This is a genomic window from Rossellomorea aquimaris (assembly GCF_003315075.1).
In the GTDB taxonomy this organism is placed as follows: domain Bacteria; phylum Bacillota; class Bacilli; order Bacillales; family Bacillaceae_B; genus Rossellomorea; species Rossellomorea aquimaris_C.
On record NZ_QNRJ01000002.1, the window covers coordinates 410,094 to 467,764 of the forward strand.

The 57,671-nt window shown below is 40.5% G+C and carries 58 protein-coding genes and 4 riboswitches (1 of these 62 only partly in view); of the genes, 13 read left to right on the forward strand and 45 right to left on the reverse strand.

All coding sequences use genetic code 11. The annotated features are described in order from the left end of the window. Positions 1-114 precede the first annotated feature (114 nt). From DET59_RS04490 to DET59_RS04505, 4 genes are all read right to left on the reverse strand, one after another. A complete protein-coding gene (locus DET59_RS04490) occupies positions 115-1,338 on the reverse strand; it encodes an EAL domain-containing protein (RefSeq protein ID WP_113968402.1) in 1,224 nt (407 codons plus the stop codon). Positions 1,339-1,487: 149 nt separating this feature from the next. Next, positions 1,488-2,255 (reverse strand): 2,4-dienoyl-CoA reductase, encoded by a 768-nt coding sequence (gene fadH / locus DET59_RS04495; RefSeq protein ID WP_113968403.1) that lies wholly within the window; start codon positions 2,253-2,255, stop codon positions 1,488-1,490. Positions 2,256-2,389: 134 nt separating this feature from the next. Next, entirely contained in the window at positions 2,390-2,608 is a 219-nt protein-coding gene (locus DET59_RS04500; protein ID WP_113968404.1) for a hypothetical protein, read from the reverse strand. A gap of 210 nt (positions 2,609-2,818) precedes the next feature. Next, entirely contained in the window at positions 2,819-4,912 is a 2,094-nt protein-coding gene (locus tag DET59_RS04505; protein ID WP_113968405.1) for a sensor domain-containing protein, read from the reverse strand. 779 nt (positions 4,913-5,691) lie between these two features. Here DET59_RS04505 and DET59_RS04515 point away from each other — a divergent pair. Further along, entirely contained in the window at positions 5,692-6,159 is a 468-nt protein-coding gene (locus DET59_RS04515) for a YkyB family protein (protein WP_113968406.1), read from the forward strand. A gap of 94 nt (positions 6,160-6,253) precedes the next feature. Here DET59_RS04515 and DET59_RS04520 read toward each other — a convergent pair whose 3' ends face one another. From DET59_RS04520 to corA, 5 genes are all read right to left on the reverse strand, one after another. Next, entirely contained in the window at positions 6,254-7,156 is a 903-nt protein-coding gene (locus DET59_RS04520) for a chemotaxis protein (protein WP_113968407.1), read from the reverse strand. Positions 7,157-7,610: 454 nt separating this feature from the next. Further along, the gene (gene queE / locus DET59_RS04525) at positions 7,611-8,336 is read right to left on the reverse strand and encodes a 7-carboxy-7-deazaguanine synthase QueE (protein ID WP_258549571.1); all 726 of its coding nucleotides are present in this window, start codon (positions 8,334-8,336) and stop codon (positions 7,611-7,613) included. After that, complete coding sequence (locus tag DET59_RS04530) at positions 8,330-8,764, reverse strand: 6-pyruvoyl trahydropterin synthase family protein (RefSeq protein ID WP_113968409.1); 435 nt, start codon at positions 8,762-8,764, stop codon at positions 8,330-8,332. The genes queE and DET59_RS04530 overlap by 7 nt, the downstream gene beginning before the upstream one ends. Then, positions 8,736-9,425: a 7-cyano-7-deazaguanine synthase QueC gene (queC, locus tag DET59_RS04535; RefSeq protein ID WP_113968410.1), complete on the reverse strand. Its 690-nt coding sequence runs from the start codon at positions 9,423-9,425 to the stop codon at positions 8,736-8,738. The genes DET59_RS04530 and queC overlap by 29 nt, the downstream gene beginning before the upstream one ends. A 125-nt stretch (positions 9,426-9,550) precedes the next feature. Further along, positions 9,551-9,595: riboswitch (PreQ1 riboswitch) on the reverse strand. A 151-nt stretch (positions 9,596-9,746) separates the two neighbouring features. After that, positions 9,747-10,742, reverse strand: coding sequence for a magnesium/cobalt transporter CorA (corA, locus tag DET59_RS04540; protein WP_113968411.1), 996 nt, complete (start codon positions 10,740-10,742; stop codon positions 9,747-9,749). Between the two features lie 132 nt (positions 10,743-10,874). Here corA and DET59_RS04545 point away from each other — a divergent pair, with 132 nt between their 5' ends. Next, positions 10,875-12,026 (forward strand): aminotransferase A, encoded by a 1,152-nt coding sequence (locus DET59_RS04545; protein WP_113968412.1) that lies wholly within the window; start codon positions 10,875-10,877, stop codon positions 12,024-12,026. A gap of 44 nt (positions 12,027-12,070) precedes the next feature. On the opposite strand, the gene DET59_RS21515 is transcribed toward DET59_RS04545, so the two are convergent. Next, a complete protein-coding gene (locus DET59_RS21515) occupies positions 12,071-12,247 on the reverse strand; it encodes a hypothetical protein (RefSeq protein WP_181778046.1) in 177 nt (58 codons plus the stop codon). Positions 12,248-12,632: 385 nt separating this feature from the next. Between DET59_RS21515 and DET59_RS04550 the strand changes: the two genes are divergently transcribed. Beyond that, the gene (locus tag DET59_RS04550; RefSeq protein ID WP_113968413.1) at positions 12,633-13,307 is read left to right on the forward strand and encodes a GNAT family N-acetyltransferase; all 675 of its coding nucleotides are present in this window, start codon (positions 12,633-12,635) and stop codon (positions 13,305-13,307) included. Between the two features lie 166 nt (positions 13,308-13,473). Here DET59_RS04550 and ptsP read toward each other — a convergent pair whose 3' ends face one another. The 12 genes from ptsP to DET59_RS04610 all read right to left on the reverse strand — a co-directional run bounded on the left by ptsP (position 13,474) and on the right by DET59_RS04610 (position 23,349). Continuing rightward, the gene (gene ptsP / locus DET59_RS04555; RefSeq protein ID WP_113968414.1) at positions 13,474-15,195 is read right to left on the reverse strand and encodes a phosphoenolpyruvate--protein phosphotransferase; all 1,722 of its coding nucleotides are present in this window, start codon (positions 15,193-15,195) and stop codon (positions 13,474-13,476) included. Beyond that, on the reverse strand, positions 15,195-15,461 hold the full coding sequence (locus DET59_RS04560) for a phosphocarrier protein HPr (RefSeq protein ID WP_098440935.1): 267 nt from the start codon (positions 15,459-15,461) through the stop codon (positions 15,195-15,197). Before DET59_RS04560 ends, ptsP begins: the two co-directional genes overlap by 1 nt. 299 nt (positions 15,462-15,760) lie before the next feature. Further along, complete coding sequence (locus DET59_RS04565; protein WP_113968415.1) at positions 15,761-16,024, reverse strand: hypothetical protein; 264 nt, start codon at positions 16,022-16,024, stop codon at positions 15,761-15,763. Between the two features lie 82 nt (positions 16,025-16,106). After that, positions 16,107-16,937 (reverse strand): ABC transporter permease, encoded by an 831-nt coding sequence (locus DET59_RS04570; protein ID WP_181778047.1) that lies wholly within the window; start codon positions 16,935-16,937, stop codon positions 16,107-16,109. Further along, on the reverse strand, positions 16,906-17,520 hold the full coding sequence (locus tag DET59_RS04575) for an ABC transporter ATP-binding protein (RefSeq protein WP_258549565.1): 615 nt from the start codon (positions 17,518-17,520) through the stop codon (positions 16,906-16,908). The genes DET59_RS04570 and DET59_RS04575 overlap by 32 nt, the downstream gene beginning before the upstream one ends. A gap of 86 nt (positions 17,521-17,606) precedes the next feature. Continuing rightward, positions 17,607-18,869 carry a hypothetical protein gene (locus DET59_RS04580; protein WP_113968416.1) on the reverse strand — a complete coding sequence of 421 codons (1,263 nt, stop codon included), beginning with the start codon at positions 18,867-18,869 and terminating at the stop codon, positions 17,607-17,609. Further along, positions 18,839-20,032, reverse strand: a complete 1,194-nt coding sequence (locus DET59_RS04585) for a DUF58 domain-containing protein (protein WP_113968417.1) — start codon at positions 20,030-20,032, stop codon at positions 18,839-18,841. Before DET59_RS04585 ends, DET59_RS04580 begins: the two co-directional genes overlap by 31 nt. Beyond that, entirely contained in the window at positions 20,029-20,970 is a 942-nt protein-coding gene (locus DET59_RS04590; RefSeq protein WP_113968418.1) for an AAA family ATPase, read from the reverse strand. The genes DET59_RS04585 and DET59_RS04590 overlap by 4 nt, the downstream gene beginning before the upstream one ends. Before the next feature lie 225 nt (positions 20,971-21,195). After that, positions 21,196-21,942, reverse strand: coding sequence for an SDR family NAD(P)-dependent oxidoreductase (locus DET59_RS04595; protein ID WP_113968419.1), 747 nt, complete (start codon positions 21,940-21,942; stop codon positions 21,196-21,198). Between the two features lie 153 nt (positions 21,943-22,095). Continuing rightward, positions 22,096-22,275 (reverse strand): aspartyl-phosphate phosphatase Spo0E family protein, encoded by a 180-nt coding sequence (locus DET59_RS04600; protein WP_258549566.1) that lies wholly within the window; start codon positions 22,273-22,275, stop codon positions 22,096-22,098. 107 nt (positions 22,276-22,382) lie between these two features. Next, a complete protein-coding gene (locus DET59_RS04605; protein ID WP_113968420.1) occupies positions 22,383-22,973 on the reverse strand; it encodes a cell wall hydrolase in 591 nt (196 codons plus the stop codon). A gap of 181 nt (positions 22,974-23,154) precedes the next feature. Next, positions 23,155-23,349 carry a hypothetical protein gene (locus DET59_RS04610; RefSeq protein WP_113968421.1) on the reverse strand — a complete coding sequence of 65 codons (195 nt, stop codon included), beginning with the start codon at positions 23,347-23,349 and terminating at the stop codon, positions 23,155-23,157. A 165-nt stretch (positions 23,350-23,514) separates the two neighbouring features. Between DET59_RS04610 and DET59_RS04615 the strand changes: the two genes are divergently transcribed. Beyond that, positions 23,515-23,694, forward strand: coding sequence for a YkvS family protein (locus DET59_RS04615; protein WP_113968422.1), 180 nt, complete (start codon positions 23,515-23,517; stop codon positions 23,692-23,694). Between the two features lie 130 nt (positions 23,695-23,824). Next, positions 23,825-25,210 (forward strand): DUF2254 domain-containing protein, encoded by a 1,386-nt coding sequence (locus tag DET59_RS04620; RefSeq protein ID WP_113968423.1) that lies wholly within the window; start codon positions 23,825-23,827, stop codon positions 25,208-25,210. 43 nt (positions 25,211-25,253) lie between these two features. Here the strand turns inward: DET59_RS04620 and DET59_RS21850 are convergent, their stop codons facing one another. The 10 genes from DET59_RS21850 to DET59_RS04665 form a co-directional block, all read right to left on the reverse strand. Further along, the gene (locus DET59_RS21850) at positions 25,254-25,373 is read right to left on the reverse strand and encodes a DUF6254 family protein (RefSeq protein WP_220154054.1); all 120 of its coding nucleotides are present in this window, start codon (positions 25,371-25,373) and stop codon (positions 25,254-25,256) included. 72 nt (positions 25,374-25,445) lie between these two features. Next, a complete protein-coding gene (locus DET59_RS04625; RefSeq protein WP_113968424.1) occupies positions 25,446-26,477 on the reverse strand; it encodes a YkvI family membrane protein in 1,032 nt (343 codons plus the stop codon). 156 nt (positions 26,478-26,633) lie between these two features. Next, positions 26,634-28,328 (reverse strand): M3 family oligoendopeptidase, encoded by a 1,695-nt coding sequence (locus DET59_RS04630; protein ID WP_113968425.1) that lies wholly within the window; start codon positions 28,326-28,328, stop codon positions 26,634-26,636. Positions 28,329-28,509: 181 nt separating this feature from the next. Further along, positions 28,510-28,968, reverse strand: a complete 459-nt coding sequence (locus DET59_RS04635) for a MarR family winged helix-turn-helix transcriptional regulator (protein ID WP_397540913.1) — start codon at positions 28,966-28,968, stop codon at positions 28,510-28,512. A gap of 235 nt (positions 28,969-29,203) precedes the next feature. After that, a complete protein-coding gene (locus tag DET59_RS04640) occupies positions 29,204-29,449 on the reverse strand; it encodes an aspartyl-phosphate phosphatase Spo0E family protein (RefSeq protein ID WP_258549567.1) in 246 nt (81 codons plus the stop codon). A gap of 213 nt (positions 29,450-29,662) precedes the next feature. After that, a complete protein-coding gene (locus DET59_RS04645; protein WP_113968427.1) occupies positions 29,663-30,175 on the reverse strand; it encodes a 1,2-dihydroxy-3-keto-5-methylthiopentene dioxygenase in 513 nt (170 codons plus the stop codon). Next, the gene (locus DET59_RS04650) at positions 30,172-30,819 is read right to left on the reverse strand and encodes a methylthioribulose 1-phosphate dehydratase (RefSeq protein ID WP_113968428.1); all 648 of its coding nucleotides are present in this window, start codon (positions 30,817-30,819) and stop codon (positions 30,172-30,174) included. Before DET59_RS04650 ends, DET59_RS04645 begins: the two co-directional genes overlap by 4 nt. Next, entirely contained in the window at positions 30,816-31,478 is a 663-nt protein-coding gene (locus DET59_RS04655; RefSeq protein WP_113968429.1) for a 2-hydroxy-3-keto-5-methylthiopentenyl-1-phosphate phosphatase, read from the reverse strand. The genes DET59_RS04650 and DET59_RS04655 overlap by 4 nt, the downstream gene beginning before the upstream one ends. Next, positions 31,478-32,692, reverse strand: a complete 1,215-nt coding sequence (locus DET59_RS04660; RefSeq protein WP_113968430.1) for a 2,3-diketo-5-methylthiopentyl-1-phosphate enolase — start codon at positions 32,690-32,692, stop codon at positions 31,478-31,480. Before DET59_RS04660 ends, DET59_RS04655 begins: the two co-directional genes overlap by 1 nt. Positions 32,693-32,804: 112 nt before the next feature. Next, positions 32,805-32,907, reverse strand: a riboswitch (SAM riboswitch). Positions 32,908-32,957: 50 nt separating this feature from the next. Then, the gene (locus DET59_RS04665) at positions 32,958-34,142 is read right to left on the reverse strand and encodes a pyridoxal phosphate-dependent aminotransferase (RefSeq protein ID WP_113968431.1); all 1,185 of its coding nucleotides are present in this window, start codon (positions 34,140-34,142) and stop codon (positions 32,958-32,960) included. A gap of 122 nt (positions 34,143-34,264) precedes the next feature. On the opposite strand from DET59_RS04665, the gene DET59_RS04670 reads away from it, so the two are divergent. From DET59_RS04670 to mtnA, 3 genes are all read left to right on the forward strand, one after another. Next, positions 34,265-35,047 carry a carbon-nitrogen family hydrolase gene (locus DET59_RS04670; RefSeq protein ID WP_113968432.1) on the forward strand — a complete coding sequence of 261 codons (783 nt, stop codon included), beginning with the start codon at positions 34,265-34,267 and terminating at the stop codon, positions 35,045-35,047. Between the two features lie 102 nt (positions 35,048-35,149). After that, positions 35,150-35,306, forward strand: a riboswitch (SAM riboswitch). A 116-nt stretch (positions 35,307-35,422) separates the two neighbouring features. Continuing rightward, on the forward strand, positions 35,423-36,607 hold the full coding sequence (gene mtnK / locus DET59_RS04675; protein WP_113968433.1) for an S-methyl-5-thioribose kinase: 1,185 nt from the start codon (positions 35,423-35,425) through the stop codon (positions 36,605-36,607). A 16-nt stretch (positions 36,608-36,623) separates the two neighbouring features. Then, entirely contained in the window at positions 36,624-37,679 is a 1,056-nt protein-coding gene (mtnA, locus tag DET59_RS04680) for an S-methyl-5-thioribose-1-phosphate isomerase (protein WP_113968434.1), read from the forward strand. Between the two features lie 57 nt (positions 37,680-37,736). On the opposite strand, the gene DET59_RS04685 is transcribed toward mtnA, so the two are convergent. The 3 genes from DET59_RS04685 to DET59_RS04695 all read right to left on the reverse strand — a co-directional run bounded on the left by DET59_RS04685 (position 37,737) and on the right by DET59_RS04695 (position 41,075). After that, positions 37,737-38,324 carry a DUF2087 domain-containing protein gene (locus DET59_RS04685; RefSeq protein ID WP_113968435.1) on the reverse strand — a complete coding sequence of 196 codons (588 nt, stop codon included), beginning with the start codon at positions 38,322-38,324 and terminating at the stop codon, positions 37,737-37,739. 121 nt (positions 38,325-38,445) lie between these two features. Further along, entirely contained in the window at positions 38,446-38,907 is a 462-nt protein-coding gene (locus DET59_RS04690) for a methylated-DNA--[protein]-cysteine S-methyltransferase (protein WP_113968436.1), read from the reverse strand. Between the two features lie 14 nt (positions 38,908-38,921). After that, entirely contained in the window at positions 38,922-41,075 is a 2,154-nt protein-coding gene (locus tag DET59_RS04695) for a PAS domain S-box protein (RefSeq protein WP_113968437.1), read from the reverse strand. Between the two features lie 170 nt (positions 41,076-41,245). On the opposite strand from DET59_RS04695, the gene DET59_RS04700 reads away from it, so the two are divergent. Further along, entirely contained in the window at positions 41,246-42,271 is a 1,026-nt protein-coding gene (locus DET59_RS04700) for an acyltransferase family protein (RefSeq protein WP_113968438.1), read from the forward strand. Positions 42,272-42,611: 340 nt separating this feature from the next. Continuing rightward, positions 42,612-44,342, forward strand: a complete 1,731-nt coding sequence (locus tag DET59_RS04705) for a B12-binding domain-containing radical SAM protein (RefSeq protein ID WP_113968439.1) — start codon at positions 42,612-42,614, stop codon at positions 44,340-44,342. Positions 44,343-44,368: 26 nt separating this feature from the next. Here DET59_RS04705 and DET59_RS21970 read toward each other — a convergent pair whose 3' ends face one another. Together DET59_RS21970 and DET59_RS21520 are read right to left on the reverse strand one after the other, a co-directional pair. Continuing rightward, entirely contained in the window at positions 44,369-44,494 is a 126-nt protein-coding gene (locus tag DET59_RS21970; protein ID WP_258549568.1) for a hypothetical protein, read from the reverse strand. Continuing rightward, entirely contained in the window at positions 44,494-44,655 is a 162-nt protein-coding gene (locus DET59_RS21520; RefSeq protein ID WP_181778048.1) for a hypothetical protein, read from the reverse strand. The genes DET59_RS21970 and DET59_RS21520 overlap by 1 nt, the downstream gene beginning before the upstream one ends. Before the next feature lie 153 nt (positions 44,656-44,808). On the opposite strand from DET59_RS21520, the gene DET59_RS04710 reads away from it, so the two are divergent. Further along, positions 44,809-45,333, forward strand: coding sequence for a hypothetical protein (locus tag DET59_RS04710; RefSeq protein WP_113968440.1), 525 nt, complete (start codon positions 44,809-44,811; stop codon positions 45,331-45,333). A 27-nt stretch (positions 45,334-45,360) separates the two neighbouring features. Here the strand turns inward: DET59_RS04710 and DET59_RS04715 are convergent, their stop codons facing one another. Beyond that, the gene (locus DET59_RS04715; protein ID WP_113968441.1) at positions 45,361-46,713 is read right to left on the reverse strand and encodes a TrkH family potassium uptake protein; all 1,353 of its coding nucleotides are present in this window, start codon (positions 46,711-46,713) and stop codon (positions 45,361-45,363) included. A gap of 265 nt (positions 46,714-46,978) precedes the next feature. On the opposite strand from DET59_RS04715, the gene DET59_RS04720 reads away from it, so the two are divergent. After that, a complete protein-coding gene (locus tag DET59_RS04720) occupies positions 46,979-47,179 on the forward strand; it encodes an alpha/beta-type small acid-soluble spore protein (RefSeq protein ID WP_044337619.1) in 201 nt (66 codons plus the stop codon). Between the two features lie 79 nt (positions 47,180-47,258). Here the strand turns inward: DET59_RS04720 and DET59_RS04725 are convergent, their stop codons facing one another. The 7 genes from DET59_RS04725 to DET59_RS04755 all read right to left on the reverse strand — a co-directional run bounded on the left by DET59_RS04725 (position 47,259) and on the right by DET59_RS04755 (position 56,658). Continuing rightward, positions 47,259-48,338, reverse strand: coding sequence for an anti-sigma factor domain-containing protein (locus DET59_RS04725; protein ID WP_113968442.1), 1,080 nt, complete (start codon positions 48,336-48,338; stop codon positions 47,259-47,261). Further along, positions 48,335-49,090 carry an RNA polymerase sigma factor SigI gene (gene sigI / locus DET59_RS04730; RefSeq protein WP_113968443.1) on the reverse strand — a complete coding sequence of 252 codons (756 nt, stop codon included), beginning with the start codon at positions 49,088-49,090 and terminating at the stop codon, positions 48,335-48,337. Before sigI ends, DET59_RS04725 begins: the two co-directional genes overlap by 4 nt. Before the next feature lie 198 nt (positions 49,091-49,288). Continuing rightward, complete coding sequence (locus DET59_RS04735) at positions 49,289-50,455, reverse strand: DUF5667 domain-containing protein (protein WP_113968444.1); 1,167 nt, start codon at positions 50,453-50,455, stop codon at positions 49,289-49,291. Positions 50,456-50,654: 199 nt separating this feature from the next. Further along, positions 50,655-51,443: a TerC family protein gene (locus DET59_RS04740; protein WP_113968445.1), complete on the reverse strand. Its 789-nt coding sequence runs from the start codon at positions 51,441-51,443 to the stop codon at positions 50,655-50,657. 98 nt (positions 51,444-51,541) lie between these two features. Further along, a riboswitch (yybP-ykoY riboswitch) is annotated at positions 51,542-51,639 on the reverse strand. A 63-nt stretch (positions 51,640-51,702) separates the two neighbouring features. Continuing rightward, the gene (locus DET59_RS04745) at positions 51,703-52,164 is read right to left on the reverse strand and encodes a hypothetical protein (protein ID WP_113968446.1); all 462 of its coding nucleotides are present in this window, start codon (positions 52,162-52,164) and stop codon (positions 51,703-51,705) included. Between the two features lie 186 nt (positions 52,165-52,350). Next, on the reverse strand, positions 52,351-53,439 hold the full coding sequence (locus tag DET59_RS04750; protein WP_113968447.1) for an SDR family oxidoreductase: 1,089 nt from the start codon (positions 53,437-53,439) through the stop codon (positions 52,351-52,353). Between the two features lie 129 nt (positions 53,440-53,568). Further along, entirely contained in the window at positions 53,569-56,658 is a 3,090-nt protein-coding gene (locus tag DET59_RS04755; protein ID WP_113968448.1) for an efflux RND transporter permease subunit, read from the reverse strand. A gap of 196 nt (positions 56,659-56,854) precedes the next feature. Between DET59_RS04755 and DET59_RS04760 the strand changes: the two genes are divergently transcribed. After that, on the forward strand, positions 56,855-57,671 hold the 5' portion of the coding sequence (locus DET59_RS04760) for a hypothetical protein (protein ID WP_113968449.1). It continues 56 nt past the right edge of the window; the window shows 817 of its 873 coding nt (coding positions 1-817); it begins with the start codon at positions 56,855-56,857; its stop codon lies beyond the right edge, outside the window.

Below are 57,671 nucleotides of genomic sequence, written 5' to 3' on the forward strand. Positions count from 1 at the left end.
CCGGAAAGGCGCTCTTTGCCTTTTTGGTATGCTCATCTTATGACCTCGAGCCTCTAAGCCCTGTAGCTGGACATCAAGAAAAGCGGAAGGGCTTTGGTCAGAGGCGACAAGGATTTAAAAGATCAAACCATCCTCCTCAAATAAAAATTCATACGAAAGATCCATAAATAAATACAAGCCGTTGCCAAATGGGAAGGAATATGTCCGGATGGATTCTCCTGAATCAATATCGCTATAGATGTCCGATAATAGACCTTTCTTATTGATCCTCATACGAATGATATTTTCCAGAAAGTACGGGCGCCAGCTCCAGTTCTTTCCTTTGTACCCTGGTTCTATCAGCCACTTCTGATCAGCTTTTACTACGTTACTAGTCACTTGGAAGCCATTTTCATCACAAATGTATAGCCGGAAGCATTTGTCTGTAAAATACTTCCCCAAGTCAAAGAGTATGTCATCGAACTCGGTGCTTTGTTTTTTTATCATCATCAGCTTTTGACTGATTTCTTTATGTAGGACGTCTGCGAATTCATACCCTGCTTCAAGATGCTTTTTCTCATATCGAATATAGTCCTGACATTTTTCCTTCAATTTTTCTTTAAGGATATCCGGCTCCAAAAATGAGTCTGACGGGTGCTGCAGATAATATCCTTGATAATAACGACCACCGTTCAACCAGGCAAACTGCAGTTGAAAGTTGATTTCGATATTCTCAAATAAGAGGGACGCCCCAATCTTTCTCGCAAGCATTGACAAACTGTACAATATATCTTTATAGACCTTATTCCCGGCATCATTTCTCAGTTGGTATAAATCCACCTTCAATATATCAGGTGAGAATTGAGATAGCCGATCTAACTGACCGCTGTTTCCGCCCACGTTATCAATGGCAATCTTAATTCCATATGTTTTGTAATACAGAAGCAAATGAACCAGCTGATCAAAGTCCCCAATAAACGTCTTTTCAGACAGCTCAATGACCGTGCGGTTCAAATTCAAACCCTTTTTTTCGTACTCTTGAAGGAGCTCCAGAAAAGATTCACCGTGGTCAAGCATCAATAGCCTTGCATCACGGTTTAAGAAGATATATCCCTCTTGTTCCTCATCTAAAAACTTACTTAAAGCCAGTCTGGTTATTCGTTCGTCCACTTCCACTTTATATTCATCCGGTATCTCTTCATCTCCAAAAAATGGACCAAGACTCTCGATCGTTCCTTCATCCACCCCTATTCTCCCTAATACCTCGTAGCCGATGATTTTATGTTCATCCGCACTGAAAATCGGTTGAAAGTACGGAATCACTTTTTCTATATTGGTTAACACCTCTAATGCGTCCATGCGCACTCCCCCACCATTACTCATGTTTTTTTGCATAATTATAACACAACTATAAAGTGGAATCGAAAAGACATAAACAAAAAAGCTTTCCCCTGCCCTGTCGTCCAGACAAAGGGGGGAAAGCTTTTAATCCTTAGTTCACCCTTATATTAGAACGGAAATTGATTCAGCCATTGGCCCCCGTCCATTGTGATGCATTCTCCGTTTATATACGCCGCCTGATCTGACGCAATAAAGTAAGCAAGGCCCGCGATCTCTTCCGGTGTTCCTAATCGTTTTAACGGGACGCTATCAATCGTCCTTTTCGCCGCCTCTTCAGAAATCCAAAGCTTCTCGGCCCCGCCGGTTCTTTCAATCGGTCCTGGTGCAATGGCATTTGTACGAATACCATACTTATGGCCCCACTCGACGGCTAGAGTGCGGGTTAACGATAGGACTCCAGCTTTGGCAGCCGCTGAATGAGCCACCCCTGCACCTGCATTCCAAGCATAAGTGGCAACCATATTAATGATGGACCCCTTTTGATTGTTCTCGATCCAATAATTCCCTACGGCATGTGAGCACAGGAACGTTCCATTCAGAACGATATCAATAACAGATTTCCAGCCATTAGGTGTAAGCTTTTCAGCAGGACAAATAAAATTACCGGCTGCATTGTTAATGAGTACATCTATTTTGCCGAACTTCTCAGCCGTAAATTCAACCATGGCCTTTACGTGTTCCTGTTCCCTGACATCCATCTGGAATACTTCAATCTTTCCATCAAGAGACGAAAACTCATCTTTCACCGATTGTAGTCGCTCTTCATTTCTCCCTGTTACGACGACGCTTGCGCCAGACTCTACAAAGTGCTTCGCCATATATTTCCCCATTCCATTCGAACCGCCTGTTACAATTACAACTTGTTGCTCTCCCATATGTAACTCCCCCTTATTTATGAATGAATGTTCACTCACAATTTTATCATATAGTGATGTGTTGCAACCAATTTAAATATAAAAAAGACTGATTTTTAAGAAAATATCTTCTTCTTAAAAATCAGTCTAAAAAATCAGCTATCCGGATTGTTAACAATGGTATTGTGTAATTGTGCCAACGCCTTAATAATGGTTTTGTTTCTTCTATATCCTTTTGCCTCAACAGAAACATCATTATATGAAACGACTACCCGACCTAAAGATCGAGGAGTTTTAAAGCCATAAATATATGCTTTAATCGTTCCTCTTTCGGTAGGGAGAAATAGGATTTCCATACGTTTTGTCTTTTTCATAATCCCTCTCCTTTATAAAGCATTCGGAACTCTGATTCACACAGATTTCGATCCTTTTATGCCTGTCTATGAATCTTTTACTCTCCTCACTTTAAAATAAGTCATAGGAACTACTCTGTCAAACATTTCATCGCTATTGCCAGTCGTATGGGAAAAAGAATGAAAATAAAACGTATCATCATGGCTGCCTCAATTAGTGGGGCAAGAACGTTACATTAGAACAAATTGCTGCTGCTCGATCTCCTTCGGGCAGATCGGTTTACTAAAGAAATAGCCTTGAGCTTTTTGGCAGTTCGCCTGTTTAAGAAAGTCAACTTGTCCCTCTCTTTCCACACCTTCAGCAATCACTTCAAGACCCAGGCTATGTGCAAGATGGATGATGGTAGTCGTTATGGCAGAATCCTTCTGATTCAAACCAATCTCTTTCACAAACGATTGATCGATTTTCAGTATGTCAATGGGGAATCGTTTCAGATAATGAAGAGAGGAATATCCTGTTCCAAAATCATCCACAGAAATGTACACACCAAGCTCTTTAAGCTTTCTCAGCATTTTTAATGTTTGTTGCGTATCTTGCATGGCTCCCTCCGTAATTTCAATTTCTATGCAAGAAGCGGGAAGATTATACGTTGATAAATAGAAATCAATGGTATCTACTAATTGCTCCTGAAGAAATTGTTTGGGAGATATATTGATGGCCACACGCACCGTCTTATATCCTTTGTTTCGCCACTTTTGAAGCTGTATACACACCTGCTCCAGTACCCATTCGCCAATTTGATGAATCAAGCCTGTTTCTTCTGCCAACGGAATGAACTGTGCAGGGGATACAAACCCGAATTTACGGTTGTTCCAGCGGACTAACGCTTCGAAGCTATCAATGGTACCTGTCGCTAAGTTCACCTGTGGCTGATAGTGGACGTATAGCTCGCCCTTCTCTATGGCTCTTCTCAGATGAGCTTCCATGATGATATAATTCGGAAAACTTGATTTCATATGCGTTTGGTAAAATCGATAATGGGCTCTTCCTTTTTCTTTTACTTCAAAGAGTGCCTGAGCCGCTTTTTGAATGAGTGAGTTAGAATCATATCCATCTGCAGGATAACGGCTGATTCCAACCGAAGGAGAGATGTAAAATTCCTGCTCATCTATAGTGAAAGGGTCTATGAAAAGGGCCAAGATTTCCTTCGCTTTCGTCTTGGTATCTTCAAAACCGCTATTCTTCAACAGAAAAATAAATTCATCCCCTCCTTGTCTGTATAATAAACATTCTTCATTCGTAAGGGTTACCAAACGCTCTGTGATTTTTTTGAGGAACCGGTCCCCTCCCTTTAAACCAAGGGTATCATTTACAAATTTAAACCGATCTAGATCCAGGTATAAAAGGGAGAGTTCTATCCCTCTTTCTTCCATATTATGAATGATTATAGGGACATGATCATCCAGTGCTTTCCTGTTCCATAGACCCGTTAATTGATCATGCAGAGCCATGTAATGGATCATCTCATTCTGTTCATGATGCTTGGTTATATCCTTCACGATAATATAACAGCCGTCACACTTTTCTTTTACGACGATGGGAACCAATTTCAGTTGAGTTATTTTCTCCTCTCCGGCTTCGTTAAGAAGAAGACTATAATCAATCGTTGAAGGAGTTCCCATTAGTGTTTGCATTAGTGATTCTGTCAAGAGTTTCTCATTTTGAGAGTGAAATAAATCATAGATATTCATATTTACCAAGTTTTCTTTTGAATAACCTGTTAATGAGCAGCCTGCTCCGTTAGATTCCTTGATGATACCTTGACCGTCCAGAATGAATATGGCATCCAGATTATGCTCGATGATGGATTTGTATCGTTCTTTCGCTTTCATTAATTTCTTCTTCTCCAGAATGGATGAAGTTACATCTCTCGTAATGGAAACAACGTACTCTACCCTTCCATATCCATCCTTGATGGGTGTCAGTATCGATTCGTTCACAACCTGACTTCCATTCGTATGAAAAAAAGTATCCTGATAGGTAACGCTCTCACCATTTTGAACAAGTTGGGTGTATTTCTCCTGTAAGTCCGTGGCCATCTCGAATGAAACCACTTCTTCCAAAAGGCGCCCCATATCCCCATGCTGAATGGATGTGTATCTTTTGGCTGATTCATTTATGTATAGGTACCTGAAAGAAGGTCCCTCTTCAACCTTCATAATGAAAATCATATCATGTATATGATCCAAAATAAGTTCTTTCAATACAGTGTCAAGGACCCGTTGATCTTGACCGTTGGTGTCTATAATAGTAGTCCATTTCATGGCTTCGTCATCCTTTTAGCCTTCTGTCATTTTCTATATAATGCATCCTAATTACATTTTACTAGTTAATCCAGGAATTTCCTACATTCTTATAAGAATATTCGTTATTTTCTTTCACTTACATTACTTTATACCTACATTCTACTCCATTCGTCTGCCCATTATAGGTGAGACAGGCGCGCAGCTAGGATATGAACCATACACTAATGTGAATAGAGAGAGGAGGTTTATTGTATATGTATCAACACGCATATTACCCATATCACCGTTATCCACAGTATAGAGGAGGAGATCAGCGCTTCTTCCCTTTCTTTGGATTACCGTTTTTAGTAGGAGGATTAGCCGGGTTGGCCATTAGCCCGTTCCTTTTCAACAGACCTTGCTACGGTCCTGCATGCTATCCACCTTATCCGCCTTACGGGGGGTATCCTTACCCTCCTTACCAGCAACCCTACGGAGGTAATAATTTCCAATCTTCACCGTACAACTTTACAGAGAATATTAATATATACCCCCAAAGATAAACATAAGGCTCACCTGAAAATGTATGTGTTACATTCTTTAGGTAGAGCCTTTATGATATTTACCCTCTACAGCATTCACTTCAAGGTCTGGGTAACCGTCTTATCGTCTTAAGGTAACGCTATAATTCCTCCAATTATAGAAATGGACCTGTCAAAATATTACTAACTTTCAACAAGAAACTCCCCACCGTACCTTTCCAATCCCTTAAAAAGGAGGTATAATGAAGATTAATACAATGGAAAGGAGCCAATAACTTGAGGAATACTAGTAAATCTACCCCTTCTTCCACATCCGTAATCACCCTCTCTCAAGCTATTTTCACTGTAAATCGTCATGCGAAAACAGCAGGTAACCCAAAATACTTATATTCATTAAAAAAACGAGCCCTAATGAAAATGATCCGCGAAGGTAAGGCGAAGAAAGTTGGACTTCACTTCTCCAACAACCCAAAGAATAGTCAACAACAATCTGACGTATTGATTGATTGCGGAGAGTATACCTTTCATATCCCTCCAACAAAGAAAGATTTCAAGGAACTGCCTCACCTGGGTTCACTTGATCAATCGTTAAGGAATCCTAAATGTAAAATGGGACTTCAGCAGGCTAAAGGGATTTTAGAACATTATACAGGGATGTCTGATCGTAATGAACAGCCACCTAAGCACGGGAAGAGTAGTTATCAAAAACCTGTTTTTAAAAAGTTGGGCGATAGCTTCTTTTAATACTCAAAGATTTTAGCAGATTAACGCATATATGTCATAAAGGGTTCAGACAAATGTCTGAACCCTTTATGATTATCTTCAATCTCAATTGACTCTACAATATATGTTGATCAATTTTTAAAATCAGATCTGCAATCTCGGGTTTACTGATTTGATCTTCTGCTCCGACCATTTCACCTTTATGTTTTAAATCATTTGTAATCAGTGAAGAAAAAATGATGACTGGGAGTTTATTGAGCTTTGAATGACTTTTGATTCTTTTGGTCAAATGATGTCCGTCCATTTGCGGCATTTCAATATCTGTAATGACAAGCTGAACTGACTGTTGAATGTCATGATTTCCCTCAACAAGTGATTCCAGATAGTTGAATGCATCGGATCCATTTTCAAAAAACTCAACTTCATCATATCCTGCTTCACTCAACGTATCATTCAAAAGCTTGCGGAGTAAAGGGGAATCCTCAGCAGCGACAATCTTCTTATTCCTTCTCTCCCTTGGTCCTAACTTCTTCACTTGTTCCACCCGGATCCCTGTATCAGGATTGATTTTCAGCATGATACTCTCAAAATCCAGTAACAATATCATTGATTCGTTTCGCTTGATGACCCCTATTATTCCGGAATGCACACCAGAATACATTTCTGAAGGCTTCTCTATTTGATTCCAGGAAATGCGATGAATCTGAGTAACGTTATGTACATGAAAAATGACTTTCTGTTGATTAAACTCTGCGACAATGTATTTCGAATTGGATGTTTCCACCTCTTCCACTCCCAGTACCCTTGCCATATCAATTACTGGAAGTACCTCTCCCCTCAATTGAATGAGTCCTTTCACATGAGGATGAGAATGGGGAATAGGGATGACAGGAGTTGGTTGAATGATCTCCTTCACTTTAATTACATTGATACCAAATGTATTGTGATGAACTTCAAATTCAACAATCTCAAGTTCATTGGTCCCGCTTTCAAGAAGAATACTGTTTGATTGATTCAATTAATTTCGTCCTTCCATACAAACATGAGTATTTGCCTTACTCTTCTTATATCGAACAATCGAGGAACATGTTTACAGGTAATCATGAAAAAAGTCGCAAGACCCGTCCGGGACAGAGACGTTTTTCAACCCTCACTTTCCATACCTTGAACTAAGTGGTAATAGAAAATGAATCCCTATGCATACTAAGGGGAGGAGGTGTATATATGACCGATTGAAGGGACTTAGAGAACCGGAACCTGCCTGATTTTGATGAAATTAGTGACCACATCCTTCCCTCACAAAACAATCTTCCCATTATTGCTTTTGGGAAGAATGCTGATGGAAAAGATGAACCAGATGAACTTTCTTATTTCGAAGGACAAAGGAGAATTCATCAAGAGCACCGTGAAAACCCTCAAAAATAAAAAAAAAAAAAAAAGCGATTGAAGACCTTCCTTCAATCGCTTTCCAATCACACTCCGCGCTTGTTTCCCCATACCAAAGTATGCAGCTGCGGGAGCACCCGCACATGATTTAATTCTTCCTTCTCACAAACCTTTTCAATGAGAGCTTCATAATCCAATAATAGATTTGACACAAGCTTTGGTGTATCTCCTTCGGAAACAGAAGGGTTACCTGTCTGAATATAAAATGGAACGTCAGGATAGAGTTTATGAATCTTTGTGGCATATTCCAGATCTTCATCATCAAACACCACAACTTTTAAGCTGAATTGTGAGCCGTTTTCAATTAAACGCTGAACAATGAAATCCAGCTTCTCAAAATCAGTCTCCATGTTCGAACTAGGAGGCTTTGGGGAAAGTGTCAGGTCATCTATATCATAGAACCAATCCTGCCAGCGGCTTCCTTGCGTCTCTAAGGCGGAAGCTATGCCATTCTCCTTTAGAAGGTCGATAAGCTCCTTCAAATGAGCCAACAGAGCAGGATTACCACCGGAAATGGTTACATGAGAGAACTTGTTTCCACCGACTTCTTTCAGCCTGTTCCACACTTCTTCAGCCGTCATAAGCTGAATGTCTTCTTTCGCAGATCCATCCCACGTAAAGGCTGAATCACACCAGGAACAACTATAATCACATCCAGCAGTTCGAACAAACATCGTCTTTTGACCTATTACCATACCTTCCCCCTGAATGGTTGGACCAAATACTTCTAAAACAGGGATTTTCTTCATGATTGTCTCACCTTTGGTCTGTAAATGACGTAACTTGTCGGTGTTTCTCTCAAAAATACTTGAAGGCATTCAGGTTGGTGAGGCAGTGTATCTAAATGAGCCTGAATGATTTCCCACATCACTTTCGCTACAACTTCAGTGGTCGGGAACACATTGCTGTTCTCTGCAGAAAACAATTCATCTTCGTTCATGACCTTATGATCAAAGCGCTTATGAATCAGCTTTTTAATGTGTTGGAAATTAATAAGGAACCCGGAATCATCAAGCTGATCCCCGCCAATCGTAATATTGGCAAAGTACGTATGACCATGGATCTCCTGACAGCTTCCTGCATCCACATGTGGAATATAATGGGCTGCTGCAAAATGCATATCTTTATTTAATTCAAATTCATAAGTGTGGTCAGGAGTCGGGTAGATTTGTTGTATCATTTTCCCTCTCCCCCTTTTTTGTCCTTTTATATTCTTCCAGCCCTTTTTGTCTAAGCTCACATGCAGGGCACTCACCGCAACCGCTGCCTTTAATCCCATTATAGCAAGTGAGTGTATTTTCCTGCACATAACGGAAAGCACCTAAATCATCTGCCATTTCCCACGTTTGTGCCTTATTGATCCACATAAGTGGAGTATGAATCACAAACTGATCATCCATGGATAGATTGAGGGAAACATTCAAGGATTTCACAAAAATATCCCGGCAATCAGGATAGCCGCTGAAATCCGTTTCACATACACCTGTTACAATATGCCGCGCTCCAATTTGCTTCGCTAGTATGCCCGCAAATGACAGGAATAATAGATTTCTCCCGGGAACGAATGTAGACGGTAATTCACCATCCTGGTGAGTAATTTCTGCATCTGCCCGTGTTAAAGCACTTGGTGCCAATTGATTTAATAAACTCATATCTAATACATGGTGAGGGACTTCCAGATCCTCTGCAATCTCTTTTGCACAGTCCAGCTCTGCAACGTGCCTCTGACCATAGTTAAAAGTCACCGCTTCTACTTCTTTAAATGATTTCTTTGCCCAAAATAAACACGTTGTACTATCTTGACCTCCGCTGAATACGACTAACGCTTTCTCTGTGTTCATAAAAGGTTCTCCTTTCTTTTCTACAGCCTCTTTTGCCATGAAAAGAAGAAAGAGATTCTGTGATACCCTATAACATTGGCTTTAAAGCCGTCATTAACAAAAAATAACGACACCTAAGGATGCCGTTTTCCTTAGTTTTTTATAGAGGGTTGTGCTAGAACCTCTCGAGACTTATCTATAATCCCAGTTATTCTTCTTTTGTCATCAACCAATATAACGTTTTTTCTCAAAAAAATCTACCGTTTACGGGAATTTCATCGTAAAATTATCTCCATCGTGGCCAGGACTCCATCTAACCGGCCGTCGTGCTTTTTAGCCTGCTTATTTTAATCGAAGGAGTCTTCTTCGTTTTCTCCGTTTTTTCGTGCTGAACCTGAGCCAGCCGATTTTCATAAAGAAACCAAACATGATCAGTGCGATGATACCCATAACCCCGAGAACGATAAAGTATCCGCTTCGCTCATCGAGTTCAGGCATATAGACAAAGTTCATCCCATACAGGCCCGCAATGAACGTAAGAGGCATAAAAATCGTCGTAATGACGGTTAAGGTCATCATGATATTATTCATTTTATCCGAGTTAATGGATAAATAATTATCCCGGATATCAGATGAAAATTCACGATACGATTCAAGCATCTCGACAAGCTTAATTAAATGATCGTACACATCATTAAAATAGAGCTGCTCTTCTTTGAATGCATTCAATCTGCCTGAATTGCTGATTCGATATAATAAATCCCTCATGGGAACGAGGGTTCTTCTTAACTTTGACATATCATGACGAATATCGAATAATTCATCCATCAAATCACTATCAGCATCTTCATTCGTGTTATCTTCAATTTTATTGAGGCGATCTTCAATCCCATACACAAGGGGAAAATAATCGTCCACTAACCGGTCAACAATTCCATGCATGACCTTAAAAGGACTGAGCTGATCCCCTTCCTGCTGAACTTTTTCCCATACACTATTTAATTCCCTTACAGGCTGTTTATGGAAGGTAACGATAAAACTTGAGTTCACAAACATATTCACTTCGTGTGAATCCAGGGTTTTCTGATTAATGGCATGCAAAAGGACAAATATGTACTGATCATAAAAATCGAGCTTGGCCCGCTGACTGAAATCGTCCAGGCAATCCTCTATTGCAAGGGGATGGAATCGAAAATACAGCTTAAGTAACCGAATATCCTTGCTGGTCGGCTCTGAAAAATCCACCCAATACCATTTAACCCCCTTTTCTTTGATTCTGGATAGGGGAACATTCTGTTCAATTTCCCCATTTTCCATAATAATACTCGTTCGAATCATATGGCTCTCCCTAACTGACATTTATTTATTTTTTATCCATTCCCTTTTTCCTCACCATTCAAACAAAATCACTACGTAAAAGCTGGAATTAATGATAAAATATGAATCAAATTATTAAAGTAGGTGTACGCATTGGAACAGTATATTAACCCTCGGGTCAAGGACATCCAGATATCGGGTATACGAAAGTTTTTTAATATGGTGGCAGACATAGACGACATCATTTCCCTGACAATCGGTCAGCCGGATTTTCCTACCCCACAACATGTTAAGGACGCGGGCAAGGCTGCCATTGATGATGACTTCACTACCTATACCCATAATGCAGGATTCCGCGAATTACGAGAAGCTGCGGCTTCATTTGTAAAAGAAAAATATAATGTACATTATAACCCTGTGAATGAGGTCATAGTCACAAACGGCGCTTCTCAGGGGATCGATGTGACCCTTCGCACGCTATTATGCGAAGGAGATGACTGCCTTATCCCAGGACCCGTGTATCCAGGCTATGAACCGATCATTAAACTTTGCGGTGCTAATCCCGTACATATTGATATCACACAAAATGATTTCAAGTTGGATGCCTCTCTTATTGAAGGTAGCTTAACTCCTTCTACAAAATGTATTATTTTACCTTATCCATCCAATCCAACAGGGGTAAGCCTGTCAAAAGCAGAATTAAAAGAGATTGCCGCCTTGCTAAAGAATAGAAATATCTTTGTGTTGGCTGATGAAATTTATAGCGAGCTTACCTTTGATGATTCGCATTATTCCATTGCCGAATATTTAAGAGAACAAACCATCGTCGTCAATGGTTTATCTAAATCACATAGTATGACCGGTTGGAGGATCGGACTGGTATTCGCTCCAGAATCGATTGCTAAGCATCTCCTAAAGGTTCACCAGTACAATGTCTCCTGTGCTTCTTCCGTCTCCCAGAAAGCTGCCTATGAAGCTCTTACAGCCGGAAAAGATGATGCTGTAGATATGAAGGAAGAATATAAAAAACGAAGGGACTATGTATACAACCGATTAGTTGGGATGGGATTTGAAGGAATCGTCAAACCTGACGGAGCCTTCTACTTTTTCGTCAAAATACCTGATCGGATTCTTTTGAGTTCATTTGATTTCTCGTTGGCACTTGCCCAAGAGAAAAAGGTGGCTGTCGTACCCGGGGATGCCTTTTCAGAGCTCGGAGAAGGTTACTTCCGACTCTCCTATGCCTGCTCCATGGAACAGCTGAAAGAAGGACTCGACCGTATCCACTCCTTCATCCAAACCTGACAAGAGGGACGGACCTTGCGTAGCAAGGTCCGTCCCTCTTCATGTTACCCTTTATATTCACCGTTATTTTTAGATGCTTTTTCTTTTTTGGCTTTGTCTTTGTGTATTTTGTTTGTTGCCGCACTTCCGATTTCATGGGCAAATTCCGCATTGACCTTGGATGAATCGAACCCTTTTTTGTTCTTCTGTTGTGGATCATTCTTTTTTGTACGTTTCGCCATTGTTTTTACACCCCTTTTATTCATTATGCTGATCCTTCAATGGAATTTATTCATCATGCTGATCCTTCAATGGAATCAGCATAAGATTATTATTCGCTTTCTTCTTTTTCACTATACGAATCAACTCCCGGTATAAAAATAACAAAAAAAAAGAACCAACCCAGTTAACTGAGTTGATTCAAAAAAAGGAAAAGGGGGTGTTAGTGAGAAATTAATCTCCAATTTCATGCTTAATTATAGAATACCCGCTTTCCAGAATGATAAACCGACCTTCTGAAAAAAATTCAAATTTTTTTTGAAGAAAAGTTATTTCAGTAAAACACTTTAAAAAAGCGCTTTCATAACGTATAATAAACAAGTAAATTCTGAGAAGAGAGGTTCTGACATGTATATGAAAGAACAGTATGTTTTCAGAAACGATCAAATTTATAAAGCCGTTATCAGAAATTATGGCAAACATGATTTCGACGACTTGATTTCCGTTCAAAAAAGAGCATTCCCACCTCCCTTCCCATCAGAATTATGGTGGAATAAAGACCAGCTCGCCCATCATTTGTCTCATTTCCCTCTTGGGGCGATGTGTGTGGAAGTGGACGGGAAATTAGTGGGGAGTATGACAAGCCTAATTGTCGACTTTGATCCGTTAGAGCCGCATCATACGTGGGAAGACATAACTGATGATGGATATATCCGGACTCACAAGGAGAATGGCAATACATTGTATGTGGTGGACCTATGTATCGACCCTGATTACAGAGGATTTAAGCTTGGAAAAGTCTTGATGAATGCCATGTTCGAAATTGTGGTGCATTTACAGTTGGATCGCTTACTCGGTGGCGGTCGGATTCCTTCCTATCATAAAGTGGCCGATGATTTTTCGATTGAGCAATATATTCAGAAATTAACGAGTGGAGAATCCAAGGATCCCGTCATTACGTTTCTTCTGCAAACAGGACGCACTCCATTAAAAGCGGTTAAAGGGTACCTGAAAGATGAAGAATCATGTGACTATGGGGTTTTAATGGAATGGAAAAACCCTTTTAAAAGTTCAAGGTTCTAGCACGTTTACAAAATGATGGACTCCCTGAAATAGAAAAAGGGATTGAAGGAACAATATGTTCCTTCAATCCACAAGAAAGGGGGAAATGAGAATGAAAAGGCCCAAAGGGTGTGTGCCTTATTCTTCACAGATATATTACCCTCATTTCAACCTTTTAAACCAAAATTCACTCCATTGATGTCGCTTTTTTCACTGCAGAAATAACCGCATCATTGGTGTCTAATTGTAGTGCTTCCTCTGCCAGTTCTTTCATTTCAGCACGGTTCAACTGACGGATCTGAGAACGTGCCTTCAAAATGGACGTCGCACTCATTGAGAACTCATCCAAACCTAATCCAAGTAAGATCGGTACAGCAATCTCATCTCCGGCCATTTCACCACACATACCTGCCCACTTGCCTTCTTTATGAGCCGCATCAATCACCATTTTGACTAGACGTAAAATGGCAGGGTTATACGGTTGGTATAAGTAGGAAACCCGCTCATTCATGCGGTCGGCAGCCATTGTGTACTGAATCAGGTCATTGGTTCCGATAGAGAAGAAATCTACTTCCTTGGCAAAAACATCCGCCATTACGGCTGTGGATGGAATTTCCACCATGATTCCCACTTCAATATGATCAGCTACATTTGTACCATTCGTAAGAAGAGCTTCTTTCTCTTCTTCAAGGATGGCTTTCGCTTCTCTGAACTCTTGAAGATTTGAAATCATCGGGAACATGATTTTCAGATTTCCAAATGGACTGGCCTTTAATAACGCTCTAAGCTGAGTACGGAAGATGTCCTGTTCGTCCAGACAAAGTCGGATCGCACGATACCCCAGGAATGGGTTCATTTCTTTCGGAAGATTTAAGTAAGGAAGCTCTTTATCTCCACCGATGTCAAGGGTACGAACCACTACAGGTTTTCCTTCCATACCTTCTAATACAGCCTTATAAGCTTCGTATTGCTCGTCTTCTGACGGTAATTCATCACGACCCATGTATAAGAATTCTGTACGATACAGACCTACACCTTCTCCGCCGTGATTCTTCACCCCTTCAAGATCCTTAGGTGTCCCAATGTTGGCAGCAAGTTCAACATGCTCCCCATCCTTGGATACCGTTGGTTCATTGACAAGCTTCGCCCATTCAGCTTTTTGTTCTTCATAGCGGGCATGCTCTTTCTTATACTCTTCGATCACTTCCGGAGTCGGATTAATATGTACTTGTCCATTTAATCCGTCAACGATGATCATGTCACCATTTTCAACAGAGGAAGTAATGGATTTCGTTCCCACTACAGCCGGGATCTCCATTGAACGGGCCATAATGGCCGAGTGGGATGTTCTTCCACCGATATCTGTTGTAAATCCTTTAACAAATTCACGGTTTAATTGTGCCGTATCAGATGGTGTCAGATCCTCTGCGATCACAATCACTTCTTCTGTCACCATGCTTGGGTTCGCAATCTGCACGCCTAAGAGGTGTGAAAGGACACGTTTCGTCACGTCACGGATATCCGCGGCGCGTTCTTTCATGTATTCATTGTCCATGGATTCAAACATGGATACAAACATATCCGCTGTTTCTTTAAGGGCGAATTCAGCGTTTACATTTTCGGATTTAACTTTGTCTTCGATTGGTGTCAGTAGTTCTGGATCGCTTAGGACAAGAAGATGCGCTTCAAAGATTTGAGCTTTGTCTTCCCCTAAATCAACTCTTGCTTTATCTCGGATCGCTTCAAGCTCTGACTTTGACGTCGCAATGGCTTCCTGGAAGCGTGATACTTCCTGTTCAGCATTGTCTACGTTTTTCTTTTCAAAGCTTAGGTCGGGTTCAACTAAGCGATACGCTTTCGCTATGGCGATACCATTTGATGCCGCAATTCCTTTTAAGAGACTGGACATTACTCAGCTAAACCTTCTTTGTTCAACGTTTCCTGTAAGCTGTTTAACGCTTCATCTTCGTCGCTACCTTCAGTAATGATTGTGATTTCTGCACCTTTACCAACACCTAAAGACATAACACCCATGATTGATTTCAAGTTTACTTTCTTTTCTTTGTATTCTAGATGTACATCGCTGTCGAATTTGCTTGCCGTTTGAACCAATAGAGTTGCCGGACGAGCGTGAATTCCTGTTTCAGCTGTAACTGTAAATGTTTTTTGTGCCATGTAAATCGACTCCTTAATTTATCTTGTTTTTGGTTGCTTCATTAAAGTAATGGATTATGTAGAATACGTCAACTATTTCTAGTAAATAATCCATTCCTACTATAAAGCTGTTCAATAAAAAAGAATAGCATGCAATGAAGAGATACACAATTGTAAAGCTTGATTTTTTTAGTATTTCATAAATTTCCCACTGTTATGAACCTATTTATGTAAAATTTCATGTACCTTTATCAAAAAAAAATCCCCCTCAGCAATGTGGGAGGGAATCTTTAGTATGAGTCATTTTATTCAAAATAATACTATTCTCTTTCCACCGGTTCTGATTTAGTCTTCATGATATTGTAGCCGATTTTTGCTTTTATGATGGTCCCCTTCAGTGTCATTTCATGATCTTCAGAGGTGTTTGTATATACGTTTACTAAGTCACATATGCAGCGAGAGAATAATTCTGAGAGTTGTTTTAATTCCTGTACCTCATGCCTGCCATCCTCTTTCATTAGTTCTTCTATGACATCCATGGCTAAACTCTTCACTCTTAGCGCCTGTTCAGTTGGGTAATCCATATAGCACTATCCCCTTTCCTTCCATTCTTTCTCTATCATATGCAGGAAGAAACTAGATTAGAACAGGAGTGCTATATGGTATTTATACATTTAATTGGGCATCTCTCGTAAATAATTGCTTATAACCCATTAATATAAAGCTGATGACTGTTAAGGCTACACTCCCCACTATGCCTAAAAGTATGGCAATCTGATACTCGATGGCCACTAATGGACTTATCCCCGAAAGAATCTGCCCTGTCATCATTCCAGGTAAAAAGATGATGCCCATCCCTAACATATTATTGAGAGTGGGAAGAATCGCTGCATCAAAGGCATTATCTACATATTTCTTGGAGGCTGCTTTAGGGGTCGCTCCGAGCATGAGGGCCCCTTCTACCTTTTCTCTTTGATCCTTTAATCCCCCTAATAGAGTATTGATCCCCAGTGTAATGCCCGTCATGGAATTCCCGACAATCATTCCCGCTATGGGTATGAAATATCTCGGTTCGTACCAAGGGGAGAAATGGATCACCACCATATTAAAGTAGAATAAGCTAATGAGTGTTCCAATCAGTAAAGATAGGGCCGCAATCCCTTTCAGTTTCTTATCCATCTCGTATTTAACCTGTTTAAATATATTCCTGACGGCGAAGGCTTCCATAATTACAATGATACCTATCGTAAGCCACGGACTTGGATGATCAAAAATATAAGTTAGTATGTAACCTGCCATGATTAACTGAATGGTCATTCTAAAAGAAGCCAGGATGATCTGCTTCTCCCTGGAAATCCCTCTCCACTTCACAATGAACAACAATAGAAGAACGAATACGTATGCTGCTATAAATCTCCACAGCTCAATATCAATAATGCCTTTATCCAAAATACTCTCTCCTTCTTTATTTTGATATGGTAATGATCTCTTCACCATATTGCTCGGCAACGTTGGTCGAATGAGTGACCATGATGATGGTTCCTCCATGACCTTTGGCAGTTTCGATAAAGCTTCTCATCACTTCAATTTCCGTTTCCTCATCTAGAGCAGACGTTGGCTCGTCCAATAAATAGACAGGTGGCTTCATCAATAGTACCCGGCCAAGGGACAGGCGCTGTCTTTCCCCTCCGGATAACCGTTCAGCAAGTCCATCCAAAGGTTTATCCAGCTTTACGATTTCCAATGTCCTCATGAGTTCCTCACGACTTGCAGGGGGCTTCTCCGAAAAAATAAGACCCTTCTGCAAATCCTCTTCTACCGTTTCCCCGAACAATAAGGGGGTTTGTGAAATCATCACTACTTCTCTTCGAAGTTTTACAGAGTCCATTTCTTGTAAGGGAGTCTCATTATAATAAATCGTTCCTTCATCTGGTAGATTCATTTTATTCAGCAATTTTAGAAGAGTAGATTTTCCCGCACCGCTTTCACCGATGAGGCAGGTTGTTCGGTTTGCGGATATCTCCATATGATCGATGCTTACTATATTTTTATATATTACGTTTTCTATTTGAAACAGCATTAGCTCCACCTCTCCTAAATTTACATTTATCATACCCTAAAGAAGCATGAAATAAAGAAGCTGGTGCTCGAATTCGAGCACCAGCTTCATTCATGTCTTGTATTCAAGGATTCGATATGTTCACGGATTCGCTTTGTGAATAAATCCACTTCATCCTGTTCCGGAACTCCACGTCCATATCTCACGCGTTCGTATATAGTGAAAAATTGGGCATTTTCCTCAAGATCAATTCTAGCGAACCAAGCTTGGACATTTTCATTCGGAAGCCTGCCCACTTCATTTTTGTATGCTTCTTTTTCTAACATTTCCATCGATTTTCTGATTGCGTCCCTTGCTTTAGAATATTCTATCTGCTCTTTTTGATTATGCGTATCAGCCTCTCCTCCTGCCCGGGTCATCATGACAGGTGTTGTCCCCTCATTCAAGGATAAATGTAAGGTCGTTTTTCTTTTCTTGAACAAATATATGATGGCAAAGAAAACCAATAGGGCCAGCAATGCCTCGTCTACCCATGAAAACGAAAGTCCGTCACCAAGGGTTCCGAGCTGGGATTCATCATACGTTTGTTGTTCAATCTTATTTCCGTCGCCCTTTTCCGGGTTACTTTCAAAAAACTTCATGATCGAATCCCTTAATTCAATCAATATACTAAAGATCGGGTTAACCAAAAAGGAGAATAGCCAAAACACCTTTTCAAGGAGCCAATAGACTCCTTGGCTGACCACTGAACTAGCAGCTGCAAGTATCCCACCGCTTACAAACACGATGAGCAGGAGGGCAAAAGGCTTGTATATACTCTTCTTTACTCCTGTACTATCGCTTGCCAACATCCTTTGAAACGAAGTGAAGGTCCCAATGAACGCGAATAAGAGAAATAGCAGACTGTAAACCAGATATGTGTTTTCCAACTGTCTGATGGATCCCGAGAATAAAGAAGCTGCAGAGATAAATAGAAAAATCAATACGTTCCCACTGCTGACTTCAATTGACGGGTCCTTGATCTGTAGATAGGAGCTGATTCTCCAGTGCAAAAAGATCGCAGCGGGAATCAAAACCCACCAGGACGCCGAGAATAATAAGATCCCCATTCCAACCCCCAGGGCAAACATCGCAAATAACAGGAGGGGATTGAAGCTCTGCACTTTGAAGGATATGGCCGTGTAAGTCAGTATCAAGATCAACAACACTGCAAAAGCGGGCACGTATTGGTTCAACACGAGGTTTCCAGTAAATAGAAACGTCATGGCCAGCAGGACAAACAAAAGATCAATTCCTGCATACAGCCCCATTTTGATAAAAAGCATTTTTTTATGTTTCGCTAGGAAGGAATTTTCAATGAACGATTCCATAATGTGACGACTCCTTGTTCTTCTTCTAAGCTCAGCTTAAAGATATGTGGATGGCCTTTGCCGATATTCTGCAATAAGTCCTCTTCCCTTGACCCAAGAGAACCGGCGACAATAAAGACGGACGGTACCAGTCGACGTAGATATAAATGCTGGAGGACGATGTGAAAGGGCATGGTGAATTCATCGGTCGATAAGGTAGCTAAAAGCTCCAGCCCTCTCTGCCGGTGCTTCCTTCCTGTCCCTGGCGGCAAATAATAATAAGGTGTAAGTCCCGGTGTTCTCACATTTAAGACCAGGGAATAAGAGATATTTTGCTCCACTGCAAGTTGCATAAGATAAGCTGCATGCTTGATGATTGCCTCCAACTTGCTTGTAATGGCAAAACGATCAGAGATATTGATGGCAATCATCCACTCATTTTGAGTGGCTGGCGCGAAGATTTTCGTTTGCAGCTCGCCGGTTCGCGCAGAAGCCTTCCAATGGACGTCCTGAAATCGGTCTCCCTGTACGTACCCCCTTGTGCCTACGGGGTGGAACACATCATGAAACAAAGAATGGGGGGTAGATACGTCCCCTTGCCTTAATGTAAGCTGTTGTTCCACCATTTTTACAGGTGATGAAGAAGGGAACACCATAATGGTGGTTGGAACTGAATCGAGCAGATTCAGGAGAACCTTACCACTTCCGAAGAGATGTGGGATCTCAAGTTGCATATTGGTAATACGGCATAATCCTCTTCTCTTGCCTTTGACCGGCAGCGAAATCTGCCCCTCTTCATTTTTTCGAATGGAGAATGGGATGGATACCTCGATCTCATTCGCAATGCCCAATGAATATGGATGCTTTGTTGGCTCTACAATATCTTTAAATGTCATCTTCAATGTTGCTCCCCAAATGGGAAGTCCTTTGTTTTCAAGTTTAAACACCCAATTATCTTCCTCATCACAATGAAGCTTTAATCTGCGTTGGGATCTTTCAATCATGACTCCCTCTCCAACTTTTAGCAAATACCATTGATGAACGCGAAAATAGAGGATGATCAACAGGAAAATCCCCAATCCAACATACGATTGTACATAGAAGCTTGCTGTCCCGACAATGACAAGGAGCACTAAACTTATGGATATATAAGGGTCTTCTACTACTTCGCGCTTCCAGTTCACTGCGCCTGCCTCGCTTCAACAGGCAGCGTGGCCATCTCTATTATTCTGTCAATCAATTCTTCAGGTGTCCTAGTAAGGGAGGCCTCAATGGTTAATTGAACTCTATGCTGAAGGACAAATGGTGCTACCGCTACGACATCCTGGGGTCTGACGAAGTCCCTCCCCTCTATGAATGCCTGGGCCTGGGATGCTTTTAAAAGAGCTAAACTTGCACGTGGACTCGCCCCTACTTCAACCCATTCATGCTCCCTTGTCTCCCTTGTGATCTGAAGGATATAAGATTCGATATCCTCAGAGATATGTACCTCTTTAACGAGACTTGAAAGAGATTGAATTTCACCCAGGCTCATCACCTTTTCTACTGTATGTAAAGGCTGTGAAGATTTAAATCGATTAAGAATACTGCGCTCCTCTTCGAAACTTGGATAGGCAAATGGAATCTTCAACAGAAAACGATCCAGCTGGGCTGCTGGTAGAGGAAATGTCCCCTGCTGTGATTCAATCGGGTTTTGCGTCGCTACTACTATGAACGGAGGCTGTAATGATACCGTTTCTCCATCGATGGTGATCTGTTTCTCTTCCATCACTTCAAGTAAACTTGCCTGGGTTCTGGGAGTAGCTCTATTAATTTCATCTGCTAATAACACATTAGTGACGACTGGTCCGGTTCTCAATTCGAATTCCTGGGTTTTTGGATTAAAAAACTGAATGCCTGTGACATCACTCGGCAATACATCCGGTGTGAATTGTATTCGCTTAAAATCTCCTTCAATACAATGTGAAAATGTCTTAGCCAATAATGTTTTACCGGTCCCCGGTACACTCTCCAGCAAGACGTGACCTTCCTGAAGTAAGGCGATCAATAGAAGATCCACTTCTTTCTCCCTTCCAATCAGGACTTTGCTCATTTCTTTTTTTATGTTTTGTATAGTAGACACCTTTGCTCCCCCTCTATTTATCTATTAATCTTTAAAACAGTAGTGAATATTTTTCGAATATTCTTAAAATACAACCATTCTCATTATACCATAGTATGTTGTTAAAATATCCCTTTTTCCGAACGAAAAAATGCCGGTCACCATCCCTGTCTTGGGTTCGTAACCGGTAGGTCTTCTATGTTCATACACATTTTTATTAATACTTATCCTATCCCCAGAACCGTGTTAATGCTCATAGATCATCTTCCTTGTCATTCCACCATCCACCACTAAGTTTTCCCCAGTAATGAAATCATTATCAGGATGAGCAAGAAATAAGCATGCCCTTGCTATGTCTTCGGGTTTTCCGACTCTGCCAGAAGGATGCTGGTCATGGTCCTTGTCCCGTAATGATTCATAATCTTCGGTTTGAATCCAGCCGGGACTAATTGAATTCACCCGGATTCCAAACTCACTCAGTGTAATGGCCATTGAACGAGTCAAACTCACAATGCCCCCTTTTGTTGCAGAGTAGGCTTCCGTATCCGGTTCTGACATTGAAGCTCTGGTAGAGGCCATATTAATGATGCAACCTCCTCGGTTCTTCATTAACGCGGCCCCCTCTCTACTGCAATAGAAGACACTGCTTAAGTTTGACGAAAGAATGCTGTCCCAGTCCTCGGGATCCATCTCCCAAAAGGACATGAACTTCGAAACACCTGCATTGTTAATAAGTACGTCCACCACGCCATGATCTTCTTTTATCTTTGAAAAGACATTTTTCACTTGTTGATAGACTCCTACATTCACCTTATGAAACCGTGTTGAATAACCTTTAGAATTAAGCTGCAGCGACAATTCCTCCCCGTTATCCCCATCCATGTCCATAAATTCAACAGCTGCGCCTCGCTTCGCAAATTCTTCAACCAGCGTTTTACCGATCCCATTCGCTCCACCTGTTATGCAGACAATTTTATCATTCAACCTTGTCATCTCCCTCTATCTTCAATTATTTTCATTTACGATTCACCCATCATTCTTCCTAACAAGCATACCCTTTCCCCATGGCCCTCAACCCTCTCTCAGACATATAGAAAAGGATTAACCTGTGAAAATGCCGGGGCATTACAAGGTTAATCCTTTTATTTATTGTACTATCTTATTTTTTGTAGGTTTATTACGATCATTACGCTGATGAATATTGATTAAGGCATCCAGCTCTTTGCTAAGTTGAATGGTGGCTGGACTGTTAAGCCCAAAACGTACGCCTGATTGTATCATCTTCCATCTTACCGTTTCAATTCGAGCCACAATGGTCCCATTCATCAACATCACCTCTTTTTCTTTCCTCTATTTTACTATTAATTCCACGTAGAGAAAAGAAAAAAGTATCCGAACGCTATTTTGATATTGAGTGAAATCCTGCGTAATGATTATTTTGCGAAGCGGTGTTTTCCAATGGTTAGCAATGTGTCTCTATTGGTAATCCAATCGCTTGTAGATGTTACTGGATTATAGAAGAAGAGAGAACCTTGTCCCTGGCCTCTGAAAGCCAAAGCCTCTTGAACAGCGTCTCTCGCTTCCTGAGAAGGCGCTTTGTTGATTTCCCCGTTTTGAACAGGTGAAAAGGCATAATGACCGTTTGCTACCTGGTAGATTACTTCTTTAATAGAGTTAGGGAATTCAGTGGAATCCACTCGGTTTAAAACAACGGTTGCAACAGCCACTTTACCTGCATATGGTTCTCCTTTAGCTTCTGCATGAACCAGTTTTGCCAGTAACTCGCGATCTTCAACCGTTACTTCATTTTCCGGTATCGCTAACGTTTGACCTGGATGAATTTCATTCGCTTTCAAGTCGTTCTCTTTTTTGAGTTGAAGGACAGATACAGATTTCTCCTTACCTATATCCCAAAGTGACTCACCATTTTCTACAGTGTGTACTCCTTTAGCTGCAATAGTTTGAGTAGAGAATGAAACAATCGAAAGTGCTGCAATCCCTACTAGTAAGCTTTTCTTAATCATATTTCTACCTCCTAATTAGCGCTCCCCACTAAGATAACAACGAATAAACAGGATTTCATCAGGTAATGGTTACCACCTTCCGTTTTTTGTAGCCCGGCAAGGCATTCTAAAAAACCATAGTGCTTCATATATTGGAAATGAACAAAAAAAAAAAAACGGAGGATCTAAATCCCCGCTTCTTCTAACTTCTTGGTGTATCTAAATAGTGATAAAGAATATTACCGCCATGCTGAGCCACTCCACGGAACTGTTTAAAATCCTCTTGTTTAACGAGTACAGATCGAAAGGGAAGAAAGTCTTCTTTCATCACTCTTATTTCTTCAATCTCTTTTGTGCGCAATAAATTTAATTGTTCAAGAATTTCTGTTTCACTCATAACCAAACCTCCATCCTGAATGTCTCTATTGTAGGTTTAAAAGGGTGTAAAACTCAAGAATAATTTTTTTGATGAAATTTTTAGAAAACTCTTTACCTTTCCTGGAGTTTACGTCAGAATATTAGTAATCGTTTGTAGAATTTTGGCAAAAAGGGGCGACCTCTCATGAAAAAAGCAGAAATTGGAAATGTGATTGAATTTAGAAAAGGTTTAAAAGGTATTGTAGAGAAAGTAAATGAAAACTCGGTTATCGTTGATCTGACGTACATGAAAAATTATCGGGACCTTGAACTGGAAGAAAAAACAGTTGTTAATCATAAAAACTATAAAATAGTTGAAGCATAGTACAATCATCTAAAAGGTGGAGAATAAAACTCCACCTTTTTAAATTGAGCTCTTAAACAAGAGAAAGGTTTACGGAAATGTCTTTAAGGATACTCTTATAGCATACTGTTTCGTAAGGTGGACCCCCGTCATGAATTTAAATATTCACATTGTTAACAAAGCCAGGAAAAGCTTTTGGTTTGTACCCTTTTTATTTTCACTCATCTCATTAGCACTTGCTCTCATCACCTTCTATTTTGATTGGTGGTTGAGTCAGCATGAGTATCCTTTGTTCCCTAAGGTACTGTTTTCCAATTTTGATTTATCCATGACTATCATCAGTACGATTGCGTCTTCGATCATGACCATGACGACGATTACCTTTTCAACGATTATGGTCGTATTAACCACTTTCTTGTCCCAATATTCACCCAGGACCCTGCAGAACTTCATTAATGACCGTCCCACACAACGGGTTCTAGCCATTTTTGTTTCGGGTGTGGTCTACTGCATCACGTTGTTGATTCTCCTTCAGGACGAGTCCGGACAAAAATTATATATTTCTTCTGCCTTTGCCGGTATAGTGGCGATTATTTGTTTATTTGTTTTCGTCTACTTTGTTCATCATGTTTCCAATTGGGTGAAGGTAAGTAATTTAATACATAATATAACAATCAAAACCAATCAAAAAATCGATAATAGTTATTTATATAGAAAGAATGCCATCAATGAACAGCCTTCAACCTTTAATGAGGCGCTCTTTGACGAGACGGAGCCCATTTTGGTGTATAGTGAGCAATCGGGTTACTTACAACAGATCAATATTGAAGGGATGATCAATAAAGCTGCCAAGGATGAAGCAGTCATCCGCATGGTGAAAACACCCGGTGAATACTTACTTGAAGGAACCCCCGTCATGACCGCCTGGACGACGAATAAAGAGATTGATGTAGAAGACTACTTGGAATTTCTCGTACTCGGGCCTGATAAAGAGCCCATGGAAGACATTGAACTTGGGATAAGAAAGCTGGTTGAAATAGCCCTGAGAGCCATTTCTCCCGCCATCAATGATCCGAATACGGCCAAAAACTGTATAGAAGAGATCGGGATCATTCTATCGAAGCTGGCTAAACACAAGCTTCCAAGCTCTTATTTATCGGATGAAGAAAACAATGTGCGAATCATATTGGAGCAGCCGACCTTTGGCGATTTTCTATACAAGAGTTTTTACCAGTTAAGGCATTACGGCAAGCAGGACATATCCATTATTGCAGAAATCCTCTCTTCACTGAGAATGATAGGGGAAAACAATAGCGAAGAAACGAAGCGCATGGTCTGGAGGTTTAAAGACTATATTCTCGAAGGAATCGACTATGACAGCCTTCAAAACCTCGACATGCAGTATATTATGAGACATCTGGATGAATTAGCTGCAGCTTGCAGACAAACGAATTGGGATAAGGATGAAGTTCGGAATAAATATTTCCCCGAACAATATAAGACAGGCGACTCTTACCATCATCAGAAAGAAGAGTAATTGGAGCCAAGAAAAAACGGATGCCCGAGACATCCGTTTTTTCTTATTCTTTTCCTTTTTTTCCTTCTGAAAGCTCCTTGAAGGATGATACTTTGCCATGGGGGTGCTGTTCCTGTTTTCTTACATTCCACTGTCTTTCTTTTTCGTGTTTTGATTGCGTCATGTTCACCACTCCTTTTTCATTAGTCTCTATTAACATGAGCAGCAGACCCGCATTTTACTCTCTCCTCCATGATTATTTATTGGGTTTCATCCAAAGAAGAATGATGAATAATAAGCTCATATAACCAAAAAGCGGGTACAGATAGGACAGAAGTTCACTGTATTCAAAAAAGCTTAACGAATAGATCACGAGGAAGATACCCGTAAAGGTCATTAGGGAAGAACCCTTCCAATAATTCGTTAATTGTTTCTCCAGACCAAATACCCCCCCGATCACTGAAGTGAAGATTTCCCCATAAATGATGATGATATAAATCATATAAAAGCCGGCAACAAAGGATTTCATCACCACGGCCATGGGAATTTGGTATTGTGTCACATTCGGGATCATGACTAAGGTAATATGACTGGAAATGAGAATCAGTGTAAGGAAGAAACCGCCAAGATATCCTCCGTACTTAATGGTATCCCGGTCCTTCACTTCTCCGGCAACGGGAACCAGAACAGCCTGAGCCATGGCCAGATTAAAGGCCACGTATGAAAATGGAGCTACCACAGATTTCCATCCATCCTCCGCATGCGGTATCATAAGAAATGCGTCTAAAAATGCTGCGTTTCGAACTGAATAAACCATCAAAAAGAGATTAAAGACAATCATAAGAGGAACAACGAACGTATTGACTGCAAAAAGCCCTTTGATTCCGACCATCATTGTGATGAAGCCGAGTCCGATCGTCAACAGTATCCCTACTTGCTTAGGTAACAAGAGCTGCTCTTGAAAAACAGCCCCGGCTCCTGAAAGCATAACCGCAGAAACCCCGATCAGCATGATCATCATGACGATATTCATGATCTTAGAAAACCATTTTCCAAAAAGATATTCGTTAAACTCTTCAAAGGACTTCGCTTTAATATCATGGGACTTCAACATAATCTTCGTTCCCATTGTAATAAATAAGTAACCGCTCAATAAAATCGCAATAAACCCGACAAAGCCAAATCGGGTGAAAAACTCTACAATTTCCCTGCCGGTGGCAAACCCGGCTCCTATCACAGTACCTACATAAACAGCAGCTATTTGAAACGAACCAGCTAATTTTTTCATCCCATCACCTCTGACGACCTTCTACTTCACCTTATGTACAAGCAGGGAAAATCAGAAGCAAAAAACATAATTCTTCCGGAATCCAATGAATTCTGTATGTAGGAGAGTACCTGCTAAAAAGGGCAGACGCAACGTATGCGACTGCCCTTTTTTAGTTTATAGTGATTGATCATCTATTCCATTCAGCCATTGTCTGATCGGTTCAATGACTTTTTCAACTGTCCCTTCCTGGAATGGAGAATCCAGTTTGGCTGCTTCTACAAGCCCGGTGAATGAAAAGCTCCCTCCCAGTTTACAAAGGGCAACATAGTCACCCCACGCTTCCTCACGATTAAGATTCATCTTCTTCCAGAATTGGAATGCACAAATTTGAGCCAATGTGTAATCGATATAATAGAATGGAGAATTATAAATATGGGATTGGCGCTGCCAGAATCCCCCATTTTCCAAGTACGAAATATGGTCGTAGTCCTTATGGGGAAGGTATTCCTTTTCAATTTTTCTCCAGGCGGAATTCCGTTCAGACGGGGAAGCTTCAGGGTTCTCATACACAAAATGCTGGAACTCATCAACTGCCACCCCGTAAGGAAGGAATTCTAGTGCTTCACTTAAATGTGAAAATTGATACTTGTCTGTATCCTCTTCGAAGAAATAATTCATCCATGGCCACGTGAAGAACTCCATGCTCATGGAATGAATTTCACACGCTTCATACGTGGGCCAAATATATTCAGGGATTTCGAATCCTCTGCTGGAGTAAACCTGGAACGCATGACCTGCTTCATGAGTCAATACATCAATATCCCCTGAGGTCCCATTGAAATTCGAAAAGATGTAAGGAGACTCATGGTTTGCAATATACGTGCAGTAGCCGCCTCCAGCCTTTCCTTTCTTCGCTTCCAGATCCATGAGATCATGCTCAATCATGAAATCAAAGAATTCCTTTGTTTCCTGTGAAAGCTCTTCGTACATCTTTTTGCCATTATCTATGATCCACTGAGGACTTCCCTTAGGAACCGCGTTTCCGGAAGTAAACTTAAAGCCTTCGTCATAAAATTTCATGGATTCTATCCCAATGCGCTTTCCTTGTCTCTCTTTAAGCTCTGTAGCCAGAGGAACGATATGCTTCTTCACTTGATCGCGGAAAACCTTTACCATATCAGGCGTATAATCCGTCCTTGTCATGCGATAGTATCCTAGTTCAACAAAGTTCTTATACCCTAATGTAGTAGCAATCTTGTGACGCAGCTTGACTAACTCATCAAACAGACGATCCAATTCTTCTTGATTCTCTTCAAAGAAAGCAACGGTTGCTTGAGCGGCCTCTCTTCTTGTATCCCGATTTACAGATTGTGTGAAAGGGCCCATCTGAGCCAATGTCCTTTCTTCCCCCTCAAAGGGAATCTTTGCAGACGCCATCAGCTTTGTATATTGGGAAGATAACTTATTTTCCTTCTGCAGTAGAGTCACGATGTCAGGCGAAAAAGTCTTCATTTCACTTTCTGCCAGAGCGAATAACTGCTTTCCCCACTTTTCTTCTAATTCTTTACGATAGGGAGAGTTTACGAGTTCCTGGTAATATTCCGTCACCATTCCGTGAACCTCAGGCATCATTTCATCTATATAATCTTGCTCTTTTTTGTAAAACTCATCATTGGTATCGATAGAATGCCGGATATAGCATATATTTTGCATCGTATCGATGTTCAGACGTATATCATTCAGTTCCTTCATGACATCCACCTGCTCCTGTACATTGGACGCAGACTTGAATTTCCCAAGTAATTGTTGGAAAACAGGTTTAACCTCTTCTAAATTAGGCCTTTCATATGTAAACTGCTCAAACTTCATTCCATTACCTCCTCATAAAGTAATCCCGACTATAGTTATTCGACTTTTGATAGAAATTCTCCTGTTTATTGTCATATCGAATTTCAAGAAATAGAAATATTGGAACCGACGTGAAAGGGACGTGCCTTTAAGACAAAATAAAAGCCCCCTCTAAAGAGAGAGGGGGCACAGGAAGTTCGACTCAATAAGACAAGTCTTTAATCGATAATCCTAATTTCTTCAACATTTCTATCGCTTCTTTTTTCTCATCAGGAGATAGAGCTGACATCAGTTCATGAATTCGATTTTCGTGATTGGGGAATATCTCATCAATTAACTTTCTGCCGCTTTCTGTTATTCGGGCATAGGTAACCCGACGGTCCTTTGGACAAGCATTCCGCTTTAGGTAGCCTTTTTGTTCAAGTTTATCCACTACATACGTAATGCTGCCGGAGGCTAATAGAATCTTTCCGCCAATTTGTTGCAAAGGCTGATCTCCCTTATGATAAAGAAGCTCTAGAACGGCAAATTCAGTAGGGTTTAAACCGTTCTCCTGGATGTTTTTATTTATCTCTTCATTTAAGGCTTTGAAAGCTCTTGACAGGACAATGAAAAGTTTTAATGATTGTTTTGTGTCTGGAGTTTCGTTCATTCCATTCATTCCTTTTAAATAAATATCTCAGTTTCAAAATATTATACAGATAATCCCTATCATTGTCAAACAGGAATCACTGCTCAAAAGTTAATAAACGAAGGGCGTTACGCATATAGCGAACCGCCCTTCGTTTACTGAGATAACGACAAATTAAATTGATTGTCTTGGTTTAAATGTGGATATTGTTGGAGATTGTCTCTTGTAAACCTTGAATGGTGAGGGAAAACCTTGGTGAGTAGTCTCAAGAAGCAGTTCGTTTTAATAAGCCCTTAATGTATTGCCCAAATTCGTTTGATGTTTCTTGGAGGGTTATTGACACTACTTTATTTGTACACTTTTCATAGTCGTTCAAAAGCTGATCTAATTGCTGACTGCATTTGATCGTCTCCGCTGCACATAATCCTAAACTCTCCCCCAACCCAATCATTTCTGAACGTTTCTGATTAATTCTCATTAATAACCACTTCTGTTTTAGTAGACGACCCATTTCTTATAAACTCCTTTTTGCTCCTAGTCTTTATTAAGTAAAATCGTTACTTGAGAATTATCGCAAGTATTATCAGAAAAGTAAATAGATTCGCAAAACAAGACAAAATATCTAGAAATGTATCTTAATTAGACATTTTCCGCCAAATATCTCTTCTACTAAAAACAAAAGGATAGACAATGGTTTCCACCTTTCGCCTACCCAAAAGTTATATTAATAGATTGGTACCCAGCCTTCCTGTGTGACGAAAATACGGACGGCAACTACTTGCTTGTCTTCACTCAATGTAAAATAATGGCGGATGTTTTCAGGGACTGAAATTAAGTCACCCGGGTTTAGATGCACTTCAAAGAAATCACCATCGCTTCCTTGAATAACAAATACACCATGTCCGTTTACAATAAAACGGACTTCATCATCTGTGTGATGATGCTCCTGTTGGAAATTCCTTAAAAGCTCTTCAAGATTAGGTGTTCGCTCGGAAAGGGAAATCACATCCCAGGCCTGATATCCTCTTCGCTCTGAAATATCTTCTATTTCCTCTTTAAAAACAGAGAGAATTTCCACTTTATCATCTTCGGCTAAATCGTATCGGTCCCTTAGTCCTTCGTCCAGCTTTTCGATATTCCAATGCTCATAAATGACTCCTTGTTCACTTAAATACTTCACTACCTCTTCCTGATTATCAATGACCTGATTTTTCCCCTGAATTTTGATTGTCGTCATAATCTTACTCCCCCTTTAGTAATGGATCCCGCGTTCGTTATAGATAAAAGAGTGAGTTGATATTGAAACATAAACTCACAAGCTTCTAATAGTTTCTTCGCTTCAAAACCGGTTCTTCCCCATACTGTAATCCCGTGGTTGCGAATGAGCACTGCCCCTTTGTCTGCTTTAATAAAGGACCGAAACTCATCGGCAAGCGACGGGATATGCGCATGATTACGGATGATTGGAATGGACAAAGAATCGTCTTCCTCCCATTTATCCCACGCTTTAATTAATTCTTGGTTTCTGAATGTGACGACACCTTCATCCCCATACAGTTCACTGATCACATTATTCGCCACGGTATGGACATGTAAGCTGCATCCTGCTGAGCTTTCTGTAAAAACATGACTGTGCAGCAATGTTTCTGCTGATGGTCGTGCAGGAGTATCCTGGATGGCCTCACCACGTGCATTTACGAGCAGGAAATCTTCTTCGGTTTGCTTCCTTTTATCCTTTCCACTTGCCGTAACCAGGAAAGTGGCAGGGGAAGAACTCACTCGGATCGCAAGGTTCCCGCTCGTTCCCATAAACCAATCCCTCGCTGCCAATTCCCTTTTAATATCAGCGAGTTCTTCCCATTGAGATTGATAGGAATTCATATTTTCACTCCTTTTTCAATGACGTCCATACAATCGTGGAAGGATTCAAACGGATGATAGGGTATTCCTTTTTCTTCACATGTATGTGCCAAATAGTCTCTGGCGATCACAGTGTCTCCAAGCTTCGCCATTTCGATATCTGTAACAGAATCCCCTATCACAATGACCTCTGTACCTTTTGTTAAAGACAGCATCCTCAAGATGGAAGGCTTGCAGCATCCACATCCTTTACTTTCACAGTGATCATCGCAAGGATGTGGCCAATGAATCTCTATGGTTGAGTCGTTAAATTTTGCTTCATTACAATAAATCCCATTAAAGGGCCCATAATCTTTTAGTAAAGGATGAACAAAGAAGTCGATTCCACCGCTCACGATATACAAAGGGATTTCATGTTCTTTTGTATACTCTACAAACTCCTTAAACCCTTTACGTATGATTGCTGTGTCTAATAGATACTGAATCATTTCCTCTTTCTGTGATGAAGGAATAAGTGAAAATAGCTTGCTTACCCCTTCTTTAATGGACAACGTCTGATTTAAGATGTCGTCTTTGATAGGTTCCCATTCTGGAGGGGCAAAGGATTTCATCAACGAGATGATATTGTCGGTTTCTGTAATCGTTCCATCAAAATCACAAAAAATGATCGGACTCGTCACTATACCTTTACCTCCTCTCCCCATAGAGATAGTGCTTTACGAAGCTCACCATGTGAATCTGCAGCATCTGTGAGAGTCTCTCCCCTTAAAACTGCCTCAATTGCTTGAACGAATGCCTTTCCCCCTCCAATTGCCCCATCTGGATGTCCATGGATGCCACCCCCTGCATTAATGACACAGTCTACACCAAAATCCTTCACCAAATGCGGTACAAGGGCAGGATGAATGCCTGCTGACGGTACCGGCAATGCTCTTCTTAGATGATCATCATCCTTCGTTAACTCATGGCTGAGGGACAGGACTTGGTTCTTATCTAATGCGACACTTCCATATGGAGATGGAAATAAAGAGAAATCAGCTCCGGCCATGCGTAGGAATTTCCCTAACCATAAAGAATAGCTCACACCATATGCAGGAGATGAAGCAACAGCACCTGCAAATGCAGGGTGGGCCATAATCGGCAACCTGATCTCAGGGTCCTCCCTCAATTCCTGGAGAACATCCAGGCCGTAAGAAAACACATTGAATAAAAGGGCTTGGGCTCCAAGCTCACGTGCTTTTCTTGCTTTATCACGTAATTCTGAAGTCCTTCCTGTCAGGTTTACAGCATACAATGTATTCTTACCTGTCTCTTCATACAGCTCGTGTAACACTTTTTTCCCTATACTGATCCTCTCAGTGAAAGGTGTCAGTGAATTATCAAAGAGAATCTCATCGTCTTTTACTAGGTCAACTCCCCCAAGAGCCTGTGCCCTTAATTGAGTTTCAAGGTAGGTAAGATCCCTGCCGATTACGCCTTTAAAGATGCTCATTAACAGGGGTCTATCTTGTACTCCCGTCAGCTCCCTTATTCCCTCAATTCCAAACCGTGGTCCAGGATAGGCTTTTTTCAATTCACTGGAAAACTCTATATCTACTAATTTCACTTCACCATCCAGGGAAAGCTTGCCGAATACCGTCGTAAGGATGGCCGGAATATCATTGGAATAATTATGACCAGGATAGCCAATCTGCACTTCACCCCGGGAGCCACCTTCCTCTTCCCACTCCTTCACGGAAACGACTCTCCCCTTGTACTTCCGCAATTGATCCTGTTCCAGGAGAGGTAAGTCCGTCCATGAACCGACCGTCAATCCCAGGGCGATCCCTTCTGCCTTTTTCTCGAATGAACCACTATTTCCCTTTAGTTCATATGTAGCTATCACTTCACTCATTATTGCCCTGCCTCCTTTTAAAAATGCTATTTTTTGCCGCAAGTTGATTTCATAAGCCCGGGCAAACAAAAAAACCTCTTCCAAATAAGAAGAGGTTTGATAAAGTCACTCTTTCTTATCTGTCAGCATTATTGCTGCAAGAATTAGCACCGTGCTTGAATAAGTCGGTTGCCGGGCTTCATTGGGCTGGTCCCTCCGCCTGCTCTTGATAAGAATTTCATTATTCATTATTTCAGTTGGATTATTGCACCAATTTCAACTTCTGTCAATCCCTTTTATGGAATAATTCTAAATTTTCTATACGCGAAATCGCTTCTTTTATCCGTTCGTTTGTGGTTAATAGTCCTACACGTACATACCCTTCTCCGAATTCTCCAAAGCCTACACCCGGGGCTACAGCGACTTTGATTTTTTCAAGTAAATAAGTAGAGAACTCTACAGAGCTGAATCCATCAGGTACTTTTAACCAGGCGAAGAAGGAACCTTGTGGAGCTTTTACATCCCACCCTATATCCTGAAGTCCAGAGATTAATAGTTTTCTCCTTTCTTCGTATGTTGAAACCAGTGCATCTACACATTCCTGGGAACTTAAAAGGGCAGTGGTAGCCGCTTCTTGAATAGCACCGAACAGACTTACATATAAGTGATCTTGCAGAAGGTTGATCGCTTCTATGACACTTTTATTCCCTACTGCAAACCCCACTCTCCAGCCAGCCATATTATACGTTTTCGATAAGGTATAAATCTCAATCCCCACATCCTTTGCTCCATCCGTTTCCAAGAAGCTTATGGGCTTATTTCCATCAAACCCGATAGCTCCATAGGCAAAATCATGTACGACACATATATCATGCTGATTGGCAAGAGTGACTGTTTCTTCAAAGAATGATTGTGTGGCGATCGCTCCAGTAGGGTTATTAGGGTAGTTCAGAAACATTAGCTTCGCATGTTCCAGCTCATTACGGGAGTGTTCACGATAATCCGGCAGGAATCCATTCTCCTCTCGTAGTGGCATTTTAATCATACGGGCTTCTGCCAATGCCACCCCTGATAAATAATCGGGATAACCGGGATCGGGCACCAATACCCCATCACCAGGATTCAATAAACATTGAGGGATTTCAACTAACCCGGCTTTTCCTCCGAACAGAACGGCTACCTCTGTTTCCGGGTCTAATTCCACACCATATTCACGCAGGTAGAAAGCCGCAATCGCCTCCTTAAAGGACGATAACCCTCGAAATGGAGGATACTTATGATTGGACGGGGAAGCTGCCGCTTCTGTCAGTTTCTCCACAATATGTGGAGGAGTCGGTTGATCCGGATTTCCCTGGCCCAAATTAATGACATCATGTCCCTCTTGGACCGCAGCATTCACTGTTTTTGCGAGGGATGCGAAAAATTGTTCAGGTAATAAATCTAATCGTTTTGCCTTACCAAAGGTTTTCATACACTCACCCACTACATTTTTTTGAAAATTAATTACTTTCAAATTCTAGTCACAAATGATATAACGGGAAATAAAGAATGTAAAGGAATAAATTCCAAAAAGTCATTAATGAGGTGAAAGAAATGATTCAAAAGATAGGTCTTGCTCAGATGGATATTGTGTTCGGACACCCAGAAGAAAACAAGAAAAAAGTAGAGAAATGGGTGAAAAAAGCAAGTGATGACGGCTGTGATACGGTTGTGCTCCCTGAGCTGTGGACGACTGGATATGACCTTACAAGAATGGATGAAATCGCTGATGAAGGAGCAAAGGATTCAGCCTCCTTCCTGTCTGCCCTGTCAAAGAAATATTCCATTCACATTGTAGGGGGTTCTGTTGCACAGAAAACGCAGGATGGGGTGTCCAACACCCTTTTAGTTACGAATTCAAAAGGCGAGTTGGTGAAAAAGTATTCGAAACTTCACTTGTTTAAGCTGATGGATGAACATCATTATTTATTTCCTGGGCATGAAGATGGCATCTTCACCCTTCAAGACACAGAGATGGCGGGATTGATTTGTTACGACATCCGTTTCCCCGAATGGTTCAGAAAACAAGTTCTGCTAGGTGCCAAGGTTGTTTATGTCGTAGCAGAGTGGCCGGCAGCACGAATTGATCACTGGCAGACCCTCTTAAGGGCAAGAGCGATTGAAAATCAATGCTTCGTGATCGCCTGCAACCGGGTGGGAAGCGACCCGAACAATGAATTCGGGGGTTGCTCCCTCATTATCGATCCCTGGGGAGAAATTCTTTCAAAGGGATCACAAATGGAAGAATTGGTTTCAGCTGAAATCAATTTACAGGAAGTAGATCGAGTCCGAAAACAGATTCCGATATTCCAGGATCGAAGACCGGATTTTTATTAGAAAGGTTATTTTTTCAAAAAAACGTTGACAGGGAAAATACTTCGATGGTACTATTCAAATCAAATGAAACATTCTGAAAGTTTAATTAAATAGTTTACGCAACTCTTATCAAGAGCTGGCTGAGGGATTTGGCCCTATGAAGCCCAGCAACCGACCATAATTCCGTTGTAAAACGGGGCGCAGCATGCGCCGGATTGATTGATCCAGTAAGGCACGGTGCTAATTCCAACAGAAAGATAGTCTTTCTGAGAGATAAGAGGCGACGAAGATACCTTCTTCAAGCCTCTTTCGAACATGGAAAGAGGCTTTTCTTATGCCACGGAAAAGCCTCCACAACACAGTCTCAATGTGACTGTACTATAAGGAGGAACGACAATGGCGATTACGAAACTCAATACATATCAACCACTTACTGAACAGTCGGCAACTGCGCTGGCGATTGGCTTAAGGATTTTTGAAGATGGCACTCTCTTAACGTGTGAAGAAATTGGAGACGGGAATTTAAATCTGGTCTTTCGTGTATTAGAACGGGAAACAGGTAAAGGAATCATCATCAAACAAGCCCTTCCATATGCGAAGGTTGTAGGCGAAAGCTGGCCGTTGACAATCGAACGGGCAAGAATAGAAGCGAGTGCCCTTAAGCTTCAGCGATCAATTGTAGGGGATCTCGTTCCTGAGGTGTACTATTCTGATCCGACACTTGCGATTACAGTCATGGAAGATTTGAGCGCACTGACCATTGCCCGGGCCGGCCTTATCAAAGGGGAAAAGTATCCCCGGCTCTCCCATGACATTGGAACATTTTTAGCTAATACCTTATATTTCACCTCTGATTATGCCCTTCATCCTTTTAAGAAAAAGGAATACGTGAAAGAATTTTCAAATCCTGAGCTGTGCAAAATCACGGAGGACCTTGTATTCACGGATCCATTCTTCAATAGTGAAACCAATGAATTTGAAGAAGAGCTTTCCCGGGACGTCCAACATTTATGGGATGATTTCACCTTGAAACTCGAGGTGGCCAAATTGAAAAAGAGCTTTCTTACTGAAGGAGAGGCCCTTCTTCATGGAGACCTTCATACGGGAAGCATCTTTGTAGATCAGAATCAAACGAAAGTGATTGATCCCGAGTTTGCCTTTTATGGACCGATCGGCTTTGATATCGGGCAGTTCATTGCCAACCTTATTTTCCAGGCCGTTTCAAAATCTGATGAGGAGGAAACGATTCTCTATCACATCGAGAATACGTGGAACGTCTTCTCCACTGCGTTCTCCCGCCATTGGAAAGAAAGTGGAGACGCCTACACGAAAGTGAATGGCTACCTTGAATATGTATTGGAGAAGAGCTTCCAGGACAGCATCGGCTTTGCAGGATGTGAATGCATCAGAAGGACGATAGGCCTCGCTCATGTTGAAGATCTGGATGCTATCCCGGATAAAGAACGAAGATTACAGGCAAAACGGAACTGCTTGACACTCGGTAAGGAACTGATTATAAAACGAAAACAGATCCATTCGATCGAAGAGCTCCTATCCGTAATAAAGTCCCATTCTGAATAACCAAAAGGAGACTATCATGACACAAACATTGACCATTCCAACTTCACTAGAGTGGCATGAAGATTATTTACTGATTCTTAATCAACAAAAATTGCCTAACATAGTGGAATACATTAAACTGACGACCATTGAAGAGTATTATGATGCGATTATCACACTAAAAGTGAGAGGTGCACCTGCCATTGGCCTCACTGCTGCTTACGGTTTAGCCCAATCTGCATGTCAGTATGAAGTGAAAACGTTAGAGGAATTCATCGACCTGTTTCAACGTGAGAAAAAATATCTCGCCGCTTCACGCCCTACAGCAGTCAACCTGGTTTGGGCTTTGAACCGGTTGGAAAAGGTATTAGAGAAAGTTTCTTCTGTTAATGAAGCGAAAACCAATCTACTCCATGCTGCCATCCAGCTTCATGCAGAAGACGAGGAAGTGTGCCGTCTTATAGGGGAAAATGGATTGAGTGTATTGAAGGATAAACAAATCGTAATGACCATCTGTAATGCCGGGTCCATTGCAACGAGTAAATACGGTACTGCCTTGGCCCCTTTTCATTTAGGAAGAGAAAAAGGAAAAGCGTTTCAGGTATATGCATGTGAGACACGTCCCGTTCTGCAGGGAGCCCGCCTGACCGCTTGGGAGTTACAGCAATCAGGGGTAGATGTCACCCTCATCACAGATAGCATGGCTGCCCATACAATGAAGGAAAAAGGTGTAGAGGCCGTCATTGTCGGGGCTGACCGGATTTCTGCCAACGGGGATACGGCAAATAAAATAGGAACGTCCATGCTTGCCATTGTGTGTAAACATTTCAATATACCCTTTTATGTCGCTGCTCCTTCTTCTACTTTCGATCTATCCAGCTTAGACGGAAACGATATTCCCATAGAAGAGCGTAACCGGGAAGAGATCACAACGATCGCCGGGACGTTGATCGCTCCAGAGAACGTTCATGTTTATAATCCTGCATTCGATGTGACACCTCATGAACTGATTACCGGCATCATCACGGAAAAAGGTGTCCTGTATCCTCACTTCGAGGAAAGTATCCAACAAACCATAGGTATTGAACAATAGCGAAAAGAAGAGCAAGAGATTCCTCCTGCTCTTCTTTTGACTTTCAAATTATTACCCCTATAACTTTGCCGACGCCCACATTTCCCTCGGATTCACTTCATAAATGCTATTTTCCCGATACATAAACTGATGAATGATAAATTCTCTTCTTAAGGTTGCAAAGTCTTCATGAAATTGCTGAATATATTCATTCAAATCTTTTTCCTTATATTTTTCTCCCACTTTTAATCCTTCCACCATATGCTCGAGGATGTATAATTTCTTTTTTTGTTGAGAAGGAATATTTTTGATTCGCCCATTTTTCTCCAGGAAATTATTCATCACCTTCTGCTTTTCTTTCATTCGTTTTTCTTCCATCTTACTGTCCCCTTTCTCATCATGAGCGAACTGATGAAGAACACTCCCATGATGACTCAGTACCTTTTTATTCAAATAGTAGTAAACCGTGTTCTTCTCTCTTCGTGAATAAACAAGATTGCACTCTTTGAGTTTCGTTAGATGATGGGATATTGTCGGGGCGGTGAGTCCAAGTTTTCCCGCAATCGCTCCTACGTGCAGTCTTTCTGATGCCAGTAAATAGACAATCTTGATCCGGGTCGGGTCCCCCATCGTTTTATGAAAAGCTACCTGCTTACTTAATTGCAACAGGTCCCCCCCTTTCTATTTAGATTAGTATCTAATTAGATACTAATCTAAATAGTGAAAAAAATCAATCACTAATAAAAAAAACAGGCCTTCTCCTTATGGAAAATGCCTGTAACTGAGTCTATTTTTCTAACAACAGTAAGATTTGTTTCTTATCCACCTGCTTACCGGCATAGCCTGTAAGTGTGTTATTCTTTCCGATGACACGGTGACATGGGATGATGATGGGAAATCGATTGGCTTTATTCGCTTGTCCCACTGCCCTTACAGCTTTGGGTCTTTGAATCGCTAAGGCTACATCCTGGTAAGACCAGGTTTCACCAAATGGAATCTCCTGCAGGATTTTCCATACTTCTTTCTGAAAAGCTGTTCCTTCTATCTTTAAAGGAAGATCAAATTCTCTTCTCTCTCCTTTAAAGAATTGGCTGATTTGTTCTTGTGCAACCTTTAATATCGGATGATCCGTGTCAGAATCCGCTTTCCCTTCATCTTCCACAAACTGTACCGAAATAAGATGGCTCTGATCTGCTTGAAGCTCTAATTTCCCAATCGGGCTCTCCATCACAATAGCATGAAATGACATGTTGCAGGACTCCTTTAAGATTTAGGTAGATAAATGTGGAAAATCGTTCCTTCCCCTACGATACTCTCAACCTGAACGATTCCTTTATGCTCTTTAATAATTTTAAAGCTTACCATCAGTCCAAGTCCAGTTCCCCGTTCCTTCGTTGTGTAAAAAGGTTCACCAAGCTTTTTAATCTTATCCTTTGATATCCCGCCACCCTGGTCTTTAATGCGAATGTGAATCATTTCATCATCCGTCTCTTGGATCCGGATGGAAATGAACCCACCGTCCGTCATGACTTCAATCGCATTCTTGATGACATTAATGAATACCTGCTTTAACTGATTGGGCTCTGCGATGATGGTCGGGAGGTCCGCTTGGTAGCTCTCCTCGTACTGAACGTTATGCATGACTGCCTGAGCACTTAATAGTTCAACGGTATCTTTCATGATCCTGATTAAATTCGTTTCTTGATATTGAATTGCCTGTGGCTTTGCTAATACCAGAAACTCAGTTATGATGGATTCAATTCTCTGAAACTCAGAAGTAATCACATTAAAGTACATCTCATGATCTTGACCCACACTATTTTCCAACAATTGAATAAAGCCTTTAAGGGCGGTCATCGGATTTCTGATTTCATGGGCAATCCCTGCAGCAAGCTCTCCAACCACACTCAATGTATCTGACTTTCTCAATTGCTCTTGCATTTCAATTTGTTCTGTAATGTCACGAATGATCGTTAAATTTAAATTAGAGAGCAGATTGTACTTGGATGACAGCTCAATGTATTGAACCTTATCCCTATGAGAAGTCAATGTTTTTAAAAATGTCGCCTGTCCGTCTTCTTTCAATTGTTGTAAGTATTCATCATATGATTCTTCATCGGGTTCTATATTCAATATTTCACGTACATCTTTACCAATTAAGTGATCTTTCTCGATATCAATGATCTTACTCACTTCAGGATTTGCGTCTACGACAACATAATTGTGATTGGTAAGAATCAGGCCGTCCAATGAACCTTCGAAGATCTTCCTGAACCTCTCCTCGCTTTCCCGTAATTCCTTCTCCATTTGATAACGCTCACTGACATTTCGGAAGATCGTCATATTATACCCATCAACGGAATGAAGCTTAGAAGTGAATTCCAAATGCTTCAACTGATTGTTAGGCATTAGAAACAATACTTCATCCCTTACAGCACCGCTCCTGTTTAACTGTTCCATGACCAAATCAAACTTTTGGCTTTCCAGCGGATAAACAAAGTCACGGATCCTTTTTGAAAGAAGCTCTGAAAGGGAGCATTCAAAGATCTTCAGGGCAGAAGTGTTCGCTTTAAGTACTCTGCCATCCTGATCCCATAACACAATCGCATCAATCGCTTCTTCGAATAAACCTTTAAACAACTCTTCGTTTCTTTTTAATTGAATCTCCATCTGCCTCTTCTCGGTTACATCCCTAAGGATGGCCATATGAAGCTTGTGATGCACATACGGACTTGTCGTAAATTCCACAATTGAAATGCTGTGTGATTTCTTTATAGGAATTTCCCCACGGGCTTTTTTGTTTTGAGCAATCAGTTCTTTTATCTTTTCAACCTTATAATGGGCATTTTCAGGGATAAATGAGCTTATGTTCCTGTTTGTGATTTCATCCTTTTCCAATCCGACCTGTGAACTGAACGCCTGATTCACGTCGTTAATATTTCCTTCAATATCAAAGAGAACAATTCCTTCTGATGCATTTTGAAAGATATTCGATAACAAATGGACATTCATATGATCTTTCCGCTCTTTTTCCTTTAGTGCCGTTACATCCTTGAAATACAGATAGGCATTAGGGGAAATGGTCGATTTTTTAAGCAATAGTTCAATATGGATGATTTTCTTATCACTAATATTCATCAAGGTTTCATCTTCAAGGTTCGTTCCTGTTTCCATTACTTCCTGATAATGAGCCACAATCGGGGCCGGAACTGAAGAAAAAAAGTTGCTGAACAGTGTGCCTGCAATCCTTTCCTTCGAGGTCTCGAGCGTTTCACATGCTCCTTCATTGGCAAAGACAATTTTCAACTCTTTATTGATCACGAACATCGGCATGGGTGATGCTAAGCAAATTTCCCTATCGACGGGATGACATTCTTCCTTATTCAGCTCTTTCTGTAATTCACTACTATTAGTCATTTCTTCATCCCCTTACTATTTTAAAAGACGACTATTGGCTCAGGTCATTATAGAGTTCGCATAGCTTCCCATACTTTTGGTGATAATTAACAGTGAAATTCATGTTTTACTCATTGTATCCTAGGGTAAGAATGAATTAGGATAAATCTTTTCTAAGAGATGGTGAAGATATGAAACAACGTGACTATTACTTCGACAATGCCAAATTCATTTTGATCTTCCTGGTTGTATTTGGACATTTGATCCGGTCCTATATAGAAAGCGATCCCTTTATCCTTTCTCTGTACAAAACGCTTTACACCTTCCACATGCCAGCCTTCATTCTTGTGGCAGGGTTATTCGCAAAAGGATTTTATAAAAAGGGATATATTCAAAAACTGGCGAAAAGGTTAATACTTCCTTACATTGCGTTTCAATTGATCTACACGGTGTATTACTACTTTCTTTATCAGAAATCAACATTTGAAGTGGATCCACTGAATCCGCACTGGTCATTATGGTTTCTCATCAGTTTATTCTGTTGGAACGCATTATTGTATGTTTTCATCAAGTGGTTTAAGTTCAAGCCCGCCGTCGGTTTGACAATCGCTTTTTCCATCGGCCTGCTTGTAGGATTTGCTGATGTCATTTCAAACTATCTAAGTCTGTCCAGAACATTTGTTTTCTTTCCGATTTTCCTGATGGGCTATTACTTGGATAAGGAGCACTTCGAATATTTTAAAACGAGTAAAGCTCGTATAGTGGCAGGTACATTATTTGTTCTTGTATTTTTAGGAATGTATTTCATCCCTGAATTCTCCGATAAATGGTTACTCGGCTCTAAGCCGTATGGAGACTTCGAAGGGAACAACACCATCAGTTTAGCGGTTAGGGCATTTGTTTACCTGCTGAACGTTGTGATGGTCTTTAGCTTCTTTACCTTTGTCCCTACGAAAAGAAGGTTCTTCACTAAATGGGGCAAAAATACGCTATATGTATACTTGCTCCACGGCTTTCTTATCCGATTATTCCGGGAAAGCCAGCTGAAGGATACCATTGATCCCACTACGAGTTTATTAGTCTTACTCGGTGTATCATTGGTTATGACCATGATTTTCTCGACAAAGTTATTCACAAGCCTAACGCAACCGATAGTGGAATTTAAATCAACCAAACTCCAGAAACTTCTTTCAAAGAGAGAAATGAAAACAAGATAAACCTCACTAGAAAGGGCTGACCCAATAGCAGACACGGGTCAGTCCCTTTTCATGAGTATCTATTCTCTTAAGGTATGCATCGATCATCCTTCTACACAATTTTCAAAAAAACTAACTATTTTATTATACTATTCGTAACTTTTCCTTAAATTCCTTCTAATACTTACAATAAATTTAAATTCATTCCAGACAAACATTGAGCTTTTTCTCTTCCTTAGATAAAATGATAATCAGTACGGTTAATATTAGATGTACGAACATCTCGTATATGTTGGAAAATATGGTTTACAATGGTTCACATGGCTCATCCATGTGAGGTTAGTATAAAAGGAGCTTATTTATGAAGAAAGTCGTTTTAAGTACGTTAAATGCTAAATATATTCACACCAATCTGGCCATTCGTTGTCTGAAGGCCTTTGCAGAGCCAGAACATGAGATAGAATTGGCTGAATACACCATTAAGGATCCCACCCTTAACATCGCTAGTGACTTGTTCTCGAAAAAACCTGATATTATTGGATTCAGCTGTTACATTTGGAATATCGAAGAGACAATCAAAGTGATCAAGATCCTTCGCAAAATCCTGCCTGAGGTAACCATTGTCCTGGGAGGTCCGGAAGTCACATATGATGTTCCCTACTGGTTGGAGCGGCTGGAAGACGTTGACTTTATCGTGATCGGTGAAGGGGAAGAATCCTTTAAGCAGTTATTGGATGAACTGAATGGCGACAGGGACTTTTCAAAGGTCCATGGAGTGGCTTACTTAGCAGATGGAAAGCCGGTCATCAAGCCACAGCAGAATAAAATTGATCTAAGGGAAGTACCTTCACCGTTTCGCTTTCAAGAAGATCTGCCTCAATTGGGTAAAAGGGTGACGTATATCGAGACAAGCAGGGGTTGTCCATTTCGATGTCAATTCTGTCTCTCTTCGATCGAAGTAGGTGTACGTTACTTTGACAGAGAAAAGGTAAAAGATGACATTCGATTCTTAATGAAAAATGGCGCAAAAACCATTAAATTTGTGGACCGTACGTTCAATATCAGCCGTAGCTATGCCATGGAAATGTTTCAATTTCTAATCGACGAACACTTACCTGGAACCGTCTTTCAATTTGAAATCACAGCCGATATCATGAGACCCGAAGTCATTGAATTCCTGAACGAAAATGCCCCAGCAGGGTTATTTCGCTTTGAAATTGGAATCCAATCAACAAATGACGAAACGAATGATCTTGTGATGAGAAAACAAAATTACTCGAAACTGACAAGAACCGTTACGATGGTCAAGGATGGAGGAAAGATCGATCAGCATCTGGATTTGATTGCCGGTCTGCCTGAAGAGGATTACAATTCATTCCGGAAAACGTTCAATGATGTATTTGAACTGCGTCCAGAGGAACTTCAATTAGGATTCCTGAAGATGCTTCGCGGTACAGGCTTAAGGATTCGTGCCAACGATCATCAATATACGTACATGGACCATTCACCTTATGAGATCCTCGGGAACAATGTATTATCCTTTGATGATATCGTTAGAATCAAACAGGTTGAAGATGTATTAGAAAAGTATTGGAACGATCATCGTATGGACCGGACGATCGAATATCTGGTGACCGAATGCTTTGAGACACCATTCGATTTCTTCCAACTATTCGGCTCCTACTGGGAAAATCGTGGTTGGTCAAGAATCGGACATCAACTCGAGGATTTGTTTAAAAGACTGCATGAGTTCTTATTTACAGAGACAAGCTACAACATTTCGATTATTGAAGGTCTAATGAAACTGGATTATTTGGAGAATCAGAAGTACAAACCAAGAAAGCCTTGGTGGACACATGAACTGACCAAAGAAGAAAGGTCTGCGATATATCAAACCTTGCTGTCACAACCATCTATCGCAGGTGAATCTTTCGCTAGGCTAAACTTAAATGAAAAAGAATTGTATAAGCATACACTCCTTGAAACGATTCAGTCGAAGGATGGACAAGATCAGTTTGTATTAGCTTACTTTGAGCCAGCCTCGGGTCAATCTACCGTATTTGAGTTTGACCGACAATCTGTTTCACTATAAACAAGAAAAAATGTTAAGCGAACTGCTTAACATTTTTTCTTGTTTTCTTTTGCTTTTGGCTGTTTTTGTGTCACTTCCAGAATCTTAGCCGCATTAACATCTCCAAATTCCTGACCAAATTCTTCACGGAAAGATTGTTTTTTATCCTTCATCAGCTTCTGCCCTTCATCCCTTTAGAAGAGTTTCTATTCTTTCCCTTCGCAGGATCTTCTGCTTGTGAGAATTCAGCGGAGAATTCTGCCTCTTGCTTATTCTTTAAAGGTGTTTGATTATTCTTTTCAGCAGCATTATACTGAGCTTTACGTTTCATCATTAACTCATCTCCTTTGTATCCTTACTTTCCCCACCCGATACTCTTTCCATTCCGAAAGAGTCCGCGAAAGGTATTCCATTACTAGAAGAAAAAGTCTGAATAAATGAAGCATATAACCAAAAACTATGCAAAAATGCTAAATGAGGATATAACATGATACTTGTCTTCTTATTTTGTTACGCTCTACTTGGATGGAAATTCGGGAATTGGAAAGATTTCTACAGCTATTATCCAACATTGTTGTTTTTTATTATTGGAGACCTACTTTCACAGTTTCTTTTGTATGACTACTCTATGTGGAAATTCCATGCGATTACAGCATTCGGCGATCACATCAGCCTGAATCATACGATCATTTCCCTGTGTAAAATGCTTGTTCAATACACCTCAACCATTTCCATCTTTATCGGCAGGCTCCCCTCGACATACCGGGGGAAAATAGCCTGGATACTATTGTGGACGGGTATTTATGGTGTGACGGAAGGCTTATCCCATTTACTTGGAATGATGACCTATCACAACGGCTGGCATTTGGGATGGGATATCCTATTTAATATCATGATGTTCACCGTACTCATTGTTCATCATAAAAACCCGTTGGTAGGATGGATTATATCCTTCCCCATCATTCTCTTCCTTTGGCTTTACTTTGATGTTCCCTATTCTGTGCTCAAATAAAAAAACGATGCGGCATGCATCGTTTTTCTATCCAATAATGACCCTTTCCTTTGGATAATGATATTTGGTTGTTTTTTCTTTTCCACCTATCATAAACAAGAAGGAAAGTATGCCGACACGTCCTATAAACATGAGGCCTATAATCACGCTCTTTCCAATTGTTGAAAGGTCAGATGTGATTCCCAATGATAAACCTGTGGTTCCAAAGGCTGAAGCTACTTCAAATATTATTTCAATCAGACTGTGGTCTTCTGTAATCGTTAGGATTACCACCGCTACAAAGCACATAAGGACGGCCACCATCGTAACGACTAGGGACTTAATGATGTCCTGTTCGTGCACTTCTCTCCTAAAGACCTTGATCGTTTTATTGCCCCTGGCGAAGTGGAATAAGAACAAAATATTCAGGGCAAAGGTCGTTGTCCTAATTCCCCCACCCACTGAGCTTGGAGAGGCCCCGATGAACATTAGCGCACTCATCACCATTAAAGTCGGAGTTGAAAATTCAGCGACATTCATGGTGGCTAGTCCTCCACTCCTAGTGGATGCAGACTGAAATAATGAATAAAAGAATGATTCATGCCAGGTCATTCCTGCAAAAAATTGATCATATTCGAATAACCAAATAATTAAAGTCCCAAATACCAACAATAGCCCAAAAGTAATGGTTGTAATTTTAGTAAACAAGGAAAAATGATGTTTATTTCGGTGCTTATTCAATAGATAGTCTTTTGTTTCAATCAATACGGGAAATCCTATTGCACCTAATGTAATTAAAATAATGGTAATAAATTGAACAAAATAGTCATTTTTATATGGAATAAGTGACTGACCAGTGATATCAAAGCCAGCGTTAGTTGTTGCACTTACTGAGGCGAAGAGTCCATGTATGAAAGCTTCCTGCCAACTTGGATAATAGCTTAAAAAATATACCCCTAATATGAATGCACCTACTAGTTCAATAATAATGATGATGAGGAGTATTTGTTTTAATAGATGAACAAGACCCGACAAGTTGGATTGATTTTGATCCATCATAATCAACCGTCGTTCTTTCAAACCAATTTTCTTTCCTACTAAAAGCCAGAAAAACGTTCCAAGGGTCATGATTCCAATTCCACCGAACTGTAAAACAAATATCAATAAGAAAATCCCTACTGTGTTAAACGTATCCGCAGTACTAACAACCGTCAAGCCTGTTACGCTGACGGCACTGACAGAAGTGAAAATAGCATCAATAAAACTCCACTCTGCCCCGGGTTTATGGGCAAATGGTAAGCTCAAAAGAATCGTCGCCACAGTCACAGCGATAAGGTAAAAGGTCACAATGACTTGAGCTGGAGTCAATTTATTCAAATTTAATCTAAGTTTATACCACATATCTGTTTTTCCCTTTCAAGGTTATTTCCTTTTCTATCTTAATGAATATGTACGAAGAATGAAAGGAAAAATGGGTAATTTCCTATATGTTTATTCTTTCTTTAAGGAAAGCAGCTTAAACCATCAAGTATCCGTGATTCATTTCCTCCCATACAAACTATACAATTTCGGCGAAATATTACCATTCATGTTCGAAGAAATAAGACAAATAATAGTACTACAGAAACATCATTGTTTCAAGTCTACTACTAAGGAGGAAACAACCATGGCAAGAAGCAGTAATAAATTACTCGTTCCTGGTGTTGAACAATACCTTGATCAAGTGAAATATGAAATCGCTCAAGAGTTTGGTGTGACACTCGGATCAGATACAGTAGCTCGCTCTAACGGATCCGTTGGAGGAGAAATTACAAAACGACTGGTTAAACAAGCTCAATCTCAACTTTCCGGACAACAAACTAAATAATATTGGCTTGGGGTAGCTGGATTCACCAGCTACCCCTTTTAAATGAGAACGACCCATTTAATAAATGGGTCGCTGTTTATTAGTCTTTATCTTTTTTACTCTCTTTTTTTTCTTGATGATCATTTTTCTTTACTTCGTTATTCTTTTCGTGATTATCACGGTTTTCTTTGCCTCTGGTTTGATCTTTATCTCCCTGTTTAGAAGAACCATTGTGTTTCCCATTGGACTCATTCCATTTGTGGTGGTCAGATGAATTGCTTTTGCCCTGGGATTGTGCAGGTTTTTCTTGAGGCTTATTTTCATTTGAAAGAGGTTTATTATTTTTTGGATGGTTCTCAGGTTTCGATGGTTTCTGCTTCTTCTCTTCAGATGGTAACTCCACATTTTGACTCTCGACCTTTGAATTCTCCTCTTTCTTCATTCCCTCTTTAAGCACATCTTGCTCTTTACTATCCTCTATAGGATCACTTGCCGGTTTCGGTGCTTCAACTTTTTCAGTTTCCCGTAATAAAGACCCCGCAGTCATTCCTTTATCAGAAGCTTCTTCTCTCATTTCCTGCGATGTTTCTTTCACCGTAATGTTCATGTTGTGATCTGTGCTGTATTCTTGAACAAACTTATTTATTTCAGCAACCAAATCATCTTCACTCTGACCATTTGAATCCTCAATAAATGAAGAGGTGATGAGAACATTTTGATTCTCTTTTAAATATCCCAATTCCTCGCATAACAGGAAGATTTCCTCTGTCACTTCACTTACATCCATGTTATCCCAGTCAACTAACTCTTTTAGAAGCAATTTGGCATCTTCATTGTAAGGGGTAATCTTGATCACCTGTTGTTTTTCATTCAGTGTCAATTCCATACTTGGATTGATATCGACAGACACATAGGCATATGCCTGGTTATCCTGTAAGAAATCACTTGAAAACAGGGTGAGGATGATGATGATAGTTGTTAATAATGCAGTCGATACTTTCCAATTCCATTTAATAGATGGTTTGGCGATAGCAGTTTCATGATGCAAAGGAAAGAAAGGAATTTCATCTCCAATTGTATAATTTTGATTGGGCTGCCTTCTTCCCGTCAGAAATTCCCCTTCTGACGTCATCATAACGAGGATATCACGTCTAATTTCCATAATAATCCCATTTTTCATATCTCTAACCGCCCTTTTAAGTAATCCCGTAAATACACATAATCTCCAATAAGAATAAGAGTAATGGCAATAATATATTTTCTATTTCTCTCAATTGTTTTTCTACTAACGTTTACCTGTTTCTCTAATTTTTTTATGGGTAATCGTTTCTTTTCAAGGAGGTACTCCAATAATTCCTTGGAATTCACCACCGTTTTAGCAATGTCAATGGCATTCAGTCTGGCATCTTCATGCTTAGGTGATTGTTCGACCAGCTCATGGAAGGATAATTTGAAGTGAGAAAGATGTTCTTGGAAAGAGATGATCTCTTCACGCCTCTTCGTTCCTTCCTGCTGCTTCCCATATTCTTCAACTGAGACAATTTGCTCGATTGTTAAATTAGGGTTCTCTTCATCATCCTCAACCAGACTCATGTCGATGCTCACATCCTGATACCTTCCGTTTTTTCTGATATAATCTATTACTTTCCGTTTGATGATTACTTCAGAAAAACTAATGATGGATGACCCTCGCTGATGATTATATTTTAAGATAGCGTCATGAAAGGCAATAAGACCGATGCTGAATTCATCATCACTTTCATAGATATACCGCTTGCAGACTGAAGATACCGTCTTTTTTATAAATGGCTTATAGTCTTCCAGAACTATGTTCAGTAATTGTTCATCACCATTTTGTATTCGTATCGCCATGTCTTCGAGCGTTTGTTTCTTCTTTTGTTTGGCTAGTAAAATCAGTATTACATTTAGCATCAGTCTCACTCCATCCTGCACACTATTATACTCATATGAAGTTGATATTAAAAGGATAATAGAGAGGAAGGGGTACTGCTTAAGTAATCTTTACAGATGCAATCAACTCAGTAATTGAAGTCTCACTTTAAGTTCAGCATCCCCTTCGAGACTGACGAATCATTAGTTTCAGCCTATCCTGAAGCTATTGCTTTATACTTAGTCTTTATTGTGACCCTTGCCGTTTTCTTTTCCGCTTTTACTGTTCTGACCCTGGTGTTCCTTCTGTTTTGAAGCTGGCTGATGCTGTTTCTTTTCTACTTTAACATCATGACGAGCTTGTTTTTCCTCGTTTTTCATTTGTTTACGAACTTCTTTTGCTTCTTTTTTCTCTTGCTTTTGTTGTTGCTTTAATTCTTTTTTCTCTTCTTCTTCTACATGTTTAACTTTTACTGGGGCAGTCTTTGCTGCTTGAGGAGATTCCTGAATTGTATTTTCAGCTGTATCCTCATCATTTGTTGTATCGGTTGGTGCTGATTCCTCAACTGTTGTTTCAGGGTCTTCCACTACCAATTCATCGGATTCTGTTTCTTCTTGAGCATTTGCTTTTTTCGCCCATTTCTCTTCAAGTTTTGCAAGCTTTTCGGCTAATTTCATATAGCTCTTCTCAATATTTTTTTGAAGGGCGGCTTTCGCTTTAGGGTTCTTCACTTTCTCCAGATTAGCTTGAAGTGCGATGATATTTTGTGACATTAATTCTTCCATTTCCGTCATTTCATCCGATTTTTCTTCGGAATCTGATTCTTCTACAGTTTCTTCATCATTACTTTCTTTGATTTCTTCCGTTTCAATGTTTTCCTCTTCAGTATTCGATTCAACTGTGGTTTCGTCCGCTGACTCTCCCATTGATTCATCGCTAGAAGCTTCTTCGTTCTCACCGTGTGATGATTCGTCTCCAGAACGTTGAATCATTTCAATGGCATGATTGATTGCTTCGATGGCTTCCTCTTCTTTTCCTTCTTCAAATAAAGCTTCTACTTCAGCAAGCCTTTCTGCTGCATACTCTGCAAGTAATTTTGCTTCTTTCGCATCATCCATCGTAAAGGCAAGCTTCACTTTCTCTAAAGCAAGCTTAGCAAAATAGAAGAAATCACCAGGAAGTAATGATGGGGTTTCCGTCTTTTCCAGTTCTTCAATTTCTTTTTTAGCAGAATCAATCATGGCTTCGTCATTCACTGCAACGCCTGTACTGCCCTTTTGCTCAATTGTAACCGTGTCGAACGTTTTTTCATCGTTATTCGCATAAGCCAATGAACCTGAAAAGCTAATAGATCCTGCCACTAATACAGCTAAAGATGATTTCATTAATTTGGAATATTTTGTCATATGTACACCTCGGAAGTTAAGTTTTATTGGTCGATCGATCGCCTTATTAAAGGAGTTACGTTAAGAGAATTTTTTTTGAGGGGGTTTATACAAATAAAAATTGAAAAAGTTCTCATAAAGGAGAGGGATGGTAGACATATGCTTCCTCATAGCAAAAAAGCTAACGTGAATTTTTCTCACGTTAGCTTTCGATTTTTCTTTATTCGGCTTTGGCTTCTTTGGCTTCTTCTTTGGCTTCTTCCTGTTTTGCTTTCTTTCGTGATAATAAATATCCTCCAACTGATAAAAGGATTAAAACGGTCCAGAAGACGAGCTTCCAAGGCTTCGATTCAGGAAAATGGTGATCCAGAATCGCTACATCAGGATGAGCAAGCGTAAAGACAGCCAGCTTCACCCCAACCCAACCAACAATTAAAAACGCCGCTGATTCCAATGTAGGATATTTCTCCAATAGCTTCACAAACCATGTTGCAGCAAATCGCATGATCACCAAGCCGATGATTCCACCAAGGAACATGACGATAAACTGACCTCCATCAATTCCACCGACATCAAACCATCCGGTTGGCTGCAAAGTAACCGCTAAAGCTACGGCAGCTAACATGGAGTCAACTGCAAAGGCGATGTCTGCAAGCTCTACCTTCAATACCGTCGTCCAGAAACCTGAGCCCTTGTTAGACTCTGACTCGACAACTCCCGTATCTTTCCTCTTTTTAACGAAATGATGAATCGACACATAGAATAAATAAATGGCCCCGATGGCTTGAACCTGCCATACATTCACTAAGAACGAAATGAGGAATAGTGCAGCAAATCTAAAGACAAAAGCTCCCAGCAGACCATAAAAGAGTGCTTTCTTTCTTTGTTCTACCGGCAGATGTTTAACCATGACTGCCATAACAACTGCATTATCGGCAGCCAGAATTCCTTCAAGACCAACAAGGATGAGCAGCACCCAACCATATTCCAATAACATTGAAGCATCCATTAATGTAAGTCCCTCCTATTTACACAATTAGTTTTCCAATAGGCAAGGATTTTTATAAAATAAAAAGACCCTTGCCTAAAAAAGGCAAAGGTCTTGCTGAGCATAATCATTATGCCAACAAAGCCGATGGAATAATCCATGAACTGACGACTTTGTTTAGGTATGAAACCTATAGCTACTCCCCTTTGACAGGTAGAAAACGTTTAAGTTGTATAGCCATATCTTACCTCATGAATGACGTTTCGTAAAGAGATAATACTTAATGGATCCGGAGGAGGATTGATCGAATGATTAGTCCAAGCACCACTCCGGGAATCACGAACAACATCGGCAAAAAGACAGGTCCGATAAATTCACCAAATAAATATACCTTCGGAGAGTACATCAAGCCAACGGTCACCATATAAGCAGACAAGACAAAGGGTAAAAATATATAAGGTTCTTCCTTGGTTTGAGCAAGCTTATAAGCATCCCACATGGCAAACATATAAAGACATGGATAAAACATCAACCATTGATAATCAATGACAGAAGCTGCTTTATGGGTTTCCCCTAAAAAACTATACATAATCCCTTGATTGAAGTTACTTTGGACATTGATAATAATCTCAAGAAGCACAAATAACGTTCCCTTAAACCAAAGTCCAACCAGTAATTGCGGAAAACCAGGGAGAGCGATGCTCCATAGAATTCCTTCTAATTTTGTAATAGAAGTTTTCATGGGCATCCCGGCAATTGGCGTTGAAGTGAATGAATGATAGGATGTATGTACCGGATCGGATCTTGCGTAAGGGAAAATGACATCTCGAGAATCCTCCTATTGATGCTTCTCCCATTATTTTTACCATTTCCCTCCCAATTATTACGAGGATTAAGACACTATCTGACAATCTTCATGAATTCTTCCTCAATTAATCTTCACATGTAATTTTTCGTTAGAAGAATGTTCAAGATAAAATTCAACCATTTTTTCAATTTGACTTGAGAGGGTTGGGCATTGAATGTGAGATCCTCTTAAGTCTTCTTGAGCATATTGACAATTAAACCTTCCTTCAAGTGTAAAATAATCAAGCGCTTCACGTTCTACCTTCAAGTATCTGCGTACAAACCGAAAGCCCAGTGCCCAATTGGAAAGAGATAAGGGAACTTTCCCCCGAGGCTGTTTCTTGTACATATGCCATAGAATCTGTTCATACACTTCCTTTACCGTCACTGGTTGTGGATCGGTAAGGTGATAGGTTTTTCCTGTTCCGATCCCTTCATGGCCGAGGTATATCGAAGCCCGGACGACATATTCGACGGGAACGATATTGATGAGGGCATTTCCTTCTCCGAGAAAGGGTATCCAGGGTAAAAAGGATAATCGCTTAAACATATTCATAATAAAATACGGACCATCAAACTTAACTGTCTCACCCGTCTTTGAACTTCCTTTAACGATACCGGGACGGATGATCGTAATCGGCAGGATTCCCTTCAGTTCCGAAACGCATACCTCTGCTTCATACTTTGTCTGTTCGTAGAAATTATTAAAGCGGTCAGGACACAGAAGCTCCTTCTCATAAATCTCTCCTTTACGTGTACCGGCCACAAACGCAGTAGAGAAATAAACATATCTCTTTAATCGGTGAAGAGTTTCACAGAAAGAATTAACGTGCCGTGTTCCCTCGACGTTTACTTTATATGCAAGATTTTCAGGCACGGCAAGATCATAGATGGCAGCCAAGTGCCAGACATACTCCACTGTTTCACGTATTTCAGCTATGTTCCCTTCTGACATTCCAAGATCAGGTTGTGTAATGTCCCCCTGGACTAAAATGAGGTCGGTTTCCTTATTTCCTGCAAGCTTACCGGCTAATTCCTCTGCTTCTTCAGTCATAGTGGCTAAATGAAGCAAGTAGATCGATGACGCCTTTTCTTGACTAATTAATTCTTCCACAATATTAAGACTCAAAAACCCTGGAAACCCCGTGATTAAATAGTTCCCTTTCTTCATATCGATTCCCCCCCCCGCCAAGGACTTCTTTCAAAATGGGTAATAAAAAAAGCTAACCTGCAGTCTAAGGTACCTGCTCGATTTGAGGAGATGACTACTTAGCTGTCAGGTTGGCTCGTTTGACTTTGACTATTCTTTATTACCGTATGCTTCACGATTTCTCTTCATTCTTCTCGTTTCTTTATCAAAGAAACTGTATACGATGGGAATGACATAAATCGTTAACAGTGTGCTGCTTATTAATCCACCAATGACGGCTATCCCCATCGGCTGATTGATCTCAGTACCTTCCCCGAGTCCCAGGGCAAGAGGTAACAAGCCAAGTATAGTCGTCAATGCGGTCATTAATATCGGCCGTGCCCGGTCTTGAACCGCTTCAACAATACTATCAAAGCTATTGATTCCTGATTCTTTACGCTGGTTGATGTAATCAACAATCACAATCGCATTGTTTACAACAATGCCTGCCAGGACAATGACACCAATGATCGCTGAAATGCTTATAGGTGTTTGTGTTACAGCCAGCGCTATTGCGACCCCGATGACCATGAGCGGCACTGTAAACATAATGACGAATGGATATTTAAAGGATTCAAACTGTGCAGCCATGACCATATACACAAGAATAATTGCCAGTCCAAGTGCAAGTGCCATATCGTCAATGGAATCTTCCAGTAACTCCCTGTCACCACTGAATGAAACCAATGTCTCATTCGGAAGTTCCAAAGATTCTATCTTCTCATCCACAGCTTTCGAGATTGCCCCGAGATTGGTGGACGAAGAATACTTCAAAGTGAATTGAACGGCGTGCTGCTGATCGATTCTCTGTATACTGACAGGACCATCTTCTATCGAAAAATCCACTACAGAATTTAATTGAATATACTTCCCTTGTCCGTTAGGGATAAGTAGTTTCTTCAGGGAGTCAAGATTCTCCGTAATATTACGGTCATATTGTACAAGGACGTTTATGACATCAGACGTTTCTGTAACCATTTGAGTCGCCAATACACCTCGTGTTACATCCTGTACAAGTGTGCCTATTTGAGCTGGTGCCAACCCTTGTTCGAGAGCTTTGTCACGGTTCACTTTCATTTGGACTTCTTTGACCGTTTCCATTTGATCCGTCGTTACTTCTGAGACGTTTTCCATACCCTTCAAAGAATGGAATAATGTATCGACAGATTGATCCAATCGATTTGGATCTGTATCCCTTAAATTGAACGTCAGGGTTTGAGGGCTGGAACCTGATGTTGACTGAAGGTTAAAAGAAATTTCCGATGAATCATTTACCTTCTTTGCAGCTTTTTCTATCTCAGGTTTTACTTCATCTGCAAAAGTGAATATGGATCTCCCACGATCTTCTAAAGGCTTCATTTTCACGTACACTTCAGCAATATTCCCTTTTGAACTTCCTCTAAAGGACTCTTCCTGAGTTGTACCGACCAGGCTTACAAAAACATCGACATCTTTTTCCTTTTCCAGCCTATCTTCAATTGCATTTACAACTTTGTTTGTCTCTTCCACGGATGCTCCATTATCTAATTCGACCCTCATATTGAAAAACCCTTCATCCGTTGGAGGTAAAAACTGTGTTCCTACTGTCGTCAAGCCGAAACCGCCTGCGACCAGAGTGAGAGCCGTAATAAACAGGACGATGAATCGGTGACGAAGGGCCCACTTGATAGATCTCGCAAATGTTTTTCTGCTTTTTGAGCGCCTACGCTTCGCTTCGAGATTTCCTTTAGGCTTCTTCAATAATCTGCTTGCTAACATCGGGATGACCGTTAAGGCTACAACGAGGGATGCTAATAAGCTAAAAGAAATGGTCAGGGCAAATTCGGTAAATAATTCACCAAGCAAACCTGAAATAAAGACAACAGGTAAAAACACTGCAACTGTTGTTAAAGTAGATGCCGTAATGGCTCCACCCACTTCTTTGGCTCCGATACTCGCAGCCTCTCTCGGTGTTTTCCCAAGGGAAAGGTGCCGATAAATATTTTCAATGACAACAATGGCATTATCCACAAGCATTCCAATTCCAAGGGCAAGTGCTCCGAGAGTCATGATATTCAAAGCAAAATCAGCAAAGAACATTAAGACAAATGTAACGATGACAGAGTATGGAATCGCCACACCAATGATTAACGGACTCTTTACATTCTTCAGGAATAGAAATAGAACAAGCATGGCAAAAGCCCCGCCAATGATAAGGGAATTTGCAATATTTCCTATCGCTTGGGTAATGTAGTCCCCCTGATCAAAGAGAATGTCTGCTTTGATTGATTTGTATTGGTCTTGTTGAAGTAGACGATCCAGCTCATCTTGAAAGGCTTTTGAAACAGAAGCTGTGTTTGCGTCCGATTGTTGTAACACGCTAAAAAGGATGGCAGAGTCCTGATTGGCACGAGTGATCGTATTCGTGTCCTGCTGCTTCTTCTCAACAGCCGCCACTTCCCCAAGGGTGATCTTCTTACCATTTTGAGGATTCACTTGAAGCACCAATTTTTCCAGCTCATCAACGGACTGTAATTCACTCATGACACGGGTGGTTAAGGTTTGTCCATCAGTTTCTATGGTATCCCCAGGTGATGTTATATTATTTGCTCTAATCGTGTTAATAACGTCAGATTGACTTAAACGATTATCTTTCAGCGCTTGTTGATTTAATTCAATGACCACTTCATCCTGGAGTGAACCAGAAACGTTTACATTGGCCACTCCTTCAACCCGGGTTAATTCCAACTTCAAATTCTCGGATAGCGTTTTTAAATTACTTTCCTTACCCTCTTCACGCAAAGAGAATTGAATGATAGGAAATTGGGCCGGATCGAACTTAAGAAACCTGGGGTTATCCGCCCCATCCGGAAGTGGGTTTTGATCTATTCTTTGAAGTACATCATTTTCTATCTCATCAATGGAGGTTGTCCATGAAAATTCAAGGAGAATGAAGTTTGAGCCTTCACTGGAAGTAGATTGGATGTTTTTCATTCCTGGTAAAGTGGACAAGCTCTCTTCCAGTGGTTTCGTCAACTTTTCCACCACTTCTTCAGGACTTGCGCCAGGATAATTAGTCACGACGACCCCAACTGGAGGATTTAGATCAGGAATGAGCTTTAATGGGATTCGGAGGAGGGAAACTCCTCCAAGAATAAGAATGAGTAGCATGGTGACAATGGTGAATACAGGACGGCGTATGGAAAAATCACTAATTTTCAAACGGGTGCTCCCCTTTCTATATCTATATCGTTCACTACGGTTTGGAAGCAGTTAATGTTAACTATAGTCTCTTCAGGAAAATCCTTCAATATTAAAGCGGCTACAATAGAAAATGTTCACAAATAATTCACCTCGATAAATAAATACACCCAATCTGTAAACACTATTTTTATACTGAAACGTTAGGAGCAATAGCATGGCGAATTGGGTTCCATTTGTATCCCTTAGTCTTATCAGCATTATCCTGTTAGTCATAATTGTCGTTAAGAACCGTCATATGTCTGCTCGGATTTTATTATTTTGGCTTTTCATTTCCGGCTTAGCTTATGTATTCGAATATATCATCTTTGTTTTATTTAACAGCTATACGTATCATCCCCATATAATATCGAATAATTACAATGACAGTGTGTTAGGATCGATTAGTTCTCAAGCCTTTTCTGTGCCGATCGCCCTCACGTATATTGTTGTCTATCATTTAAGAGCGACACGGATTGCCTTGATCATTGGTTTATTCTTTCTCATTGAAACATGGTTCACCTATTCAAATTTGTATGAACACCATTGGTGGCAATCGTATTACACATCATTTTTCTTACTCATTTCTGTCATCCTGTCTAAAGTGTGGTGGAAGCTGCTTGAAGATGATCCTAATCACTATGTACTATTCATTACCTTGTTTTTTGCTCTGTCGACCGTCTCTCTTTCATTTGCCTGGATTCTATCATCCCTTTTGGAACTATATATCATCCCATTGAATCATTTCTCTAATCCTACGCGGGACTTGATTGCGGGAAATGCGATATACATTTGGTTTACCACCTACTTTTATGCACTGGTTATCTTTTTTAGAAATAAGGATAAGCAATATGCACTGTTGACCATCCTTTTCCTGTTAACCATAGAAGTATTCATGGTCCAAGAAGGTGTATTGCTATTAAAAAGCCCGATCATGATAATGATACTTCCCCTTTTTCATTTTTCTGTGATTGCAATTGGCGGATACTATTACA

Coding starts and splice junctions, on each gene's coding strand:
- DET59_RS04660 (WP_113968430.1), bottom strand. CDS start 32,692: ATGAGTGAAGTGATAGCTACATATGAACTAAAGGGAAATAGTGGTTCA.
- DET59_RS04665 (WP_113968431.1), bottom strand. CDS start 34,142: ATGAAAACCTTTGGTAAGGCAAAACGATTAGATTTATTACCTGAACAA.
- DET59_RS04650 (WP_113968428.1), bottom strand. CDS start 30,819: ATGAATTCCTATCAATCTCAATGGGAAGAACTCGCTGATATTAAAAGG.
- DET59_RS04720 (WP_044337619.1), top strand. CDS start 46,979: ATGGCAAGAAGCAGTAATAAATTACTCGTTCCTGGTGTTGAACAATAC.
- DET59_RS04550 (WP_113968413.1), top strand. CDS start 12,633: ATGTATATGAAAGAACAGTATGTTTTCAGAAACGATCAAATTTATAAA.
- DET59_RS21850 (WP_220154054.1), bottom strand. CDS start 25,373: ATGACGCAATCAAAACACGAAAAAGAAAGACAGTGGAATGTAAGAAAA.
- DET59_RS04670 (WP_113968432.1), top strand. CDS start 34,265: ATGATTCAAAAGATAGGTCTTGCTCAGATGGATATTGTGTTCGGACAC.
- DET59_RS04575 (WP_258549565.1), bottom strand. CDS start 17,520: ATGCTGTTTCAAATAGAAAACGTAATATATAAAAATATAGTAAGCATC.
- DET59_RS04565 (WP_113968415.1), bottom strand. CDS start 16,024: ATGGATTACCCAACTGAACAGGCGCTAAGAGTGAAGAGTTTAGCCATG.
- DET59_RS04490 (WP_113968402.1), bottom strand. CDS start 1,338: ATGGACGCATTAGAGGTGTTAACCAATATAGAAAAAGTGATTCCGTAC.
- DET59_RS04500 (WP_113968404.1), bottom strand. CDS start 2,608: ATGAAAAAGACAAAACGTATGGAAATCCTATTTCTCCCTACCGAAAGA.
- DET59_RS21515 (WP_181778046.1), bottom strand. CDS start 12,247: ATGGCGAAACGTACAAAAAAGAATGATCCACAACAGAAGAACAAAAAA.
- DET59_RS04735 (WP_113968444.1), bottom strand. CDS start 50,455: ATGACAAAATATTCCAAATTAATGAAATCATCTTTAGCTGTATTAGTG.
- DET59_RS04750 (WP_113968447.1), bottom strand. CDS start 53,439: ATGAAGAAAGGGAACTATTTAATCACGGGGTTTCCAGGGTTTTTGAGT.
- DET59_RS04635 (WP_397540913.1), bottom strand. CDS start 28,968: ATGAATGGAATGAACGAAACTCCAGACACAAAACAATCATTAAAACTT.
- DET59_RS04530 (WP_113968409.1), bottom strand. CDS start 8,764: ATGATACAACAAATCTACCCGACTCCTGACCACACTTATGAATTTGAA.
- sigI (WP_113968443.1), bottom strand. CDS start 49,090: ATGCTAAATGTAATACTGATTTTACTAGCCAAACAAAAGAAGAAACAA.
- DET59_RS04740 (WP_113968445.1), bottom strand. CDS start 51,443: ATGGATGCTTCAATGTTATTGGAATATGGTTGGGTGCTGCTCATCCTT.
- DET59_RS04645 (WP_113968427.1), bottom strand. CDS start 30,175: ATGACGACAATCAAAATTCAGGGGAAAAATCAGGTCATTGATAATCAG.
- queC (WP_113968410.1), bottom strand. CDS start 9,425: ATGAACACAGAGAAAGCGTTAGTCGTATTCAGCGGAGGTCAAGATAGT.
- DET59_RS04745 (WP_113968446.1), bottom strand. CDS start 52,164: ATGAAAACTTCTATTACAAAATTAGAAGGAATTCTATGGAGCATCGCT.
- DET59_RS21520 (WP_181778048.1), bottom strand. CDS start 44,655: ATGATGAAACGTAAAGCTCAGTATAATGCTGCTGAAAAGAATAATCAA.
- mtnA (WP_113968434.1), top strand. CDS start 36,624: ATGACACAAACATTGACCATTCCAACTTCACTAGAGTGGCATGAAGAT.
- DET59_RS04715 (WP_113968441.1), bottom strand. CDS start 46,713: ATGTGGTATAAACTTAGATTAAATTTGAATAAATTGACTCCAGCTCAA.
- DET59_RS04580 (WP_113968416.1), bottom strand. CDS start 18,869: ATGGAATCGTTCATTGAAAATTCCTTCCTAGCGAAACATAAAAAAATG.
- DET59_RS04605 (WP_113968420.1), bottom strand. CDS start 22,973: ATGATTAAGAAAAGCTTACTAGTAGGGATTGCAGCACTTTCGATTGTT.
- DET59_RS21970 (WP_258549568.1), bottom strand. CDS start 44,494: ATGAAGGATAAAAAACAATCTTTCCGTGAAGAATTTGGTCAGGAATTT.
- DET59_RS04620 (WP_113968423.1), top strand. CDS start 23,825: ATGAATTTAAATATTCACATTGTTAACAAAGCCAGGAAAAGCTTTTGG.
- DET59_RS04630 (WP_113968425.1), bottom strand. CDS start 28,328: ATGAAGTTTGAGCAGTTTACATATGAAAGGCCTAATTTAGAAGAGGTT.
- DET59_RS04710 (WP_113968440.1), top strand. CDS start 44,809: ATGATACTTGTCTTCTTATTTTGTTACGCTCTACTTGGATGGAAATTC.
- DET59_RS04690 (WP_113968436.1), bottom strand. CDS start 38,907: ATGTCATTTCATGCTATTGTGATGGAGAGCCCGATTGGGAAATTAGAG.
- DET59_RS04560 (WP_098440935.1), bottom strand. CDS start 15,461: ATGGCACAAAAAACATTTACAGTTACAGCTGAAACAGGAATTCACGCT.
- DET59_RS04695 (WP_113968437.1), bottom strand. CDS start 41,075: ATGACTAATAGTAGTGAATTACAGAAAGAGCTGAATAAGGAAGAATGT.
- DET59_RS04640 (WP_258549567.1), bottom strand. CDS start 29,449: ATGGGTCGTCTACTAAAACAGAAGTGGTTATTAATGAGAATTAATCAG.
- DET59_RS04615 (WP_113968422.1), top strand. CDS start 23,515: ATGAAAAAAGCAGAAATTGGAAATGTGATTGAATTTAGAAAAGGTTTA.
- mtnK (WP_113968433.1), top strand. CDS start 35,423: ATGGCGATTACGAAACTCAATACATATCAACCACTTACTGAACAGTCG.
- DET59_RS04595 (WP_113968419.1), bottom strand. CDS start 21,942: ATGACAAGGTTGAATGATAAAATTGTCTGCATAACAGGTGGAGCGAAT.
- DET59_RS04570 (WP_181778047.1), bottom strand. CDS start 16,937: ATGGTGAAGAGATCATTACCATATCAAAATAAAGAAGGAGAGAGTATT.
- DET59_RS04725 (WP_113968442.1), bottom strand. CDS start 48,338: ATGAAAAATGGGATTATTATGGAAATTAGACGTGATATCCTCGTTATG.
- DET59_RS04610 (WP_113968421.1), bottom strand. CDS start 23,349: ATGAGTGAAACAGAAATTCTTGAACAATTAAATTTATTGCGCACAAAA.
- corA (WP_113968411.1), bottom strand. CDS start 10,742: ATGATTCGAACGAGTATTATTATGGAAAATGGGGAAATTGAACAGAAT.
- DET59_RS04705 (WP_113968439.1), top strand. CDS start 42,612: ATGAAGAAAGTCGTTTTAAGTACGTTAAATGCTAAATATATTCACACC.
- DET59_RS04505 (WP_113968405.1), bottom strand. CDS start 4,912: ATGAAATGGACTACTATTATAGACACCAACGGTCAAGATCAACGGGTC.
- DET59_RS04700 (WP_113968438.1), top strand. CDS start 41,246: ATGAAACAACGTGACTATTACTTCGACAATGCCAAATTCATTTTGATC.
- fadH (WP_113968403.1), bottom strand. CDS start 2,255: ATGGGAGAGCAACAAGTTGTAATTGTAACAGGCGGTTCGAATGGAATG.
- DET59_RS04600 (WP_258549566.1), bottom strand. CDS start 22,275: ATGAATGGGACCATTGTGGCTCGAATTGAAACGGTAAGATGGAAGATG.
- ptsP (WP_113968414.1), bottom strand. CDS start 15,195: ATGTCCAGTCTCTTAAAAGGAATTGCGGCATCAAATGGTATCGCCATA.
- DET59_RS04625 (WP_113968424.1), bottom strand. CDS start 26,477: ATGAAAAAATTAGCTGGTTCGTTTCAAATAGCTGCTGTTTATGTAGGT.